Origin of the sequence: Acuticoccus sediminis, from assembly GCF_003258595.1 — a bacterium.
GTDB lineage: Bacteria > Pseudomonadota > Alphaproteobacteria > Rhizobiales > Amorphaceae > Acuticoccus > Acuticoccus sediminis.
The window spans coordinates 1,372,177-1,427,741 of record NZ_QHHQ01000001.1; the positions used below are offsets into that span (position 1 = coordinate 1,372,177).

A 55,565-nucleotide genomic window follows, 5' to 3' on the forward strand; every position below is an offset into this window, starting at 1 on the left:
TCTCCCCGCCGGCAGTGCCAGGGTGGTTCCCGGCACGCGTCCGATCTACATTCCCGGCCAGCGGCGCCCGCGGCGCCCGCTTCGTCCCGGACGTGCGCTCCTGAGGACAGGGCGCTGGACGGCTCGCATGTCGGCGCTCGCCGGGGTGCTGCTGGTGTCGATGGGGGCCGGCGTGGGCGAGCAGAGCGTCCTCGCCTCGCTGTCGGGCGGGCTGCCCTCATGGGCGCCGGCGCTGCAGGCCGCGGACCCGGGCGTCGCGCTGTCGCCGCACATGACCTTCCCGGACGGGACGGTTGCCGCGCTGCCGAGCCTCCTCAGCGACATGCCGGCGGAGAAGGGGGACAGCCACATCGCTTCCAAGGCGCCGCTGGCGGCGACGGTCGCGCCGATAGACACCCTCCTCGCGGCCGCGAGCGCCGACACGCTGCCGCGGATGGCGTTCGTGAAGCCGCGCAAGGCCGAGACGGCGCCGCTGGCGAAGGGCAAGCCGCGGCCGTCCTCGCGCCTCGCCGAGGCGGCGCTCACCTCCATGTACTCGGCCTACGCCCCGGAACGGGTGACCATCGAGACGCCGTTCGCGCTCCTCTTCCAGGACCCGAAAACCACGATCCCGACGCCCGGGCTGGCGCCGGGCCTGTCCGGCAACGGGCTCGACCACTGGTGGTCCGACCGGCCGCTGCCCAAGACGATCACCAGCGAGAAGTCCGTGAAGTGCCTTGCCGAGGCGATCTACTTCGAGGCGCGCGGCGAGACGGTCGCGGGGCAGGAGGCGGTGGCGCAGGTGGTGATCAACCGCGTCAAGAACCCGGCCTATCCCGACGACGTGTGCGCCGTCGTCTACCAGAACCGGCACTGGTACAACCGCTGCCAGTTCACCTTCGCCTGCGACCGGGTGAAGGACGTCGTGCGTGACCCCGAGGCCTGGGCGGTCGCCGAGGACATCGCCGGCCGCTACGCGCGCGGCGAGACCTGGCGGCCGGAAGTCGGCGCCGCGACGCACTACCATGCCGACAGCGTCAGCCCGAGCTGGGCCAACCTGATGCGGGCGGTGAAGACGATCGACCACCACACCTTCTACATGACCCTCGGCGGCGGCTGGACCTGACGCCGCCGCGCGTCCCGCCGAAGCCGGACGCGCAGCCCCCCTGCCGGTGCCGCGAGGCCTGCCGGACGGCGAGGGCCGCGTGGCATTCATCCGGCCCGCCGGCGCGTAAAACGCGTGTCGCTACAGAGACTTTCAGTATTCGTTATGGACCCGCACACGAATTGTCATCGCGCCCGGGGACATGATTGCTTGCGCTAGCACATAATGGAGGCTATCTCGGCCGCTGATCACCGGAGGTTCAAGGATGTCCCGATTCTCACTCCCGCTCGTCCTGGCCTGTGGCTCCGGTATTGCCATGATTTCACTGGGCGAGCGGTCGGCCTTCGGTCTCTTCCAGACGGACATCGTCGCCGCGCGCGAATGGGGACGTGAGACGTTCGCCTTCGCCTTCGCGCTGCAGAACCTCCTGTGGGGCATCGGCCAGCCGATCGCCGGCGCGCTGGCGGACCGCTACGGCACGCTGCGGGTCCTCGCGGCGGGCGGCGTCATGTACGCCGCCGCGCTCGCCGGGACCGTCTACATGGAATCGGCCGTCGCGGTCACGATCATGTTCGGCGTGCTGCTGGGCCTTGCGATGTCGGCCTGCTCGTTCACGCTGGTGATCTCCGCCTTCGGGCGCATCGTCTCGCCGGCGCAGCGTTCGCTCGCCTTCGGCGTCGGCACCGCGGCGGGCTCGCTCGGCATGTTCCTGTTTGGCCCGCTGGCGGCGGTGCTCCTCAACTCAGTCGGGTGGGAGACCGGCCTCCTGGTGTTCGCGTCGATCGCGCTGCTGGTCGTGGTGTTCGCGATCCCGCTTCAGGGCAAGCCGGTGCCGGACACGACGGGGCCGCAGCAGTCGCTCGGCGCCGCGCTGTCCGAGGCGCTGTCCTACCGCAGCTACGTGCTGCTGGTGTTCGGCTTCTTCGTCTGCGGCTTCCACGTTGCCTTCATCATCGCGCACATGCCGTCGTACCTGATCGACCTCGGCATGGGCCCGGCGATCGGCGGCACCGCGATCGCACTCATCGGCCTCTTCAATGTCATCGGCTCGCTGGCGGCGGGCGCCATCGGGCAGCGCTACTCGAAGTCCTACTCGCTGGCGGTGCTCTACTTCCTGCGCTCGGTCGCCATCCTCGTGTTCGTGATGGTCCCGGTGACCGGGATGAGCGTCATCGTCTTCTCGTCGGTGATGGGCCTTCTGTGGCTCTCGACGGTGCCGCTGACGTCGGGTCTCGTGGCGGTGATGTTCGGGCCGCGCTACATGGCGACCCTCTTCGGGGTGGTGTTCCTGTCGCACCAGGTCGGATCGTTCCTGGGGGTGTGGCTCGGCGGCCTGATCTACGCCGAGACGGGCTCTTACGACCTCCTCTGGTACATCGGCATCGCCCTCGGCCTCTTCGCCGCGGTGGTCCACATCCCGATCCGCGACGCGCCGGGACCGCGCCTCTCCGCCGCCTCCGCGACTGCGGCGGCCGCGGCCTGAAGCCTTCCGCCCACCGCCATCCGATAAGCCGCCGGGCAGCCTAGAGGGCGCTGCCCGGCGGCATGATCATGCAGGTCGACGTGCCGTGCGCGTAGACCTTTCCGTCGTCGTCGGCGAGCGTCGCCTCGGTCACGGCGACGCGCCGGCCGCGGGTGACCATCCGTCCCGTCGCCGTCAGGGCGCGGCCGTCGGGGCGAATCGCGCGGGTGAGGTTCACCTTCAGTTCCAGCGTCGTGAAGAGCTCGCCCGGGGCGAGAGTGACGTGGGTGGCGCAGCCGAGCGCCGAATCGAGGATCGCCGAGGCCCATCCGCCGTGGACCGTGCCGAGCGGATTCATGAATTGATCGGTCGGGGTTCCGCGGAAGACCACGCGCTCGAGATCGGCGCTCACCAGCTCGAAATTCAACGTCTTCCCCATGGTTGGCATCCGATTTGGATCCGCAATCAGGGTGCGAAGCTGCTCCAGGCCGCTGGGGCCATTGTGCGCTCGGGGCTGGTCTTGCATCCTATGTCCTCTTGTCGCCGACGGCCCAGCGGACGAATATAAGGGTCTGATGACTGATAAGCCGATCGAAATCGCATTGGAGGGGGCCAAGATGGCACCGGGCGTGAAATCGCTCCCGTGCACGTGCCTCCGTCTGCGCCGCATTGCCCGTCAGATCACCTCGATCTACGACGGTGCCCTGGCGGAGAATGGCGTCTCGATCGTGACCTACGCCGTTTTGTCGGCGCTGAGCCGCGAGGAGCCGCTCACCCTGTCCGCTCTTGCCGAGCGCGTGGGAACCGACCGTACGACGTTGTCGCGCACGGTCGAACGCATGCGCCAGGCCGAACTGGTGGCCGCCTCCCCGGGCGACGACCGCCGCGAACGCCGCCTCAGCCTGACGGAGCATGGCCGCGAAACGGCCGCCGCTGCGCGAAGATCCTGGCGGGAGACGGAGGAGATGCTGGTCGAACGCTACGGCGCCGAGCGCCTTGCGACGCTGCACCAGCTCCTCGCTGATCTCGAGCGGGCGGCCGAGACCGAGGAGGATACGCCCTGCCGAAGTGAGCCGCCGCTCGCCGGCTGCTGAGGTCGGGGACGCCACCGACATCAACGCACCCTGAGGTCGACCGGGTGCGGAGGGGATGCTCGGCCGTTGCAAGCGCTGGCACGCATTCCCGCACCGGTTGACGTCGAGCGGGGCGCGTCGCTGCCGCCGGCCTCAGGCGCTTTCCCCGAGCCTCGTCTCGAGGTCGGCGAAGCGGGTGAGGTATTCCGTCTCGGCCTTGCGGGTGGGCCAGGCGACGAGAAATTCCGCCACGGCCTCTGCGCTGACGGAGGGCGCGCCGAAGAAGCGCTGTGCTTCCTCCGGCGCGAACCCCGCGAGGGAGACCGCCTCGTGGTAGGCGGCCATGGTGTCGGCCGTCTTGATGAGGCGCTTGCAGCGGCCGCCGCTGTCGTAGGGGATCGCGAAGCGCAGGTGCACCGCGTGCTCCAGCCGCGCCTCCACCGTCTTGTACGCCTCGCCGATCACCGCCTTGAAGGGCGAGATCATGTCGCCGATGACGTACTCCGGCGCGTCGTGCAGCAGCGCGGCGAGTTGGTCGGCCGGGCTCGGCTCGGCGATCATGCCGAGGATGCGGTCCACCAGGAGCGAATGCTGCGCCACCGAGTAGGGGTGCTCGCCGACGGTCTGCCCGTTCCAGCGGGCGACGCGGGCGAGGCCGTGCGCGATGTCGCGGATCTCGATGTCGAGCGGGGAGGGGTCGAGCAGGTTGAGGCGCCGGCCCGAGAGCATCCGCTGCCAGGCGCGCGGCTGCGGCCTGGTCTGTGCCCTCGGCTTCGCCGCCTTCGCCTTGGTCCGGGCGGTGCCGCTCAAGCGCCCGCCCCTTCGTTCGCCTCCTCGCTGGCCAGCGAGAACGGGGCGCCGGGCGGCACGGTCAGGCGGACCGGCACGTCGCCGGCCTTGAGCTCGTCCTTGACCCGGTCGATCCGCACGATGGCGAGCCCGCCGGTCCCGACAACGGTGCCGAGGCGGCCGATGGCCCGGCCCCCGGCGGTGATCTCGGCGCCGGTCGCGGGGAGCGGCGCGTCGGCGGCGACGATGACGGTGCGCCGTCGGGCCGTGCCGCGGTGGCGCATGCGCGAGACGACCTCCTGGCCGACGAAGCAGCCCTTTTTGAAGTCCACCCCGCCGGTGAGGTCCATGTTGGCGTCGTGGGGGAAGGTGTCGCCGAGGATGAAGTCGATCACGGCGTCCGGCACGCCCGCCTCGATGCGCGCGGCATGGTAGGCGTCGGCGGCCGCCTCCTCGCCGGTGCCGATGCTGCGGCCGCCGATGCCGGGGGCGCGCGGATCGTCCGGCCCCTCGCCGAGGATGACGCCGGCGTCGGTCTCCTCGAACGTGATCGCGGCGCGCAGCTTGTACATGTTCAGCCGGCGCAGGATGTCGGCGAGCGCGCTGGTCGGCAGGTCGAGGAAGAGGTGGTCGTCGCGGGTATGCACGAAGAGGTCGGTGAGCACCTTGCCTTGCGGCGTCAGCAGCGCCCCGTAGGCGAGCGCGCCCGGCGCCAGACCCTCGGTCGCGCAGGTCACGAGCCCGTCGAGGAAGGTGAGCCGGTCGCCGCCCGAAACTTTGACGACGCTTCGATCATTCAGGTGGATGGCCACGTTTGCCTCTCACTCCACGTCGCCTGCCGTGAAGTACCGCAGGCGGCCGGTCTTGGTGATTCCGACGCGGAAGAATGTGTATCGACCTTGGCGTTCCATTTCCTCGACGTCGATTGCGGTCAATATACGATAAAGTTCAACGAAATGGGGCGGCTTGAGTTCTTCAAGGGGCACTTCGGCAAAATAAGGCCACACGTAGGTTCCGTCACCTTCGATAAACACGTGGCCGGTTTCGAGGATTTCGGTAAGGATGGCGAGAATTTCGCGGCCCTCGGGGTCGCCTGACTGGGTCTTGAGAAAGTCCACGGGATCGTCCACGGGCACCGTCGACGATACGACCGGGGGAAGGTCCTGCCCGGAGAAGATCGGACGCAGCGCTTCCACGTCGCCGGTGCGTGCGGCGTCCAGCAGCGCGGTGCGGGTTCTGGCGACTTCGGGCGGCAGAGTCTCGTCGCCCCAGACGACGTCGCCGATGCTGGCGCGGCCTTCCGGTGGCACGGGGATTGCTTCCTGCTCGACCGAATGCGGGTCCTCCTCGATACCTTCCTCGACAGCCTCGGGTTTGTTGACCGTCGGCTTCAGCCGATCCGGCAGAGCGGACTTCGCTCCGGTCGTCGGCCGCATGGGACCGATCGTCGCGTGGAGCTCGAGTTGTTCGGGAGCTTCTGGAGCTTCGGCCACGGGCGCATACGCAAACGCGAAAGCGGTACCGATCGCAGGACAGACGAGGATCGCGGTTGCCACGGGCCGGGCGAGCCGACCGAACGCGCGTCGAGGCATATGCCATCCGCTCCTTTCATCAGCGGGTCGACCATCACACGGCTTCGACCCATTTGCACCCTTCATGAGACAAGGACTCACGTCTTGACGGGCCGATCGGTTTGACCCCTCTCGCCTTCATTGCGCTCGGCATCCTCGGGGGTGTGTTCGTGACGGCTCCCGTCGGACCCGTCAACGTCATGATAATGCAGCGTGCCTTTCGCTACGGTTTCCCGATCGGCCTGGCGGCCGGCGTGGGCGCCTCGCTCGCCGACCTCCTGTTCGCGACGGCGGCCGTCTTTGGCGTATCGACTGTGTCGGCCTTCGTCGAGGGGCATTCGCGGATCATCCAGCTCGTCGGGGGGATCCTCGTCGTCCTCTTCGGGGCCCGCATCCTGTGGCGCCAGCCCGGATTCGGGCAGCCGCTGCCGATGGAGGCCAAGCAGAAGGGCGCCGTCGGAACCGCACTCACGACCTTCTTCCTCACCTTGTGGAATCCCGCGACCATCTTCGGCTTTTTGGCCTATTTCGGGGCGCTCGGCGAGTGGGGGCCGGACCAGGGCGACATCATTGGAACGGCTCAGCTTTTGCTGGGCGTGGCGATGGGGACGATCGGCTGGTGGTGCGGCCTTGCCGCGCTGGTGACACGCTTGCGGCTGCACCTCAACGAGTCCACCCTCAACAAGGTCAACGTCGTCGCCGGTGCGCTGCTCGTCGGCTTCGGCGCGCTGATCCTGGGCCGCTTGTCGGTGACGTACTTCAACGTCATCTGACCGGTGGGGCCGGGCGGACCGGCCGCGAGCACGGAGGCCGCTCATGTGCGGGCGCTACAATTTGACACTCCCGGTCGAGGCCGTGCGCCAGCTCTTCGCCGTGGTCAACGAGGTCGAGCCCTTCCCGCCGCGATACAACATCGCGCCGACGCAGCCTGTGCACGTGGTGCGCCACGGTCCGCACGGCCGCGAGCTGGTGCTGATGAAATGGGGCTTCATGCCGTCCTGGGTGAAGGACCCCGCGAAGTTTCCGCTCCTCATCAACGCCCGGTCCGAGACGGCGGCGGAGAAGCCCGCCTTCCGCAACGCCATGCGCCGGCGCCGCGTGCTGCTCCCGGCGACCGGCTACTACGAATGGAAGCGCGAGGGGAACCGCAAGGTGCCGTTCGTCTTCGAGGCAGGCCATCCGATCGCGCTCGCCGGCATCTACGAAACCTGGCACGGGCCGAACGGGGAGGAGGTCGACACCGTCGCGGTCCTCACCGGCGAGGCGCTGGGCGTCGCGGCGGACTATCACGACCGGATGCCGCTCACCGTTCCGCCCGCCGATTTCGCCGAATGGCTGGACCCGGCCAACGACGACGCCGCCAAGGCTCTCGTCTGGACCGACCGGGACGACTACACGGCCCATCCGGTCTCCACGCTCCTCAGCAACGCCCGAAACGAGGGGGCGGGACTGATGACGCCCGATCCGGAGGGCCCGCCCGAGCCGCGCGCCGCGCGGCGCCGCCAGACGGAGCCGCCGCCTGCGGAGGCCGAGCCGGAGGAGGTGCAGCCGCGGCTCCTGTGACCCCGCGCCTCCCGTGAGGCGATCCCGTCGGGGACCCCCTCAGTGGCCGGGACGCGCGGCGCCCGGCGGTCCGGCTTCAGGCGCCGTCAGCGCAGGTTCTCGTTGAAGAAGGCGATGGTGCGGTCCTCGGCGAGCTTGGCCGCCTCGGCGTCGTAGCGGGGCGTCGTGTCGTTGTGGAAACCGTGGTTGACGCCCTCGTACATCTGCATCGTGTAGTTGACCCCGGCGGCATCGAGCGCGTCCTTGTAGGCGGGCCAGCCGGCGTTGATGCGCTCGTCCAGCGAGGCGTACTGGATGAGGAGGGGCGCCTTGATGTCCGCCACCTGCTCGGGCGCGGGCTGCCGGCCGTAGAACGGGACGCCCGCCGCGAGCTCAGGGTAGGCGACCGCGATCGCGTTGACCACGCCGCCGCCGTAGCAGAAGCCCACCGCGCCGACCTTGCTCGTGTCGTCCCGCCCGTCGAGGTACTCGAACGCGGCGAAGAAGTCGTTCATCAGCTTGGTGGTGTCGAGCTCGGCCTGCATCGCCCGGCCCTCGTCGTCGGTGCCCGGATAGCCGCCCTTCGGCGTCAGCCCGTCCGGCGCGAGCGCCAGGAAGCCGGCCCGCCCGAGGCGCCGCGCGACGTCCTTGATGTACGGGTTGAGGCCTCGGTTCTCGTGGATCACCAGGACCGCGGGCCCGGGCGCCTCGAAGTCGACCGGGGTGACGAGGTAGGCCTTGATCTCGCCGTGTCCGTTGGGGGACTGGTAGGTCACCCACTCGGTCTTGATCCACGGATCGTCCTCGGCGACCTGCTGGGCGAGGGCGTAGTCGGGCGAGAGCTGCCGCAGCAGCATCGCCGCGGTCACGCCGCCGACGGCATACTTGGCAGCGCGGTCGAGGAACTCCCGCTTCGTGAGCTTGCCGTGGGCGTAGTAGTCGTAAAGGTCCAGCAGCTCTTGCGGGAAGTCCTTGGCTGTCTTGCGTGCGGTCTGGCCGGCGGGGGCTTTGGCTTGCATCGTGGCTTCTCCTCGTTTGCGCGAAAAGTTGCCTAACGGTGCAGCTTATGGCTACCGCACAAATCGCCGCGTCACGCTGTCATGAGCGCGGCTTCGGCCGCCTAGACGGCCAGCCCCGCGGCCTTGAGGTCCGCCCGCATCTGCTCGGGCGAGGTGAAGAGGTGGGCCTGCCAGCCGGCGCCATTCGCCGCCTCCACGTTGGGGGCGGAATCGTCGAAGAAGATCGTCGCCGCCGGATCGAGGCCGAAGCGCTCGGCATGAAGGTCGAAGATCGCACGGTCGGGCTTGATGAGACCCACCTCGGCGGACACCGTCACGCCGCGCGGGCGGGTCAGGACGGGAAAGCGCTGCAACGCGATCTCGAACGTGTCGGCGGCGAAGTTGGTGAGCATCGTGACGTCGTGCCCGGCGTCGATCAGCGCCTCCATCATCGCCGGTGTTTCCGGCAGGAGGCCGGGCACCATCTCGCTCCAGCGCTCGCGGAAGGCGCGGATGAGGGGAGCCTCGTCCGGATACTGCTCGATGAGGGCGGCCTCCGCCTCGGCCCAGGGCCGTCCCCGGTCCTGCTCGACGTTCCACGCTGACGTCGTGACGTTGTCGAGGAACCAGCGGCGCCGATCCGCGTCCGGAATGAGGGTGCGGTACGGTATTTCGGGGTCCCAGACCACGAGAACGCGGCCGATGTCGAAGACGATGTGACGGACGTCGGTCATTCCCCACCATTGCGCTGATGTGAATCAAGGAGATCGAGGCGCAGCCATGCCACCCTCACGCGCAAAACGGGAGTGGTCCGATGCGCACGTCATCCATTTTGGCCGGCCTTTTTCTCACCGCTGTGACGCTCGGAGCTGTCTCGGCGGGCACGCCGGCTTCGGCGCAGGACCGCGCCGCCCGCGGCAAGGCGCTGGCGGAGACCTGGTGCGTGCGCTGCCACGCCATCGGCGAGCCGCAGCCGTCGGCCCTCTCCGACGCGCCATCCTTCGAGGCGCTCGCCAGCCAGCCCGGCTTCGGCAGCAAGCACCTCGCGAACGTGCTCGTCGCGCCGCACCCCGTGATGCCGGAGTTCCCGCTGACCAACGACGACCTTGCCGCGCTCGAGGCTTACATGCAGTCTCTCACGGCGGCGAAATAGGCCCGCCGGGGACACGGCGCTCCGGGTCGGGACGGGACACGGGGCGTGCGTTCGCGAATGTTCGTTTGACACGCGGTTCAAGTTCGGCCCAGCCTGCACCACCCAAGGGCCAACCATTAGAACGCGACATGACCGCCCCTATCCTCGCCATCGACCAGGGCACGACCTCCACCCGCGCCATCGTCTTTTCAGGCGACCAGAAGATCATCGGCGTCGGCCAGCAGGAGTTCAAGCAGCACTTTCCCCGCTCGGGCTGGGTCGAGCACGACCTCGAGGACATCTGGGGGACGACGCTCGCGACCGTCCGCTCCGCCCTCGCCGAGGCCAAACTGGACGCCCCGCAGATCGCCGCGATCGGCATCACCAACCAGCGCGAGACGGTGGCGGTGTGGGAGCGGGCGACGCTGAAGCCGGTCCACCGCGCCATCGTCTGGCAGGACCGCCGCACCGCCGACAAGTGCGAGGCGCTGCGCGCGGAGGGGCTGGAGCCGATGGTGACCGAGAAGACCGGCCTCCTCCTCGACCCCTACTTCTCCGGCACCAAGCTCGCCTGGCTCCTCGACAACGTGGACGGGCTGCGCGCGCGGGCGGAGGCGGGGGAGGTGGTGTTCGGCACCATCGACACCTTCCTGATCGCCCGCCTCACCGGGCACTTCGCGACCGACGTCACCAACGCCTCACGCACGCTTCTCTACGATATCGGCTCCGGCACCTGGGACGACGAGCTCTGCCGCATGCTGGGCGTGCCCCGGTCGATGCTGGCGGAGGTGCGGGACAATGCCGCCGACTACGGCACGACGCATCCCGCCCTCTTCGGCGCGGCCATCCCGGTCTACGGCGTCGCAGGCGACCAGCAGGCGGCGGTGATCGGCAATGCCTGCTTCCAGCCGGGGATGGTCAAATCGACGTACGGCACCGGCTGCTTCGCGCTGATCAACACGGGACCGGATCGCGTCGCCTCGCAGAACCGGCTGCTGACCACGGTGGCCTACCGGCTCGGCGGACGGACGAACTATGCGCTGGAAGGGGCGATCTTCGTGGCGGGCGCGGCGGTGCAGTGGCTGCGCGACGGGCTCGGCATCATCGACCACGCGGCGCAGTCCGGCGAGCTGGCGGCGAACGCCGACCCTAACCAGGACGTCGTCCTGGTGCCGGCCTTCGTCGGTCTCGGCGCGCCGCACTGGGACGCCAACGCGCGCGGCGCGATCTTCGGGATCACCCGCTCGACCGGCCCGGCGGAGCTCGCCAAGGCGGCGCTGGAGAGCGTCGCGCTGCAGACCCACGACCTCATCCGCGCCATGCACAAGGACTGGGCCGGCTCGCGCGACACGGTGCTGCGCGTCGACGGCGGCATGGTCGCCTCGGACTGGGCGATGCAGCGCCTCGCCGACGTCCTCGGCGCGCCGGTGGACCGCCCGTCGATCAACGAGACGACGGCGCTGGGGGCCGCGTGGCTGGCGGGGATGCACGCCGGCGTCTGGCCGGGCCAGGAGGGGTTCGCCGCGGGCTGGCACCGTGACCGCCGGTTCGAGCCGCAGATGCCGGAGGCGGACCGCTCCCGCCTCATCGGGCTCTGGAACGACGCCGTCTCGCGCACCCTGACCCGGGTCAACTGAGCCGGGCGAACCGGCCGTGGACGCGTCGACCGGCGCCGCCAGGGTCCACAGCGTGCCGAAAGCCTGAGGTGTTGGGATAGGCGGCCCCGACATCGACGAGGCCCGCCCGTGCACGCATCCGTCCTCGCCCTCGCGGCGACGCTTCTCGCCGCGCCGTCCGGCACCGGCCCCGCGCTCCTTCGTGGCGATCCGGGCGGGGCGGCGGCCGTGCTGACGGTCCAGTTCGGCGACAGCCCGCAGGAGCAGCGGCGCAAGGCGATCGAGCAGCGCCGCCGCGAGATCGACCGACTGCGCCACGCCGCCGAGCGCGAGCGGGAGGAGCGCCGCCGCCAGCGGCTCGAGGCGATGCGCGGCTCGCAGGAGGCCGGCGGCGCCGCGTGGAAGGCCGACGGACAGGTTCAGGGGAGCGTTGCCGGCGGAACCGGCGCCTACCATGCCGAGTCTTTTGCGGGCGGCGGGGAGGGCGCGCCGCGTGACAGCTTCGGCCGCCGCCACCTGGCATACCAGCTCGCGGCGGATCCGGACGGCGACCGGCGGGCGCGCCGCCTCGCGACGGCCTACGCCCCGGCCCGATCGGCCCTGACGCGGCACCTCCTGTCCCGGGGGCGGCGAGGCGACACGCAGGCCGCCCAGCTCGCCCGCGAGTACAATCAGCGCAGCTGGGAGCGTCAGGAGACCAAGCGGGCCGAGCAGGCGCCCACCGGCGAGCTGGGCCCCCTCGGCAAGCTGCGCTGGGGCGACCTCGTCCGCCGCGACAATGAATATTCCATCTTCCAGACCAACGACCTGCACCGGCTGGTCGCGAACCGGGACGACACCGACCGCTTCCGCTGGAACGCGCTCTCCCTGCAGGAATACACCTTCGACAACGGCTGGACGGAGTCGGTGGCGTCCCGCCGGGACGGCAGCACCGTGCGAACGCTGCGCGACGCCGAGGACGTCCCCATCCGCCGCACCCGGACCGACGCGAACGGCGACGAGGTGACGCTCTTCAACAACCTGCCGTCCTGGTGGCAGGAAAAGTCGAGGATCGACGTGAACATCGGGGCGGAGGGCTTCGACACCGGGATCGGCGGCCAGGTCATCGACGGCGCCGTCTCGTCGCTGGACGAACTCTACAGGGCTGCGACGGCCGAGCCGCTCGGCAACCCGCGCCGGTCGTTCACGCTGAACCAGCTCCTCGTCAACGAGGGCCTGCGGGGGCTGATGCCGGGGATCGACGTCGACACGATCAACTTCGAGACGAACTCGGCGGTCGTGTCGGAGGACGAGATGGCGGTGCTGGAGCTGATCGGCGCGGCGATCTCGGCGGCGGTGGCGGCCAACCCGCGCGAGGTCTTCCTCATCGAGGGCCACACGGACGCGAAGGGCGACGACCTCGACAACATGGAGCTGAGCGACCGGCGGGCCGAGGCTGTGGCGATGCTGCTCACCGAGGCCTTCAACATTCCGCCGGAGAACTTCGTCACCCACGGCTACGGCGAGGAGTTCCTGAAGGTGGAGACGCAGGACGAGGAGCGCCGCAACCGACGCGTCACCATCCGCCGCATCACGCCGCTCCTGACCGAGGGGACGGAACTCTCCCCGATGGCGACGGCGCCGGACAGCTAGGCGCCGCGCGAACTCAGCCCGGAGCCAAGGTCGACGCGGCCCGGGCGACGGGCCGCATCATGGAGCGGGCCGCGCGGCACCGGGCCGCGCGGGAGAGGCGGGTTACGCCGCCTTGGTTTCGGCCTCGGAGATGAGGCGCCACAGGACGTCCGGGGTCGCCGGCATGTCGACGTGCGGCACGCCGCAGTTCGTCCACAGCGCGTTGCAGACGGCGTTCATCACGGCCGGAGCGGCGCCGATGGTACCGGCTTCACCCGCGCCCTTGATCCCCATCGCGTTGTGCTTGGACGGCACGTTGCGCGTCTCGAAGTGGAAGAACGGCACGTCGTCGGCGCGCGGCACGCAGTAGTCGAGCAGCGAGGCCGAGAGGAGCTGGCCCTCGTCGTCATAGACCGTCCGCTCGTAGAGCGCCTGGCCGATGCCCTGAACGATACCGCCGTGGACCTGGCCCTGCAGCAGCATCGGGTTCACCGTCGCGCCGAAGTCGTCGACGATGACGTACCGCAGCAGCGTCACCTTGCCCGTCGCCTTGTCGATCTCGAGCTCGCAGATGTGCGTGCCGTTCGGGAAGGTCGGCTCGTCCTGCTGGACGCGGCCCTCGCTGGTGAGGCCGCCCGCCGAGGCGGCGAGCTCGGCGAAGGTCACCGAGCGGTCGGTGCCGACGATGCGCACGGACCCGGCGTCGAACTCCAGGTCGTCGGCGGAAGCCTCGAGCCTGTCGGAGGCGAGTTCCTTCAGCTTGGTCGACATCTCCACCGACGCGACGTCCACCGAGGGAAGGCCGAGCGGGATGGAGCGCGAGCCGCCCGTGCCGCCGCCGGTCTTCACCCGGTCGGTGTCGCCCTGGATGACGGTGATGTCGGCCGGGTCGACGCCGAGACGGTCGGCGATGATCTGCGTGTAGGACGTCGCGTGGCCCTGACCGTTGGTCTGTGTGCCGATGAGGAGCGTCATCTTGCCGTCGGGGGCGAGCTCGATCTCGGCCCGCTCGGAACCCGGGAAGGCACAGGCCTCGATGTAGGTGGCCATGCCGATGCCGCGGATCGCGCCGCGTGCCTCGCTCTCGGCCTTGCGGCCGGAGAAGCCGGCCCAGTCGATGACCTCCATCGCGCGGGACATGTGTCCGTCGAACTCGCCGGTGTCGTAGGTGCGGCCCGCGGCGGTCTTGAAGGGCATCTCCTCCGGCTTGATGAAGTTGCGCCGGCGGATCTCCTCCGGGGTGAGGCCCATGATGCGCGCCGCCTCGTCGACGAGACGCTCCACCGTGTAGGCGGCCTCCGGACGGCCCGCGCCGCGGTAGGCGTCGGTCGGCACCGTGTGGGTGTAGACGCCCTTCACCGCGACATACATCACCGGGAAGGCGTAGACGCCGGGCGCCATCGAGGAGCCGACGAACGGAATGTGCGGCGCGAACTGGGCCAGGTAACCGCCCATGTTGGCCTTGAGGTCGACGCGCAGGGCGAGGAACTTGCCGTCGTCGTCCATCGCGATCTCGGCGGTGGTGACGTTGTCGCGGCCCTGGCTGTCGGACATGTAGGCTTCCGAGCGCCCGCAGATCCACTTCACCGGCGTCCCGCCGAGGAGCTTCGCCGCATACATCACGGCCGGGTACTCGGGGTAGACGAAGATCTTCGTGCCGAAGCCGCCGCCGACGTCCGGCGTGACGACGCGGATGTTGGCCTCGTCCGTCTTCAGGATCTCGGCGAGGACGCCGCGCATGCCGTGGCCGCCCTGGGTGCCGGCGGTGAGCGTGTAGCGGCCGGTCGCCGGATCGAACTCACCGAGCGCGCCGCGCGTCTCCATGTAGTTGGTGACGAGGCGGTTGTTGCGCAGCTCCAGCTTGGCGAAGCGGGTGGCCCTGGCGAAGGCTTCCTCGGTGCCCTCGCTGTTGCCGACGCCGTAGCGGAAGGCGAGGTTCGAGCCGTGGTCCGGCCAGACCAACGGTGCGCCGTCCTCGAGCGCCGCGGCGGCGTCGGTGACGCTGTCGGTCGCGTTCCACTCGATGTCGATCATCTCGGCCGCGTCGTTGGCGGCAGCGACGCTGTCGGCGACGATGAGCGCGACCGGGTCGCCGATGTGGCGCACCTCGTCCTTGGCGAGCACGTAGCGCGGGTAGACCGCGGTCGGCGTGCCGTCTTCCTGCTTGTAGGCCGCGCGGCAGGGCAGCGGGGCCATGGTATCGGCGAGGTCGGCGTAGGTCATGACGAGGCGCACGCCGGGGGCGGACTTCGCGGCGTCGACGTCGTTGATCGTGAAGGTGCCGGCGGCGATGGGGGAGCGCAGGACCACGCCGTAGAGCGTCCCCTCCGGGGTTACGTCGGCGGTGTAGCGGCCATGGCCCGTGATGAGGGCCTGATCCTCCACACGCAGGGCGGACGCACCCATCCCGAACTTCGCCATCGTCATATCGTTCATGCGTTATCCCCGTGCGAGCGTGGTGGCGGAGCGTGCTGGGTTCCACCGGCCGATGCCGTGCCGCCCCAGCCCTCGTTTTGTTCGGACCCTAGCCTCGACAAATCGATTGCGCCACCACGCATATACTCTTTGTTGCAGTGCGTTGCCGCCGCGGACGGTCCGGCCGTCAGACCGCGCGAAGGTGGGCGAGGAGCCGGGCCGTGGAGCCGTCGAGCTCCGGGCTCGTCTCGCCCTTGACCGCCGGGAGCAGTACGCCGGCCAGCTCCTTGCCGAGCTCCACGCCCCACTGGTCGAACGAGTTGATGTCCCACAGGACGCCCTGCACGAAGACCTTGTGCTCGTAGAAGGCGAGGAGCCGCCCGAGCGTGAACGGGTCCAGTGTCCTGTAGGCGATGGTGTTGGACGGGCGGTTGCCGGGGAACACCCGGTGCGGCGCGAGGCGGTCCGCCTCGGCGGCGTCCATCCCCTTGGCGAGGAGCTGCTCGCGCGCCTCCTCGAGGGTGCGGCCGCGCATCAGGGCCTGCGTCTGCGCCAGCGCGTTGGCGACGAGCTTGGCGTGATGGTCGGACAGCGCCTCGTGCGGCTGCGCGGCGACGAGGATGTCCACCGGGACGACGTCGGTGCCCTGGTGGAGGAGCTGGTAGAAGGCGTGCTGCCCGTTGGTGCCCGGCTCGCCGAAGATCACCGGGCCGGTGGGGCTCGTCACCGGCGAGCCGTCGCGGTGAACGCGCTTGCCGTTCGATTCCATGTCCACCTGCTGCAGGTGCGCGGCGAACTCGATGAGGCGCTGGTCGTAGGGCAGGATCGCGTAGGCGCCGTAGCCGAGGTAGGTGCGGTACCAGTCGCCGAGGAGGCCCATGACGACGGGGATGTTCTCCTCCAGCGGGCGGGTGCGGAAGTGCTCGTCAGCCGCGGCGCCGCCGGCGAGGAACTGGCGGAAGTTGGTGCCGCCGATCGCGATGGCGACGGAGAGGCCGATGGCGGACCACACCGAGTATCGCCCGCCGACCCAGTCCCAGAAGCCGAACACGCGGTCCTCGCCGATGCCGAACTCGGCCACCTTGTCGAGGGCGGTGGAGATCGCCGCGAAGTGGGCGCCGACGGCGTCCTCGCCGAGGTTGTCGACGATCCACTGCCGCGCGGTGGCCGCGTTGGTCATCGTCTCCTGCGTCGTGAACGTCTTGGAGGCGATGAGGAAGAGCGTGCGCGCCGGGTTGAGGCCGGCGAGCGTGTCGGCGATGTCCGCCCCGTCGACGTTGGCGACGAAATGCACCTTCGGCCCGCCCTCCCGGTAGGGGGAGAGGGCGCGCACCGCCATGCGGGGGCCGAGGTCCGATCCGCCGATGCCGATGTTGACGACGTCGCTGAACGGTGCGCCGTCGGCGGCGGCTATGGTCCCGCCGCGCACCCCGTCGGCGAACGCGACGACGCGGTCCAGGACCTCCTTCACCTCGCCGGTGACGTCCTTGCCGGCGACCTGAAACGGTCCGGGATCGCGCAGCGCCACGTGCAGGACGGCGCGGCCCTCGGTGAGGTTGATGGGCTCGCCCGCGAACATCGCGTCGCGCATTGCCTCGAGACCGGCGGCCCGGGCGCGCTCCATCAGGAGGCGCATCGTCTCGGCGGTGACGATGTTCTTCGAGTAGTCGAGGAGGAGGTCCCCCTCCTCGAGGGAGAAGCGGCCCGCACGGCCGGGGTCGCTGGCGAAGGCGTCGCGCAGGTGGAACCCGTCGAGGCTCTTCAGATGGTCGGTGAGAGCATCGGACATGGGCATGCGGACCGCTCCGTTAGTTGCTGTTGGCGATTGCCAGGTCGTTGGCCTTCTGGAGGTTTTCCCAGAACTGCTTGACGCTCGACTCCCACGAGAACTCCTCGGCGTAGGCGCGGCAGCGGTCGCGCGGGATGTCCAGCGCGTCGAGGCAGGCCTGCCGCAGGTCCCAGTTGAGGGCGCCCGTCTGCGAATCGGCGATGACGTCGAGCGGCCCCATGGTGGGGAAGGCGGCCACCGGGACGCCGCAGGCGAGCGCCTCCATCTGGACGAGGCCCCAGGTGTCGGTGAGGCTCGGGAAGACGAAGACGTCGGCCGAAGTGTAGTGCGCGGTCAGCTCCTCGCCCAGCCGGTTGCCGGTGAAGACCGCCTCGGGATAGCGCGCCTTGAGGTCGGGCAGCGCCGGCCCGTCGCCGACCACCAGCTTGGTGCCCGGCAGGTCGAGCTTGAGGAAGGCGTCGATGTTCTTCTCCACCGACACGCGGCCGACGTAGAGGAAGACCGGCTTCGGCAGGTCCGGCAGCGCCGGCGGCACGTCCGGGTTGAAGGTGACGGTGTCGACGCCGCGCACCCAGCGGACCAGCCGGCGGAAGCCGCGCGCCGCGAGCTCGCGCTCCAGCGTCGTGTTGGACACCATGCAGCACACGCCCGCGTTGTGGAACGAGCGCACGAAGGCGTAGGACCAGGAGAGCGGCACCGGCGCACGCGCCCGGACGTACTCCGGAAAGCGCGTGTGGTAGCTCGTGGTGTAGCCGATGTCGTTCTTGCGGCACCACCGCCGCGCGATCATCCCGAGCGGGCCTTCGGTGGCGATGTGCACGTAGTCCGGCTGGATGTCGTCGATCACCCGGGACACGCGCCACGGCGGCGTCACCGCGAGGCGGATTTCCGGATAGGTCGGCATCGGGACCGTCCGGTACTCCTGCGGCGTGACCATGTACACCTCGATGCCGAGCTTCTCGAGCTCCTGGCGGGTGGTGTCGAGCGTGCGGACCACGCCGTTCACCTGCGGATGCCAGGCATCCGTCACGAGGGCGAGCTTGGTCATCGCCCGTTCTCCAAAAATGTCATGCGGCCTGCGAGCGCGACGCTGCCGCGATGTCGGGTCGGCTCGGCTGCCGCTCGGCGAGACGGGTCCAGCGGATCAGCTCGAAGGTGCCGTCCTCGTGCTCGGCCACGGCGGTGCAGCTCTCCACCCAGTCTCCGGTGTTGATATAGCGCGTACCGTGCATGTCGTGCATCGTCGCATGGTGAATGTGGCCGCACACGACACCGTCGGCACCGCGACGCTTGGCCTCGGTCGACAGCGCCTCCTCGAACTTGCCGATGAAGGAGACGGCGTTTTTCACCTTCAGCTTCGCCCAGGCCGACAGCGACCAGTAGGTGAGGCCGAGCTTGCGGCGCACGATGTTGATCCAGGTGTTGGTGGCGAGCGTCGTGACGTAGGCCCAGTCGCCGAGGAGGGCCAGCCACTTCGCATGACGCACGACGACGTCGAACTGGTCGCCGTGAATGATGAGAAGTTTCTTCCCGTCCGCCGTGGTGTGGATTGCGGAGTCGACGACCTCGACGCCGCCGAAGTGCGTGCCGACATAGTCCCGCAGGAATTCGTCATGGTTTCCGGGCAGGTAGACGATGTCCGCGCCCTTGCGGCCCTTGCGCAGGATCTTCTGGACGACGTCGTTGTGCGTCTGCGGCCAGTACCAGGTCTTCTTCAGCCGCCAGCCGTCGATGATGTCGCCGACGAGGTAGATCTTTTCCGCATCGTGGTGACGCAGGAAGTCCAACAAGAGCTCGGCCTGACAACCCCGCGTTCCGAGATGGATGTCGGAAAGGAAGAGCGTGCGGAACTTGCGCACATCCGGTTCGTCCTCGGAGCCCATTTCCGACCTCGTGCCGTAGCGCTTCATCGATCTGTGGCGCCTGCTAGCATACCTATTTGGTGTATGAACAGAGCACTACCATCCCAGTCCCAGCCTAACAGATCCACTGTGACATGCAGTGGACAGTGGGCATCACTGGTGTGCACGATCTTGCCGGATCAGCCGGTCGAGCCTACCCAGACGACATGACGGTGCATCTTCTCAAGCTCTGTGTCGGCGTGACCTCCATCGACGAGCTTCGGCAGTCGGCGGAGCGGCGTGGTGGTGCCGATCCCTCCGGGGCCATGCGAATCACCACGCGAATGGCGCCCAAGCGCGCCGACGAGGTGCTCGACGAGGGAAGCCTCTACTGGGTCATCAAGGGCAGCGTGCAGGCGCGCCAGCGGGTCGTCGGCATCGAGCCGTTCACCGACGGCGCCGGCGTCGGCCGGGTCCATATCTTGCTGGAGCCGGACGTCGTCGCCGTGCGGCCGCGCCCGTGCCGTGCGTTCCAGGGGTGGCGGTACCTGCGCGCCGACGAGGCGCCGGCGGACTTCTCCCTCGCCGCCGTGGACGAGGCGATGCCCGCCGCCATGCGCCGCGATCTCCTGGAACTCTGCCTGATCTGACTTGCGGCCGCGCCGAACGGCCCGCGCCGTCAAGATGCTGCGACCACAGATGAATTCCGTTCCGCCCCCGCCGCCGTTTCGACGGGATGGGCGTACGCGGGAGTGGCCTCAGCCACGCGGCAACGAGCCGGCACGCGGTCACGCGCCGTCGATCGAGCGCGGCTCACACCGCCAAGTCGGCGAAAACCGTACAGTGGCTCTGTCGTAGCGATCGGCTGGTTTGGCGCCGGCTATCGGGATGACTGCGGCCATCCGGGACGCGGCCATCCGGGGTATCCGAACGGGGAGCGCCGTCGTGCCCGCGGCATGCCATGCCGCTTGCCGGCCCGGTTCGCAGGTGCGCGTCCCGCTCTGGGCCGGGCAGGGGGGCCGGAGCGGGGCGGGACCGCCCGTCCGCTCCGGCGCTTGGCTCAGTTCGGCTCGCCGGTCTCGGCGGCCGGTTGCGGGGCGGCGTCCGACGCGGCCTCGCTGCGGCGCGTCCGCGGAGTGCGGGTGCGCGTCGTGGTGGTGGTGCTGCTGCTGCGCCGACGCGGAGTCTTCGGCTTGGCGGCCTTCTTCGGCTTGGCCTCGGAGGCGTCGCCCTCGGCGTCGGAGCTCTCGTTGTCCGAGGCGCTCGAGTCGTCGTCCGAAGTGTACTCGCCGGCGGCTTCCATCTCTACCGGAGACGCCGTCACGACCGGTTGCGGCGCGCGGCCGGGATCGGCCGTAGTGGACGGGCCGTCGTCGTCCTCGTCGTCGCTCGGGGCGGCGTGCCTGCCGTTCGCCCCGTTGCCGTTGCCGTTACCGTTGCGGTGGTGCGAGTGGGACGGGGCGTCGTCATGGTCGTCGTCGCGGTTGTGGGCGTGGTTGCCGTTGACGCGAATCGCGCGGCGCATGCCTTCGTCGTCGTCTTCCATCCCGTCGTAGCCGTTGATGGAAGGCTGGTCGCCGCCGCGGCCGCCGCGGTCGTCGTCCCGTCGGTCGCGCGGTTGCGGCTGACCGGACTGCTCGTAGGCAGCCGCGACGATCCGGTAGTAATGTTCGGCGTGTTGGAAATAGTTTTCAGCCATCACGCGGTCGCCCGAAGATTGGGCGTCGCGCGCGAGCTGGGCGTACTTGTCAGCCACCTGCAAAGCCGAACCCCGGATCTTCACGTCGGGGCCGTTCGACTCGTAGGAGCGTGACAGCGGATTGCCGCCGCCCTTGCTCCGGCTGCGACCACGAAGACGCTTGCTCGGGTTGTTTGGTCTCATCAGCTCGCTTCTCGATCCGGAACATACGGATGAACACGGACACGAGCGCCCCGGCAGCGCAGTACGCTGCCAATGCGTTGCCATGGACCCCGAAATCGCGGGATCCAATAGCCTCATCCGGTTCGGTTCGGAACGCCGCCTCAGCAGCGAACCACACTTAATCCGCCCAAACGACGACGGAGACCGTTCGCCCCCTCCGGGGTCGGTAACCTGATCGTCGCCAGGATGGCGTCAGTGATAACGACGCCCCGCTCACGGGGCAGGCACACGATGCGGAGCCTTTTCCAGTCACGGGCCATAAGCCCGGGGATGCGGCTGCCGCTCGGCCGACGGCGCCACGTTAGCGGGTCACCGTTGCCTTTCCAATACTTAATTATGATGCCGGGCGATGTTTTCGCAACTGTGGCGCTCAAACCATACTGCGCCGGAGGGACACGGCCCTCGCATCACCATTAAGATCGTCCGCTACGGCCACGACTTCAAGCCCTCGCCGCTCAGCCTCGTAAATTACGGCGTCTCGGGCCGCCGGGTCGATCTCCACAACGAGGGTGCCGCCCGGCCGCAGCATCGTCGGCACCTGGTCGAAAACGGCGCGATATGCGTTCAACCCGTCCACACCGCCGTCGAGTGCCAGCCGTGGGTCGAAATCACGCACCGTCGGCTCCAGCGTCGCGATGTCGGCAGTGGTCACGTACGGCGGGTTCGAGACCACGAGGTCGAAGGTCTGCGCCAGCGCCGCCCCGAAGTTCGCCTGCACGAACGATGACCGGCCGTCGAGGTTGTGCCGCTCGGCGTTGCGCCGCGCCTCGATCAGCGCCTTGTAGGAAATGTCGACGCCAACCCCATAGGCGGCCAGTCTCTCCGACAGGATGGAGAGGAGAATCGCACCGGTGCCGACACCGAGGTCGGCGATGAGCGTCGGCGCCTCGGGCGGATAGAGCGCCGTCAGCGCGAGCTCGACGACCGTCTCGGTCTCCGGTCGCGGCTCCAGCGTGTCGTCGGAGACGCGAAGGTCCAGCGACCAGAAGGCCCGGCGGCCGAGGATGCGGCCGATGGACCGACCCGCGAGCCGCTCCCGCGCGCGGCGCTCCAGCTCGGCGATCTGGTCCGCGTCGATGGTGAGGCGCGGATTGGCGATCAGTTGAGTCGTCGTCACGTCCAGGGTTTCGGTGACGAGGAGGCGCGCGTCGAGGTCGGGGGTCGAGATTTCCGCTTCGCGGAAGACGCGCCGGAGCGTATTGTAGAGGTTGCCGAGTTCCGGCTCGCCGGTGAAGATCGGTTCCGCTCGGTCAGGCATCGGCTTCAGCGAGCAGTTTTGCATTGTGATCGGTCGCCAGTGCGTCGATCACCTCGCCGAGACCTGCGCCGGACAGGATTTCATCGAGCTTGTACAGCGTCAGGTTGATCCGGTGGTCCGTTACGCGCCCCTGCGGGAAGTTGTAGGTGCGGATGCGCTCGGAGCGGTCGCCGGACCCGACCTGCGTCCTGCGGTCCGCGGCGCGCGATTCGGCCGCCTCGCGGCGATGCATGTCGTAGAGCCGGGCGCGCAGAACCTCCATCGCCCGGGCGCGGTTCTGGTGCTGCGACTTCTCCGACGACGTGACCACGATCCCGGTCGGCAGGTGGGTGATCCGCACCGCCGAATCGGTGGTGTTGACGTGCTGCCCGCCGGCGCCGGACGCCCGCATCGTGTCGATGCGGATGTCGTTGGCGGGGATGTCGATGTCGACCTCCTCGGCCTCCGGGAGCACGGCGACGGTGGCGGCGGAGGTGTGGATGCGCCCCCCCGATTCGGTCGCGGGGACGCGCTGCACGCGGTGGACGCCCGATTCCCACTTCAGCCTGGCGAAGACGCTGTCGCCGCGCACGGCGGCGATGATCTCCTTGTAGCCGCCGGCGTCGCCTTCCGAGAGGCTCATCACCTCGACCCGCCAGCCGTTGTCGGACGCGAACCGCTCGTACATGCGGAAGAGGTCGCCGGCGAAGAGCGCGGCCTCCTGACCGCCGGTCCCGGCGCGCACCTCGAGGATGGCGCTCTTGCTGTCGGCCTCGTCCTTGGGGAGGAGGGCGACGCGGATCTCGTCGGAAATCGACTCGATGCGCCTCAGGACCGTCGGCCGCTCGGCCTCTGCCAGCTCCGCGAGCTCGTCGCCCGAGCGCAGCATCTCGTCGATGCCGGCGAGCTCCTTCTCCGCATCGCGGAGGGCGGAGACGGACCGGACGAGGGGTTCCAGTTCGGCATACTCCCGCGACAGGCGGACGAACTCGTCAGCCGCGGGGCCGGATGCCATGCGTTGTTCCAAGATGTTAAAGCGGTCGACGACTTCGTCGAGCCGCTGCCGAAGCGCCATGAGTTCGTTTGGGTCCTAGACCGGAATGTCGTGTGCGTCCGCAAATCGCGACAGCAGATGACGAATGTCGTCGCTTCCGCGTCCGGGTTCAAGTCTTGGCCACAGGCGTGCGCGCAACCGTCCCAAGTCCGTGGCGCGAATGGCGGTTTTCACAGGGCCGATGGCGGCCGGCGGCATCGAGAGCTCGGTGTAGCCGATGCCCATCAGGCACAGCGCTTCCAGCGGCCGGCTGGCGAGATCGCCGCACACGGTGACCGGCACGTTCGCCTCGCGGCAGGCGTCGGCGATCCGCTTCAGGATTCGCACGAACGACTGCGACAGGGTGTCGAACCGCCCCGCGACGCGCACGTTCGAGCGGTCCGCCGCCATCGCGAACTGGTAGAGGTCGTTGGTACCGACCGAGACGAAGTCGACCACCGCCAGCAGCTCCTCCAGCTCGAAGAGCAGGGAGGGGGTCTCCAGCATCACGCCGAGCTTCAGCGTGTCCGGCAGCTGGTAGCCGTGCTGGTGCAGGAAGCGGCGCTCGCGGTCGACGAGGGCGCGGCTCGCGTTGAACTCGTCCACGGTGGTGACCATCGGGAACATGAGCTTCAGCTCGCGCCCGGCCGAGGCCTTGAGGAGCGCGCGGATCTGCGAGCGCAGGAGGCCCGGGCGGTCGAGGCCGAGGCGGATCGCGCGCCAGCCCATGGCCGGGTTCTCCTCCTCCATCGTGCGCAGGTACGGCAGCACCTTGTCGCCACCAACGTCGAGCGAGCGGAAGGAGACGGGGCGGCCCTCGGCCTCCTCGTAGATCTTGCGGTAGAGCTGCTCCTGCTCGCGCGGGCGCGGCAGGGTCGGCGAGAGCATGAAGAGGACTTCGGTGCGGAAGAGGCCGACGCCGGCGGCTCCCGACTCGCGAAGGTGCGGCATGTCCGCCAGCATGCCGGCGTTCATCGACAGCGTGACCTCGACGCCGTCGCGCGTGACGGCGGGGAGGTTCCGGAGGCGCCGGTACTGGGCCTGGCGCCGCGCCCGGAAGCGCACCTTCTCGGCGAACACGTTCTCGACGTCCGCCGAGGGGCGGATGTGGACGTCCCCGCCGTCCGCGTCGACGATGATCGCCTCGCCGGACTCCACCATGGAGGTGACTCCGGACGCCTGGCCGATCGTCGGGATTCCGAGCGCGCGGGCTATCAGGGTGACGTGGCTCGCCGGGCTGCCCTCTTCCATGATGAGGCCGCGGATGCGCGCGCGGTCGTAGTCGAGCAGCTCGGCCGCGCCCATCGTGCGGGCGACGATGATCGCGTCCCCCGTCACCTGCGCCAGCGACGTGGAGGAGCGGCCCATCAGCTCCCTGAGGAGGCGGTTGGCGATGTCGTCGAGGTCGTGCAGCCGTTCGCGCACCAGGCGGTCGGTGGAGCGCATGAGGCGGGCGCGGTTGTCCGACTGGACGCGCTCGACCGCGGCCTCGGCGGTCAGGCCGGAGCGGACGACGTCGGCCATCTTGCGGGCCCAGCCGCGATCCTCGGCGATCATCAGGAACGCTTCGAGGACGTCGCGCGGCGCGCTCTCGGCCTGCACCTCGTCGCGCGACAGGTGGGCGACGAGGTTGCCGCGAATCTTGTCGAGCGCGGTCTCGAGGCGCGACAGCTCGAAGTCCACGTCGTCCGTCAGCAGGCGGGTGACGATGACGCGCGGCTCGTGCAGCACCGCCCGGCCGAGGCCCACGCCTTCACACAGCGCCACGCCCGACACATGGAGCTGGCGCTTTATGTCGAGCGCCGCGGTCGGCTGCGGGATCTTCTCGAGATCGCCGGTCCCGGCGATCTCGGCGATCACCATCGCAGTGGTCTGCAGCGCCTCCACTTCCTCGTTGTCGTAGCGCTTGGGCGCGCGGTTCTGGACCGTGAGCACGCCGATCATGCGGCCGGCCCGCAGCACCGGGACGCCGAGGAAGGTGTTGAAGTCGTCCTCGCCGATCTCCGGCAGGTAGGCGAACGAGGGGTGAGCGCGCGGATTGGTGATGTTGAGGGGCTGCGCGGTCTTGGCGACACGGCCGACGAGGCCCTCGCCGACGCGCAGTCCCGCGCGGTGCACCGCCGAGGCGTTGAGGCCGTGCGTCGCGTAGAGTTCCAGCACGCCGTCGGCGCGCAGCACGTAGAGCGACGACACCTCGGCGACCATGTTGTCGGCGATGATGCGCACGATCCGGTCGAGACGGTCCTGCGCGTCCATCGGCGCAGCCATCACGGCGTGCAATTGCTTGATGAGCTGTCGCGGGCCGGCGAGCGTGTCGCGCATCGGTCCTCCCTTCGTCACCCGTGTCTGTCAGCGCCAACCGGGCATGTCCGGCTCGTGCCGGAGGTCGCGTTCCTCGAATATTCTCCTGAGGCCAAGCTGTCTATTTGATTGGCCCGGGGCACTTCATATCCGCCGCGACCTTCGCCAGCAATGGTTGCGTTCGCCTCCCGCGACGGTCGCCCTTCTCGCGCCATGGCGGCGGGATCGAAGAGGATGCAACGAATGCGCGAGTTTAGCTTCGGACGGTCGAGCATTGGTCATGCGTGTCACGATGCAATCCGAATACCGTGTCGGCGGCCGCAAATATCGTTAGGAATGGAATGCCATGCCTCCCCTGAGCTCTTGCAGGAATGCAGGCTGTTGGGGGTCGAATTCATCGCCCCCGCCCCGGCTGCGGCAAGAGCGACTGTCGCACCCGTGAGGAGGGTCCGCGAGCACTTTCGGCCGGCGCCGGGTACACCAGACGAAAAAATTTCGCGCACGGCGGTCTCGCCCGTGCATCGGGGCCAGATCGGCAGGGGAGAGGGGATGATGGGGAGCCTCCCGACGCATCGCCCGATCAATCAGAGGTAGGTCTCTGGCCGCCGGTCACATTGCGCAACAACGTCTTTCACCAGCACGTGGCCACGATCGGCCAGCCGGTGGACCATCGCATTGATCGCGCAGCCAGAATCCGGAGATGCGTGTCCCGGAAACGCGGTCGGCGGAGAATGGTTCCGCCCAACGTCAAAAAATAAAAATTTTCACAAGACTGAATTCGCAGCGACCGTGAGGGGCTGCGCTCCGCCATGGTCGTCTGCCGCCGTCCAGGCGGTCGGCAGACGCGCGGCGGGCCGTCCCGGCGGAGGCGCGCGGCGCGCCTCCGGACGGGCCGCCGGTCAGGCAGCGGCCTTGTCGAGGCCGTAGACGGAGTGGAGCGTGCGGACCGCGAGCTCGGTATAGGCCGAATCGATCAGCACCGAGATCTTGATCTCCGACGTGGTGATCGCGCGGATATTGATCGACCGCTCCGCCAGCGCCCTGAACGCCGTCGCGGCGACGCCGGCGTGGCTGCGCATGCCGATGCCGATCACCGACACCTTCACCACGTCGCGGTCGCCGATGATCTTGCCGAAGCCCAGCTTGTCGCGCTGCGCCTCGAGCGTCGCCAGGGCCCGCTCGTAGTCGGCCTCGGGGATGGTGAAGGTGATGTCGGTCGTGGACCCGTCGTCCGAGATGTTCTGGACGATCATGTCCACGTTGATGCCCGCCTCGGCGAGCGGCCCGAACACCTTGTAGGCGACGCCCGGGGAATCGGGAACGTCGCGCAAGGTGACCTGGGCCTCGTCCTTGGCGTAGGCGATGGAGGTGACGGTTTCCTGTTCCATATCGTCCATCTCGGCGGTGATCAGCGTGCCTTCGGGCGGCAAGGCGGGGTCGGCGAAGGAGGAGCACACGAGGACGGGCACTTCGTGCACCATCGCGAGCTCCACCGAGCGCACATGGAGGACCTTCGCGCCCAGCGAGGCCATCTCCAGCATTTCCTCGTGCGACACGCGCGGCAGCCGGCGTGCCGACTTCACGATGCGCGGGTCGGTCGTGTAGACGCCGTCGACGTCCGTATAGATATCACAGCGGTCCGCCTTCAGCGCGGCCGCCATCGCGACGGCGGTGGTGTCGGAGCCGCCGCGTCCCAGAGTGGTGATGCGGTTCATCGACGAGATGCCCTGGAAGCCGGCGATTACCGCCACCTGTCCCTGCGCAAGGCGCTCGCGCAGCACGTCGGCATCGATCGAGTTGACGCGTGCGGCGCCGTGGGCGTCGTCGGTGCGGGTTTTAATCTGCCAGCCCTGCCAGGAACGCGCGTCGATTCCCATCGACTGGAGCACGATCGCGAGGAGACCCGAGGTGACGTTCTCACCGGAGGAGACGATGGCGTCGTATTCGCGCGCATCGTGCAGCGGTGAGGCGTCCCGGCAGAGGGCGACGAGACGGTTCGTCTCCCCCGCCATGGCCGAAACGACAACGGCCACCTCGTTCCCCGCTTTAATCTCGCGCTCCACGTGACGTGCGACGTTGCGGATGCGGTCGAGGTCGGCGACGGACGTGCCGCCGAATTTCATAACGATGCGGGCCATGGGGGCGGTTTCAGATGTTGCGTATTGAGTGGAGGCCGCTAGCTAGCAGGGTCAGCCACGAACAACAACGGTTAGCCCATGTCCACCATCGATGTCGCCGAAGTCGACAAGTTCGATCGCCTCGCCGCCGAGTGGTGGAATCCGAACGGCAAGATGAAGCCGCTGCACAAGTTCAACCCGGTGCGGCTGACCTACCTGCGGCAGACGCTGTGCCGGCATTTCGACCGCGATCCCAAGCTGGAGGCGCCGCTGGCGGGGCTCAGGATCGCCGACATCGGCTGCGGCGGCGGGCTGCTGTCCGAGCCGCTCGCCCGGATGGGCGCCGACGTCGTCGGCGTCGACGCGGCGCGGACCAACATCGAGGTCGCCCGGATCCATGCCGGGCAGAGCGGCGTCGCGGTCGACTACCGCAACACCACCGCCGAGGACATGGTCGCCGCCGGCGAGACCTTCGATGCGGTGCTCGCGATGGAGATCGTCGAGCACGTCGCCGACGTCGACGCGTTCGTCGCCGCCTGCGCCGCGATGGTGCGGCCCGAGGGGCTCACGGTGTTCGCGACCATCAACCGGACGCCGAAGGCCTTCGCCCTTGCGATCGTCGGGGCGGAATATGTCCTGCGCTGGCTGCCGCGCGGCACGCACCAGTTCCACAAGCTGGTGCGGCCGGTGGAGCTGGAGCGCGCGCTTGAGGCCAACGGCCTGTCGCCGCGCCAGCCGGTCGGCGTGGTCTTCAACCCGATCCGCGACGAGTGGAGTCTCGGCCAGGACACGGACGTCAACTACATGATCCTGGCGGTGAAGCCGGCAGAGGGCCAGGTCGTCTGACCGCGGGAGCGGCGGGACCGGCCCCGCGACCCTGACCGTGGACGCCGCCGCCGGACCGGGCGCCCCAGCGGACGCGGCCCGGCACGCGCGGCGGTGCGTCAGTCCTTGGTGACGTTCGCCTTGATCCACTCCTCGATCTTGGCCGCCACCGCGTCGGAGTTCTTGTCCATCATCAGCATGTGGCTGTTGCCGGTGAGGCCTTCCTCCGGCAGCGGCATCCACGTGACGGTGCCGCCCGCGCCCTCGATGGCATCGGCCCAGGCGCGGCTCGCCGCCTGGAACGTCGGCCAGGGCTTCATGTCCATGTAGTCGCCCCAGACCATCAGGTGCGGCACGTTCGCCACCCTGGAGGCGTCCGCCTCCTCGGCCTTGGGCGCGCCGGACGGCTCGATCGCGACCAGCGCCTTGACGAGGTCCGGGTTGGCGAGCGCGGCGTTGTAGCCGAAGTTGCCGCCCTGGCTGTGCACGACGACGATGCACGGGCAGACCTTCTCGACGAGCGCGTTGTAGGCCGCCTGGGTGCGCACGTCGTTGGAGACCCAGCGCGGCACGGACTGCTTGGTGAACTGGTTGTAGGCCTCCAGCGGGAACTGCGTGCCGTCCATCGCGACGCGCTTCGCGGGGTCGATGTCCCAGCCGTCCTGCGGGCCGATGCGGAAGAGGTGCCAGCCCTCCTTCATGGTGCGGAAGAGCGGCGGGCCGTCGTAGATCTCGGGATAGCGCGCCCAGGAGGAGCGCCCGCGCTCGACGGCGTCGGAGACGTAGACGTCGTGGCCCGCCTCGAGGAAGAACTGCTGCCAGCCGGGATCGCCGTCCGGCTTGGTCTCCCACGTGACGCCGGTGAGGCCGCCACCGTGCCACATCAGGACGGGAAGGCCCGTAGGCTCGGCGAGCTTGACGTACTGCACGTACATCTGACCGACGTTGAAGTTGCCGTTGGGGTCGACCTCGATCGGCTTCATCCCCTTGGTGAAGCTGATCATCTGCTTGTCGAGGCCGGACAGCTCGACCACCTCGCCGCCGACGTGGAAGCTGCCGATCTCCTTGACGCGGTAGTCCGCCGCCGCGGGGCCTGCGAGCGCGATGGCCCCGACGAGTGCCAGGATCGATCTCATGACGTTTTCTCCCGAGGCCCGGCTCTGCACGGCCGGGCCTTGCTCTTGTCGGTTGCGCTCATGCAACCGATTCGGGAGATCGTCAGACGCGCTTAATGGCGAGTCAATATCTGATTAATTAAGCGGCAGCGCGTTTTTCCAGGAAGTCGCCCATGCGCCCCATCGCCTCCAGGATCCGGTCCTTGGCGGCGGCGTAGGACACACGGACGTAGCCCTCGCCGAGGGTGCCGAAGTCGGGGCCGCCGATGAGCGCGACGCCGGTCTCGGTGAGGAGCGCGTCGGCCAGCGCCTTCGCCTTCCACCCGGTCTCCTTGATGTTCGGGAACGCGTAGAACGCGCCCTTCGGCGTCGCGCAGGAGACTCCGGGCAGGGCGTTGAGCGCGGCGACCACGGCCTTGCGGCGGTCGTCGAACGCCTCGACCATGCGGGTCACGTCGTCCTGCGGGCCGGTCAGCGCCGCGATGCCGGCGTACTGGGTCGGCGCGTTGACGCAGGACCAGGCGTTGACGGCAAGCTTGCGCACCTTGTCGTAGAGCGGCTTTGGCCACAGCGACCAGCCGAGGCGCCAGCCGGTCATCGCGTACGTCTTGGAGAAGCCGTCGAGCAGGATCAGCCGGTCGCGCAGCTCCGGGAAGGACGCCAGCGAGACGTGCGGCAGCCCGTCGTACGTCATGCGCGAGTAGATCTCGTCCGACATCACCGCCACGTTGGGGTGCTGGTTCAGGATCTCGACGAGCCGCCTCACGTCATCCGGCGGCGTCACGCCTCCCGTGGGGTTGGCGGGCGAGTTGATGATGACGAGGCGCGTCTTGTCGGTGATGCGCTCGGCGACGTCGTCCGGTGAGAAGGCGAAGCCGTTCTCTTCCTTGATGGGGATCGGGATCGGCGTCGCACCGGTGTACTCGATCATCGAGCGGTAGATCGGGAAGCCCGGGTCCGGATAGAGGATCTCCGCGCCCGGCTCGCCGAACAGGATGATCGCGAGGTACATCGTCACCTTGCCGCCCGGCACGACGAGGATGTCGTCGGGGCTGGTGTCGACGCCGGAGCGCATGGTCATGTCGGCGGCGATCGCCTCGCGCAGCTGCGGGATGCCGGTGGCGGGCGTGTAGCCGTGGTGGCCGTCCCGCAACGCCTTCACCGCCGCCTCGACGATGTGCGAGGGCGTCGGGAAGTCCGGCTGGCCGATGCCGAGGTTGATGATGTCGCGGCCCTGCGCGGCGAGGGCGTTGGCCTTGGCGAGGACCGCGAAAGCGTTCTCCTCGCCGATCCGGTCGAAGCCCGGGGTCGTCGTCAGCATGTTGTTTCCTTCCTCTCCGGCCCGGTTCTAGTCCTGCGGGCTCCTATTGCGCCAGACGATCCCCTCGACCTTGATCCGGCGCGACGGATCGGCGGGGCGTTCGACGGCGAAGCCGTACGCATCGAGCGTGCTCGCGACGGCGGCGGCGATGGTCATCGGGTCGGCGGCCGGGTCGGTCGCGCCGAAGGCAAGCCAGAGTATGCCGGTTTCGATCGCGTCCGCGACGTCCTGCTCGTGGTAGAAGGTCCAGCCCTTCACCCCGGAGTCCGGGCCGCCCATCTCGTCGTAGATCTCGGCGACGTCGGCCATCCCGTCGGACTGGGTGTAGCCGGCGCGGTGCAGCGCGAGGATGCCGTCCTTCTCGAGCTGGTCGAATGCGGCCATCAGCCGGGTGACGTCGGTGATGGCCGGCCAGTCGCTCTCGGCGCCTCGCTTCAGGCCCCAGGCCTCGTCGAGGGCGTCTTCGATGAAGCGGCGGTCGTCGGCGGACAGCGCGTGCGCGTCGTCGACGAGTTCGAGGATTTCCTCCCGGACTTCCTCGGGGGATTCGAACCCGCCCCAGACGGCGTATTTGATCTCGGTTTCGAGACCCGTTCGATCGGACTCGGTCATTTCGTTGCGGTAAAGCATTCGTGTTCTAGTGTACTGCCGGATCGCGCTGGGCGATGACTTGGCCCCGGATCCGCTCGCGATGGAGCACATATAGGCCCGCGCCAGCGATAATCGCCGTTCCAACGAACGTCCAGACGTCCGGAATTTGATGGAAGATCGCCCAGCCGAACAGAATCATCCACATGATCTGCGCGTAGATGAAGGGCGCCAGCGTCGAGGCGCTGGTGAAGCGATGGGCGACCGTGAGGGCGAAATGCCCCGACGCGCCGAAGAAACCCATCATCAGGGCGAGGACCCACTGCCATCCGTCGAGGGCGGCGAGCGCGCTCGGCCCCACGGGGAGGAGCACGACGACGCCGACGACGGCCGACAGCATCAGGAGGCTCGCCGAATTCTCGGTGCGATGCATCCGCCGCGTCAAAACGACGTAGAGCGAATAGTTGATCATGCCGCAGATCGACAGCATCGCCGCCCAGTGCATCGCCCCCGTTCCGGGGCGCAGCACGACGAGGACGCCGATGAAGCCGACGCCGACCGCCGCCCAGCGCCGGATGCCGACCTTCTCGCCGAGCAGCGGCCCCGCGAGCGCGGTCACCACGAGCGGCGCGGTGAACATGATCGCGCTGGTCTCGGCGAGCTGAAGATACCGCAGCGCCCAGAAGTTGAAGAACGTCGAGGCCAGCAGCGTCAGCCCGCGCAGGGCCTGCATGAAGGGGTGCTTGGTCTTGAACGGCGACCAGTCCCGCCAGACGCGCAGGAACAGCGCCGCGAGGATCAGGTGCGCGGTATAGCGCAGCCACGCGATGTGCGCGGCGTCCATGGTCTGGCCGAGCCACTTGGCGGTGGTGTCGAGGCACGCGAACATCGACACCGCGTAGACCATCAGGATGATACCGCGGATGTTGGCGCCGGCCTCGGTCGTTGCTGGAGGAAGAGGCACCTACTCGGCGGCCTCCTCGACGTCGAGCAGATCGTCGATGTCGTCGGGCGTCTCGATGCCGTTGGCGGCGAGGAGGTTCTTTTCCATCTTTTTCAAAAACTTGCGGATCCGCTTGCGGTCCTTGTCGTCGAATCCCGCGAGCGCCTCCTTCTCGACCCGCTTCCACATCTTGTCGATGTCGCCGATCAGGGCGCGTCCGGTCTCGGTCAGAGAGACGCGGGCGAGGCGGCCGTCGACCTCGGACGTCTGGCGCAGCACGAAGCCGTTGGCGGCGAGGCGCGTGACCATCTTCGTGACCGTCGGCGGCTGGACGCCGAGCTCGGCGGCGAGCGCGGACATCGTCTTGCCGTCACTGTCGGCCAGGGCCTTCAGGACGTTTTCCTGGCCCGGGTAGAGCCCGATCGAGGACAGGTGGGCGCCCGCACGCGCACGCTGGGCTTTCGCCGCGCGCGCGAGGCGATGCGTTGCGGATTTGGAATGATCGAACGGCATCGGTGCCCTCTCGACGCGCGGCCTCTGCCGGAGGGCGGCAGTCGTGCATCGCTGGTGCCATACGACCCCTGAGACGCAACTTCAAGGGAGCGGCGACGAACTTTGGCGCCAAATTTCAGACCTGCAAGGTTGCCATGCCCGCCGGAAATCGGCGGGGATCCGTGCAACTCTTTGCGGTTGCAGAGCGATCCCGGCGGCCCGGCGAAGCTAGAAGCCGGCGATCAGCCGCTCGACGCGCCGGACGAGGGCGGCGCGGTCGGCGTCGCTGGCACTGTCGATCCGGTGAAGCGCCACGTAGTCCGTGCGGCAGCGCCGGTGGCAGAGGGCCCTCATCCCGCGCAGCAGCGTACGCCGGCCCGGCTCGCCGACGAGCTTGGAGTACAGGAACGGCGCCCCCGCCGTCGTCACCACGGAGAGCCGGCGGATGTGCTGCAGCGTGCCGCGCATCGGCTCGGTGGCCGTCGGCAGGGCGAAGGTCGCGTGCGGGACAAGGACCCGGTCGAGCCAGCCCTTCAGCATCGCCGGCAACCCGAACCACCAGGTCGGGTAGTGGAAGACGACCGCTTCGCACCAGCGCAGGTTCGCAAGGTGCGGCGCGACGGGGACCTCGTTGTCGCCGGGCGTGTGGTAGCCGAGCCGCTCGGTGCGATCCATCACCGGGTCGAACCCCTCCGCGTAGAGGTCGGTCACGCGGACCTCGTGGCCGGCGCGGCCGAGCGCGGCGATGCTGGTAGCGGCGAGGTGCTGCGTGAAGCTCTCCGGGTTGGGATGGCAGACGACGACGAGGACGCGCATCAGGCCGAGAGGCTCGGGAAGAGGTAGGGCCGCCCGTAGTCGAAGTCCGGGTCGTCCCAGGCGATCATCTTGCCGGGGTTGAGGAGCCCCTTGGGGTCGGAGCGGCGCTTGAAGCCGAGCTGGAGCGGGTCGGTCTGCTTCATTCCGCCTTCCTCCAGCGTGTACCGGTGGGGGTTGAAGATCGGGCAGCCGTTGTCCTCGTGGAGGGCGATGATCTCGTCCAGCCGCTCCTCCGTCGTGAACCGCACCAGGGGGAGGCCGAAGCAGCCGACCGCGCCGTCGAAGCGCACGAACTCGAGGTGCGTGGGTGCCTCCTCGCCCAGGAGGGCCGACATCTTCAGCACCTTCCCGGCGATCCCGGGCTGCGGGTAGAGGACCTGGAGATAGGTGATGTCCGGGTCCATCCGCAGCGCGCGCAGCGTCGTGTGGTTCCAGGAGAGCTCGAACGCCGGCGGCAGGCGGCTCCTCGCCTCCGCCTCCAGCGTGTCGGTGCGCAGGACGACGCGCCCTCCGGCGCGTTTGCCGAGCGCGGCGACGTCGCCGGCCGCGAAGGAGGCCGCGATCGTCACCACGAACGCCTCGCCGTCCGGCAGGTAGGGCTTGTGGCGGCGCAGGTACGGTGCGATCGCCGCGTCCATCACCGCGACGTTCTTGAGGAGGAGGCCGTCCGCCGCGGCGAGCGCCTCGCCATGGTGGACCGCGGCCTCCAGCGTCGGGAAGGCGGTGATGAGGTCGACCCATTCGACCGCGGGCGCCAGCGGCATCTCCACCTCGGTGATGACCCCGGTGGTGCCGTAGGCGTGGCTGACGCGGTTGATGTCGCGGCCGGAGAGGTCGAGCACGGTGGGGATGGAGCCGTCCATCGCCGCCATCTTCACCCGCACGATGTTGCCGACGTCCCGCAGGCCGCCCCAGCGCACCGAGCCGACGCCGCCCGACCCGCCGGCGATGAACCCGCCGATCGACGCGGTGTGGTAGGTCGACGGGAACATCCGCAGCTCCTGCCCGGTCGGGCGGGTGACCTTGTCGATGTCCGCGAGGATCGCGCCCGGCTCGGCGACCACCGTCCCGTTCTTAACCTCGATGACGCGGTTCATGTTGCAAAGGTCGAGGACGAGGCCGCCGGCGAGCGGCATCGCCTGGCCGTAGTTCCCGGTGCCCGAGCCGCGCACCGTCAGCGGCACCTCGTTCTTGAAGCAGGCGCCGACCACGAGGAGCAGCTCGTCCTCGTTGCGCGGGCGCGCGACGATGTCGGCCTTCACGCTGTCGAGCTGGCGCTTGAGGACCGGGGAGTACCAGTAGAAGTCCCGGCTCTTCTGCAGGACGAGTTGCGGGTTTTCTTCGGTCGGGACCTCCGCGATATCGATTTTCAGCGCGGCAAGGTCCATCGGTCATCCAATTCGCGATAATCGGGCAAAGGGGCGTCCAAAACGGCGCCGTTCCTGATCACGGTACGATCGACCTGCGGTCGTGCAAAGAGCTCGGTCCAACGTCTGGCTCGAAAGATCGTGAGGTCCGCGACGGCGCCCGGAGCCACCTTGTCCCGGTCCGGCAGGCCCATGATCGCCGCCGGGGTCGCGCTGAAGGCGAGCGGCCACTCGCCGACGGGGTGGTCGAGGTGGAGGAGCCGCGTCGCCTCGCGCCAGACCTCGGCCATGTCGAGGTCGCCGTAGGCGTAGAACGGGTCGCGCGTATTGTCCGAGGCGACGGCGACCGGGATGCCGCGAGCGGCCATCTCGTGCACCAGGGTGCCGCCGCGGATGCGCGGCGTGCGCCCCGCGACGCGGTCCTGGAGATAGAGGTTGCAGAGCGGAAGGGAGACGATGGCGAGCCCGGCCTCGGCGACGGCGTCGAGCGTGCGGTCCGCCTCGCCGTCGTCCATCGTCATCAGGGTGCAGCAGTGGCCGCAGGTGATCGTGCCGGAGAAGCCGATCCGGGTGGCCTCCGCCGCGATCAGCGCGAGGTCGTTGCGGGTCGGGTCGAGCGCCTCGTCGACGTGGAGGTCGACGTCGAGACCGCGCGCCTCCGCCTCCTCCAGAAGGGCGCGCAGCTTCGCCTCGCGGCCCGACACCGTGTACATCACCGCGCCGACGATGCCGCCGTGTTCGGTCACGTGGTCGAAGTGCGGGCCGAGGTCGTCGGGCAGGAGGTCGATGGGGTTGAGGCTGCAGCCCTGGAGGGTCATGCGCCCGGCCCATCGTTCGCGCATCTCGGCGAACACGGGCCAGGAGATGCGGTCCTGCGGCGCGATGGAATCGATGTGCGTGCGGATGGCGGCGGTGCCGTGGGCGTAGGCGGCGCGCAGGGCGAAGTCCATCCGCGCCGCCACGTCGTCCGCGCTCCAGAAGGCGGCGCGGTCGCGGCCTGTCGCCGCCATGGCGCCGGCGAAGGTGCCGTCGGGGTTGGGCGTGCGTGGCCAGACGTGGCCCTTGTCGAGGTGGGTGTGCATGTCGACGAACGCCGGGACGACGATGCCGCCGGCACAGTCCCGCGCGCCGATCAGGCTGCCGGACGCCGGCTCCACCGACGCAATGCGCGCGCCGTCGAGCGTGATGTCGAAGAGGGCGAGGTCCTCTCCGTCACCGTCCTGAAACGCGGCTGGGATCGCCGCGTTCGCCAATCTCACCGACGCCCCTCCATCGCACTCTCGTGCCATCGTCCCAGGATCCTGTTCGAGACGATGCTCAGGATCACGTAGATCGCGACGCCGGTGGCCGAGATCAATGCGAGCGCCGCAAAGAGGCGCGGGATCTTGAGCTGGTAGCCCGCCTCGATGATGCGCGTCGCGAGGCCGGAGCCGAAGCCGGACGTGCCGGCGACGAACTCCGCCACGACGGCGCCGACCAGCGCGAGGCCGCCGGAGATCCTGAGCCCGCCGAGGAAATAGGGGAGGGCGGCGGGGAGCAGCAGGTGGCGCAGGGTCTGCCACCGCGAGGCGCCGTAGAGGCGGTAGAGGTCGCGCAGGTTCCGGTCCGCCGACATGAGGCCGAGCGTCGTGTTCGACAGGATCGGGAAGAAGGCGATGATCCACGCGCACAGCAGGATCTTCGCGAGGTGATTGTCGATGTAGATGTTGATGAGCGGGAACACGGCCACGATCGGCGTCACCTGCACCACCACCGCGATCGGAAAGATCGAATATTCGATCACCCGCGACTGGGTCAGGACGACCGCGAGGAAGACGCCGCCGATCACCGCCAGCGCCAGCGCCGCGAGGGTCACGGCGAGCGTCGTCGCGAGCGACGGGAGGAGGAGGGCGCGCTCGTCGACCAGCGTCTTGAGGACGAGGCCGGGCGAGGGGAGGATGTAGGGCGGGATCTCGTTCGCCTTCACCGTCCAGTCCCAGAGGTAGACGAGGCCGGAGATGACGAGGATCGGCAGGATCGTGCGCAGCGCCCGGTCGAGCGCCTTGCGGCGCGGCGCCGACCAGAGGCCGCGTGCGCCCTCGCGGGGGATATGGGCGACGGAATAGTCCTCGCTCATGCGCCCCCCATCGCGCGCGACAGGGCGTCGGAGGTGGCGCGTGCGAAGTCGGCGTAGTGCGCGCTCATGCGGAAGTTCGGGCTCCTCGGCGACGGCTCGTCGATGGCGATCTCCTCGGCGATCCGGCCGGGCCGCGAGGTCATGACGGCGATCCGGGTGGAGAGGTAGACGGATTCGAAGACCGAGTGCGTGACGAAGATGATCGTCCAGCCGCGCTCCTTCCAGAGCCGCAGGAGGTCGTCGTTCAGCTTGAAGCGGGTGATCTCGTCGAGCGCGGCGAACGGCTCGTCCATCAGCAGGACGGTCGGGTCGGTGGCGAGCGCCCGCGCGATCGACACGCGCATCTTCATGCCGCCCGAAAGCTCGCGCGGGTAGGCCCGGTGAAAGTCCTGGAGGCCGACGCTCTCCAGCGCCTCGACGATGCGCGGCTCGGCCTCCCTGGCCGACATGCCCTTGAGGCGCAGCGGCAGCCAGACATTGTCGTAGACGCGCGCCCACGGCATCAGCGTCGGCTCCTGGAAGACGAAGCCGATGTCACGCGGGCGCCGCTCGCCGCCCCAGGCGATCCGACCCGTCGTCGGCCTGTCGAGCCCGGCGATGAGCCGCAGGACCGTCGACTTGCCGCAGCCGGACGGCCCGAGGAGGCTCAGGAACTCGCCCCGCGCCACGCAGAGGTCGACGTCCGAGAGGGCGACGGTGCCGCTCTCGAACTTCTTCCCGACGCCCGAGAGGGAGACGATGGTGGACCCGTTGGGGACGGTCCCGGCCGCGCCCCCCCGGGAAACTGCTCCGTTGGACTGAACCAAGGTACTACTTCGTCAGCTCCGCCTTGAGGTCGAGCCCGACGCCCTTGTTGACGAAGTCGAGCGTGAAGGTCTTGGAGATGTCGATCCCCTCCGGCGAGACGTTGGCGGCGACCATCTTGTCGTAGAAGCCCTGGATGTGCTCGGCCGACATGGCGCCGATGCCCTGCTCCAGCGCCTCGCCGGAATCGACGATGCCGTACTCCTTCATCTTCTCGATCGAGAAATCGATCTGCGCCTGGGTCATGTCCGGGTTGGCCTTCAGGATCATGGCGTTGCCGGCGGACGGGTCACCGTAGAGGTACTTCGTCCAGCCGAGCGCCGACGCGTCGACGAAGCACTGCACCGCCTCGGGACTGGCATCGATGAACTTCGACATGACCTCGACCGTCGTGGCGTAGGTGTCGAAGCCGTAGTCGGCGATAAGGAAGATGGTGGGCACGAACCCGCCTTCCTGCTCGACCGCGAACGGCTCGGACGTCACGTAGCCCTGCTGGCCGGACTTCTTGTCGGCGAGGAAGGGGGCGGGGTTGAACGTGTAGGGTTTGCGCTGCTCGACGCTGAAGCCGTACGCGTCGATCATCCACTGGAAGTACGACTGGAAGCCCTGCTCGCCGATGAAGAGCGTCGGGATCTCGGTGAGGCTCTCCCAGGTGTCGAAGCCCTCGCCCGGGTGGGTCATGATCACCTGCGGCTCCTTCTGGAAGTGCGCCGCAACGATCTTCAGCGGTATCCCCTCGTTGGCCGCGTTGAAGACCTCGAGGAGGTTGCCGCCCATGTGGAACTGGATCTTGCCCGCGAGCAGCAACGCGCGGTTGTTCACCTGCGGTCCGCCGGGGGCTATCGTGACGTCGAGGCCGCATTCCTTGTAGGTGCCGTCGGCGAGCGCCTGATAGTAGCCGCCATGCTCGGCCTGGGGCAGCCAGTTGGTGCCGAAGGTGACAGGCGTCAGGTCCTGCGCTGCCGCGGGCAGCGCGACCGTCAGGAACGCGACCGTCAGAATGGTCCGTGTCATCGTCTCTCTCCCCGGAGCCGGACGGTGGCTCCCTTGGCTCCGTGCCTCTTCGCCGCTGGCGGGTCCGGCGGAAAGGACCCTCCCGCCGGCCGGGCATCGGCCACCTCCGCGTGCAACGTTCGTGCCGTTCGGGCTCCGATCACACGCATGGGATCGACGCCGCCCCCATGCTATCAGGTGGACGATGAAGCGCCATACACCCGCCACCATTCGACGCCCGTTCGCGAACTATCCCCACGCGGTGGAGGTGCCGGCGGGGATGCGCCTCCTCGTCCTGTCGGGCCAGCTCGGCATCGCGCCGGACGAGACCGTGCCGCAGGGCGCGGAGGCACAGGCCGAGCGGTGTTTCGCCAACATCGCCGCGATCCTCGCCGAGGCGGGGGCAGGCCCCGGCGACGTCGTCAGGCTCAACGCCTACGTCACCGGACGGGAGCACCTTCCCGGTTACATGGCCGCGCGCGACCGCTTCGTCGCCGACCCCGCGCCGGCGTCCACGCTGATGATCGTCTCCGGCTTCTCGCGCGAGGAGTTCGTGGTCGAGGTCGAGGCGCTCGCGGCGCTGCCCTGAGGGCGCGCGCCGGCGCCGGTCGGCGAGCGTGGCCGCCGTCGAGGCAGGGACGGGGCGGCCGGGCGGGAGAGGCCAAGGTTGCGGCTTGCCGAGACGGGGTCTAAGGCGGTTCTCCCTTATGGAGACGTCACCATGATCTCGCCGCGCCCGTTCTGGGCGGACATGACCGCCTTCGACTTCCCCGACGATCCGCAGGAGTGGATCGCCGTCGTCCCCACCGCCGCGATCGAGCAGCACGGCCCGCACCTGCCGCTGGGCACCGACGCGATCATCGCCGAGGGGATGGTGAGGACGGTGGTGGACCGTCTCCCGGGCGACATTCCGGCGACCTTCCTGCCGGTGCAGAGCGTCGGCAAGTCCAACGAGCACATCGACTTCCGTGGCACCCTCACGCTCACCTGGGAAACCGCGATCCGCGCCTGGATCGAGATCGGCGAGTCGGTTGCCCGGGCCGGCCTGAGGCGGATCGTCTTCGCCAACTCCCACGGCGGCAACATCGCGCTCCTCGACGTCATCACCCGCGAGCTGCGCGTGCGCTTCGACATGCTCGCCGTCCACGCCAACTGGATGCGCTTCGGCGACGCCGACCTGATCGGCGAGGAGGAGCGGGCCATCGGCATCCACGGCGGCACCCTCGAGACGGCACTCATCCGGCACTTCCGTCCCGAGCTGGTGCGGGAGGAGGAGGCCCGGTCCTTCCCGAGCGCGCAGTCCCGATTCACCACGGAATTCAATCATCTCGTCGCGCATGGCCGCCAGCCCTTCGCATGGAAGGCCGGGGACCTGTCGCCGCACGGCGTCGTCGGTGATGCGAGCGTAGGCAACGCCGATCTCGGCCGCCGCCTCGCAGAGCATCAGGCCGACGCCTTCATCGAGCTGCTGCGCGACGTTTCGCGCGCGGACCTCGCGGTTCTGCTGGGGAAACGCGGCGTCTGAACGCCCCCGACTTTCCATAAGTACAGATTTTACACATGCATAAGCAAACGGCTGGACGCCCTCCTCGCCGGGCGACTAGTCTTGCAACCACACATTCGCGCGGCGACGCGAAGTCCAATAATGGGGAGCATCCGATGAGACGCATTTTGCTCGGCACCGCAGCGGTCGTAGCCCTGACGAGTGCCGCGTTTGCGCAGGACGAGAAGACATTCTCCTACGCTTTCCAGGGCGAACTGAAGTCGCTCGACCAGTACACCCTCAACGAGACGTTTTCCCTCGGCACGCTCGGCAACGTCTACGAGGGCCTCATCAAGCGTGACGGGGACCTCAACATCATTCCCGGCCTCGCCGAGAGCTGGGAGATCGTCGACGACACCACCTGGCGTTTCCACCTGCGCAAGGGCGTGAAGTTCCACAACGGCAACGACTTCACCGCCGAGGACGTCGTCTTCTCCGCCGACCGCGTCCGCTCCCAGGGGTCCGACCTCACCACCCGCATCCCCAAGGATGCCAAGTTCGAGGCGGTCGACGACTACACCGTCGACGTCCACCTCTCGAGCCCCAACCCCATCCTCCACTACGAGTGGGGCACCTGGGGCATCATGGACAAGGACTGGGCCGAGGAGAACGACGCCGTCGCCGTGACCTCCGCCACCTCCGCCGGCGAGGACAACCAGAACTACGCCGCGCTCCATGCCAACGGCACCGGCCCGTTCAAGATCGTCAGCCACGAGGCGGGCGTGCAGACGGTGTTCGAGGCCAACAAGGACTGGTGGGACTGGGACAACCGCGACTTCAACATCGACAAGGTCGTCTTCACCCCGATCGCCCAGGACGCGACGCGCGTGAACGCGCTGCTGTCGGGCCAGATCGACATGGCCTACCCGATCCCGGTGCAGGACATCCCGCGCGTCGACTCGAACCCGGGGACCGACGTCCTCACCGGACCGGAGCTGCGCACGATCTTCCTCGGCTTCGACCAGATGCGCGACGAGCTGAAGTCCTCGTCGGTGAAGGGCAAGAACCCGTTCAAGGACGTCCGGGTGCGCAAGGCCTTCTACCAGGCGATCGACATCGAGGCGATCAAGAAGAAGATCATGCGCGACCTGTCGAGCCCGGCGGCCCTGATGATCGCGCCGCAGCTCTACTCCAAGTCGGATCAGTTCAAGCGCTATCCGTATGATCCGAAGGCGGCCAAGGCCCTCCTCGAGGAGGCAGGCTACGGCGACGGCTTCACCGTGATGATGGACTGCCCCAACGACCGGTACGTCAACGACGAGCAGATCTGCCAGGCCATCTCGGCGATGCTGGCGAAGATCGGCATCACCATCGAGCCGAACTTCCAGCCCAAGACGCAGTATTTCGCCAAGGTGCTGGCCTCCAACAAGTACGACACCTCGTTCTACCTGCTGGGCTGGACGCCGGGGTCGCTCGACAGCTGGAACGTCCTCTACAACCTCAACAACTGCCGCAACGAGGACGGCACCGAGGGTGGGGCGTTCAACCTCGGCGGCTACTGCAACAAGGACCTCGACGCGCTCACCGCGAAGATCCTGACCGAAAACGATCCGGACACGCGCGACGAGCTGATCGGCGACGCGTTCACGATCATCCACGACGATGTGGCGCACATCCCGCTGCATCAGCAGGGCCTGGCGTGGGGCAAGTCGACCAACATCGACCTCGTCCAGCGCGCCGACAACGAGCTGATGTTCTACCACATCAAGAAGAACTAAGATGGGGGCGGGGCGGCCCGGCCGCCCCCTTCCCGCGCGAGGCCTGACTTGATCGCGTTCATTATCCGCCGCCTCGTCCAAGCCGTCATCGTCATGGTGGTGGTGGCGCTCATTGCGTTCAGCATGTTCCGCTTCGTGGGCGATCCGATCAACCAGATGGTGGGGATCGAGACCACGCCCGCTCAGCGCGAAGATCTCAGGGAGCGGCTCGGCCTCAACGCGCCGGTGCCGGTGCAGTTCTGGCGCTTCATCTCCAAGGCCGCGCAGGGTGACTTCGGCATCTCCTACCAGTTCAAGCAGCCGGTGGCCGACCTCCTCGCCGCCCGCGCCCCCGCGACGCTGGAGCTGTCCCTCGTCTCGGCGCTCTTCGCGCTCCTGGTGGGGATCCCGATGGGCGTCTACACGGGGCTCCGACGAACGGCGCCGCTGTCGAAGCTCTTCCTCACCGTGTCGCTCGTCGGCATCTCCCTGCCGCCGTTCCTGATCGGCATCCTGCTCATCTTCATCTTCTCGGTCAGCCTGCACTGGCTGCCGTCGTTCGGACGCGGTCAGGTGGTCGACCTCGGCTTCTGGACCACGGGGCTGCTGACGGCGAGCGGGCTCAAGGCGATCATCCTCCCCGCGATCACGCTCGGCCTCTTCCAGATGACGCTGATCATGCGCCTCGTGCGCTCGGAGATGCTGGAGGTGATGCGCTCCGATTACATCCGCTTCGCCAGAGCGCGCGGGCTGAGGGCGCGCAGCATCAACTTCGGCCATGCGCTGAAGAACACTCTGGTCCCGGTCATCACCATCACCGGCCTTCAGCTCGGCTCGGTCATCGCCTTCGCCATCATCACCGAGACGGTGTTCCAGTGGCCGGGGATGGGGCTCCTCTTCCTGCAGGCGGTGCAGAACGTCGACATTCCCATCATGGCCGCCTACCTGCTGCTGATCGCCTTCCTCTTCGTGGTCATCAACCTCGTCGTCGACCTCCTCTACGTGGCGGTGGATCCGCGCATCCGCCTGTCGGGGCGGGCGGCATGAGCGTCGAGGCCGACCCCGCGCCGATCGAGCCCGAGGCACGGGCGACGACGGCCGCCGTCACCGCCCGCCCGCGCGGCCTCGTCGGACGCACCTTCGACTCCGACCTCTGGTACTCCTTCCGCCGCTCGCCGGTGACCGTGCTGGCGGCGATCGCGACCATCGCCATCTTCGCCTCGGCGCTCGCCGCCCCGTGGCTCGCCCCGCACGACCCGTTCGACCTCGCCTCGCTGTCGCTCCTCGACAGCCTGACACCTCCGGTCTGGATGGACGGCGGCAATCCGGATTTCCTCCTCGGCACCGACGACCAGGGCCGCGACCTGTTGTCGGCGATCCTCTACGGCACGCGGATCTCGCTCACCGTCGGGTTCGCCTCGGTGGCGTTCGCGGCGATCCTGGGGATCTCGCTCGGGCTTCTGGCGGGCTACGTCGGCGGTGCGGTCGATACCGTCATCATGCGCATCGCCGACGTGCAGCTCACCTTCCCGGCGATCCTCATCGCGCTCCTGATCGACGGCACGGCACGGGGCCTCTTTCCGCACATGAGCCGGGAGGATTCGGCGTTCTACGTCCTCACCCTCTCCATCGGCCTCTCGTTCTGGGTGCAGTACGCGCGGACCGTGCGCGGCTCCACGCTGGTCGAGGCCAACAAGGAGTACGTGATGGCCGCGCGCCTTATCGGCCTCTCGAAACTTACCATCATGGTTCGGCATGTGCTGCCGAACGTGCTGGGACCGGTGCTCGTCATCGCCACCATCAACCTCGCGCTGGCGATCATCCTGGAGGCGACGCTCTCCTTCCTCGGCGTCGGCGTGCCGCCGACGGAGCCTTCGCTCGGCACCCTGATCCGGGTCGGGCAGGACTACCTGTTCTCCGGGGAGTGGTGGATCACGATGTTCCCCGGCGCCATGCTCGCCGCCCTCGTCCTCGCCGTGAACCTCCTCGGCGACTGGCTGCGCGACGCGCTCAATCCGCGCCTGCGATGACCCCGCGCAGCGCCCGCGTCCCCTCGCGACCCGAAAAGGAGCATCGCTGATGGTACGACTACTCGACGGAGGAATGGGTCAGGAGCTGCGCCGGCGCGCGGTCGGCCCGACGGATTCCCTCATCTTTTCCGCCCGCGCGCTGATCGAAACGCCGCACGCCGTCCAGTCGGTGCACGAGGACTACCTCCGGGCCGGCGCCGACGTCATCACCGCGCACACCTACGTCACCAACCGCTGGCGCCTGCGCCAGGAGAAGCTCGACGACGACTGGGCGCGCATCAACGCGATCGCCTGCGACCTCGCCGACGCGGCGCGCGAGGCGGTCAATCCCGGGGCGCTCGTCGCAGGCTCGGTGCCGCCGCTGCGCCAGGCCTATCAGGCGGACTTCGTTCCCACGGCGACGCTCGACGCCGAGTATGCCGAGCACGTCCTCCTCCTCGCACCGCGCGTCGACTTCTTCCTGTGCGAGACGCTGTCGACCTCGGCGGAGGCGATCGCCGCTGCGCGGGCCGTCGCGTCCGTCGATCGCCGCGCCTGGATCTCCTTCACGCTCGAGGAGGAGGGACCGCCGCGGCTGCGGGGAGGGGAGCCGCTCGCCGTCGCGGTCGCGGCGATTGCCGGGGCGGGACCGCTGCCTGTCGACGCGATCCTCGTCAACTGCACCACGCCGGAGGCCGTCGGCTTCGCCGTCGCCGAGCTCGCCGCGCTCGAACTCCCCGTGCCGTACGGCGGGTACGCCAACGGCTTCGGCCCGGTTCCCGGCGACTTCGGGCTGACGAGCGGCGTCTCCGACCTCGTGGAGCGCAACGACCTCGATCCGGACACCTACGCCAGTCACGTCGCCCGCTGGATGGCCAACGGCGCCACCATCGTCGGCGGCTGCTGCCAGATCGGACCGCCCCACATCGCGCGCCTGAGGGAGCTGATCGACCAGCCATGAGCGACACCGGACACGTCGAGCCCGTCCTCTCCGTCCGCCGTCTCAAGGTGGAGTTCCCGACCCGTCGCGGCGTGCTGCGGGCGATCGACGACATCTCGTTCGACATCGCCCCGGGGGAGGTGCTCGGCGTGGTCGGCGAGTCCGGCGCGGGCAAGTCGCTGACGGGGGCGGCCATCATCGGCCTCCTCGACCCGCCGGGCCGGATCGCGGAGGGGCAGATCCTGCTGGAGGGCAAGCGCATCGACGACCTGCCGCCTGAGGCGATGCGCAGGATCCGCGGCCGGCGCATCGGCATGGTGTTCCAGGACCCGCTGACGAGCCTCAACCCGCTCTACACCGTCGGCCGCCAGATCACCGAGACGATCCGCACCCACCTCGGGCTCGGCCAGAGGGCGGCGCGCAAGCGGGCGATCCAGCTCCTCGACGAGGTCGGCATCCCGGCCGCCGGCAGCCGCATCGACGCCTACCCGCACCAGTTCTCCGGCGGCATGCGCCAGCGCGTCGTCATCGCCCTCGCGCTGGCGGCGGACCCGGTGATGGTGATCGCCGACGAGCCGACCACCGCGCTCGACGTCTCGGTGCAGGCCCAGATCATCGGCGTCCTGAAGCGCATGTGCCGCGAGCACGGCGCCTCGGTCATGCTGATCACCCACGACATGGGCGTGATTGCCGAGACCGCCGACAGGGTGTGCGTCCTCTACTCGGGCCGCATCGCCGAGATCGGGCCGGTGCGCGACGTGGTGCAGCACCCGCAGCACCCCTACACGGCGGGCCTGATGGGCTCGATCCCCAAGCTCGACCACGCCGACCCGCGGCTGAAGCAGATCCCCGGCTCGATGCCGCGCCTCGACCGGATCCCGGCCGGCTGCCCGTTCAATCCGCGCTGCTCCGAGGCGTTCGCCAAGTGCATCCTGTCGCGGCCAGAGCCGATGCCGGTCGACAACTCCCGCGTCGCCTGCTGGCTGCGCGAGCCGCCGGTCGACGCCACGACGCGGTGGGAGGAGCCGGCATGAGCGAGGTCGCCGCCACCACCGCGACCGACTGGACCGCGGCGGCCATCGCGCCGGCCGCCACCAACCCGGGCGAGGTCATCGTCAGGGTCGAGCACCTGTCCAAGGTGTTCGACGTGTCGGCACCCTGGCTCGACCGGGTGGTGAACTTCCAGAAGAAGCAGCTCCTTCAGGCGGTGTCGGACGTCTCGTTCGAGATCCGCCATGGCGAGACCTTCGCACTGGTCGGCGAGTCCGGGTCGGGGAAGTCGACGATCGCCAAGATCGTCGTCGGCCTGCTGTCGGCCACCCGTGGGGAGGTCGTGGTGGAGGGGGTCCCGGTGGGGCGCGATTCTGCCGCGCTGCGCCAGCTCCGGCGGCGGATGCAGATGATCTTCCAGGACCCCTACGCGAGCCTCAATCCGCGCATGCGGGTGGACAGGATCATTGCCGAGCCGATCCGCGCCTTCGGCCGCGCCAAGGGGCGCAGCGTGCCGGAACTGGTGGCGGAGATCCTCACCGGCGTCGGCCTCGACCCGCGCGACGGGCAGAAGTTCCCGCACGAGTTCTCCGGCGGGCAGCGCCAGCGCATCTGCATCGCCCGGGCGATGGCCTCGAGCCCGACCTTCCTCGTCTGCGACGAGCCCACGTCGGCGCTCGACGTCTCGGTGCAGGCGCAGATCCTCAACCTGATGCGCGACCTCCAGGACGCGGAGGATCTCACCTACCTCTTCATCAGCCACGACCTCGCGGTCGTGCGGCATATGGCGACGCGAATCGGCGTCCTCTACCTCGGCAGGCTGGCCGAGGTGGCGCCGGCCAAGGGCCTCTTCGAGACGCCGCGCCACCCTTATACGCAGATGCTCCTCGGCGCGGTGCCGGACCTCGACATGTCGGGCCGCGAGAGGGTCCCGGTCGTGGGCGAGATCGCCAACCCGATCAGCCCGCCGCCCGGCTGCGCCTTCCACCCGCGCTGCCCGCTCGCCAACGAGCGCTGCCGTGTCGAGCGGCCGGAGCTGCTGGCGGCGGGGCCGGGCATGGCCGCCTGCCACGCGGTGGAGGAGGGGCGCGCCTGACCGCGCGCGTCCGCCGGCATGACCGCGCGACCGGTTGTTTGGCCGGCGCGCCCGTGTTAGGCGCCTCGGCCATGACCGAGAGCCCCATTCGCTGACGGGCCGGCCGTTGCCAGAGCCACCGACCATGCACGGGCGTCCGCCTCCTCCCGACCTCGTCATCCGCCCCGAAACCGAAAACGACGACGACGCCGTCGAGGCGATCTACCGCGTCGCGTTCGGCCCGGGCCGCTATTCGCGAACCGCCTACCGGCTGCGCGAGGGGATCGCGCACGACCCGCGCGTCTCCTTCGTGGCCGACCGCAGCGGGCTGGTCATCGGGGCGATCCGCCAGACGGCGGTGATGGTGGGGGGACGGCCGGCCTACCTTCTCGGCCCGCTGGCGGTCGCCGAGACGGCGGCCAAGCAGGGCATCGGCCGGACGCTGCTCACCCGCTCCATCGAGGCCGCCGCGGCAACGATGGCCGATGCACTGGTTCTCGTCGGCGACCCGGCGTTCTACGCGCCGTCCGGCTTCGAGCAGGTGTGGGACGAGATCGTCATGCCGGGCCCGGTCGAGCGGCACCGGCTGATGCAGCGGCCGATGCGCGGGCGCGTGCACGGCAGGCTCCTGGCCGATCCATGGCCGGAGGTGGCGCCGGAGCCGCTCGCCCCGCGGGAGGCGCCGGCGGCGACCTGAGCGAGGAGGGGGGCCGTGGGTGGGCCCGTCCTCGCTTCGACACGGGGCCGAAGAAGAAGGGCCGGACGAAGAAAGGCGGGTGCCGGAGCACCCGCCGGGCGGCCTCAGGCCGGGCTGTAGACGCGGCGGTTGACCAGCGCGGTACCGCCGAGGAGGCTGGCGCCGGTCTTTGCGGCGGCGAGCACCGCGAGGTCGGCCAGCGGCTCGATCAGCACCACCAGCATGTATGCGCCGCCGAAGCTCGCGACATTGGCGAGGTTCTCGGCGCCGAAGCCCTGGCCGTAGAACGCCCAGAAGGCGACCCAGGCGACGATGCCGCCCTGGTAGGCCGTCGACAGCGCCAGCGCCTGAGCGTAGCTCACCTCGACGTAAGGGGTCTTCGCCGGGATGATCCGCTTGGCGAGCAGGCTGACCGCGCCGAGCGGCACGATGAGCGTCGTGACGTTGATGAAGTACTGCGGCAGGTCGTACGGGGCGAAGAAGAGGCCCTGGATGAGGAGGCCGCCGGCGAGGCCGATGGCCGCCGGACCGGCGCCGAAGATCAGGAAGATCGTCGAGCCGAGGATGAGGTGCACCTCGGAGACGCCGACCGGATAGTGCGGCAGCACCTCGAAGAAGACGAAGACCGCGATGGTCGCGAGGACGGATCGCGTGAGGAAGGCGACCGGGCCGTCCTGGCGGATCGTGTCGAGCGCGAGCTTCGCGCCGATGACGGCCGAAGCCGCCGCTGTTCCGACGGCAAGCGCCATCTTGGCGCCGTAGACGACGCCGGGTTCGATATGCATGGTTCCACCTTTCTGCACCCACCGTGCAAACGGGGTTCGAGGACGCGGGCGGGAGCCCGCACGGCCGATGGCAGGTGTCCTGGCTTGCGGGTCGCTGCTCGATCCCACCTTCCCAGCCGCGCCCTTCGGGGTGCCGCCAGTGGTGTCACGGGATGTCGCTCGCCGCTCACAGTTGCGGGGGCAGCCACGGATTCGGTCCCTGTTGGGTACGCCACACCGTGTTCCCTTTTCACCCGCCCCATGCGTCTGCCGGAGCGGGAGCCATCGCGGGACAAAATCCCGCAGGCGGGTCCAGGATGCAAGCCTTAGTTCCCGGGACGGTGATCACGGCCGCGCTGTCGGTGGACACGGCGCGACGAAGCTAACGATAACGCATAGGCTGCTCTTTCCATTTTGCGTCGGCGGACGGTAACGTCGCGTGACATCACAACAGACGAGCCCGACATGACGCGTTTTGCGCCACTCCTCGCTTTGACCGCCGCCGCCGCTCTGATGACCGGCCCCGCCAGCGCTCAGGACCCGACGAAGGCCTGCTTCGTCTACGTCGGCTCGATCGGTGACTTCGGCTGGACCTACCAGCACGACCAGGGCCGCCTCGCCGTCGAGGCCGCGTACGGCGACAAGGTCGAGACCGCGTATCTGGAGAACGTCGCCGAGGGGGCGGACGCGGAGCGGGCGATCGAGCGTCTGGCACGGTCGGGCTGCGACATCGTCTTCACGACGTCGTTCGGCTTCATGGACGCCACCAACCGCGTCGCCCGCCGCTTCCCGGACATCAAGTTCGAGCACGCGACCGGCTACAAGCGCGAGTATCCGAACGTCTCGACATACAATTCGAAGTTCTACGAGGGCCGCTACGTGATCGGCCAGATCGCGGCGCAGGTGTCGAAGACCGGCACCGCCGGCTACATCGCCTCCTTCCCGATCCCCGAGGTCGTGCGCGGCATCAACGCCTTCCTCCTCGGCGCGCAGTCCGTGGACCCGGACTTCAAGCTGAAGGTCATCTGGGTGAACACCTGGTTCGACCCGCCGCGGGAGGCGGACGCGGCGCGCGCGCTGATCGACCAGGGGGTCGACATCATCACCCAGCACACCGATTCGACCGCGCCGATGCAGGTTGCGGCCGAGCGCGGCGTGCATGCCTTCGGCCAGGCCTCCGACCAGATCGAGTTCGGCCCCGAGACGCAGCTCACCGCGATCGTCGACGACTGGGCGCCCTACTACATCGAGGAGGTGGGCGCGGTGATGAACGGCACCTGGAAGCAGCAGGACACCTGGCACGGCCTCGCCGAGGGCAACGTCTCCATGGCGCCCTACACCAACATGCCGCCCGAGGTCGCCGCGAAGGCCGAAGAGACGGCGAACGCGATCGCCTCCGGCGCGCTCGAGCCGTTCACCGGCCCGATCAACAAGCAGGACGGCTCGGTGTGGCTGGCGGAGGGGCAGGAGGCGAGCGACGGCGAACTCCTCGGCCTCAACTTCTACATCGAAGGCGTCGACGGGCAGCTACCGCAGTAATCGCCCGGACGACCACGGGTCAGGACGATCGTCCTGACCCGCGCAGCGCCTGTGGCCAAACGGCCGCCGGCGCTTGCCGTGCGTTTCAGACGAGACATACTTTGGCATCGCCGCCCTCGACATCGCCGGGGGCGGATGGCCCGGGCGACCGTGCCGCGCGCCGGAGGGAGGAGAGTCGGGCACCATGCGCCTCGCGCTGATCACGCCGAGCTTCAGCCGAGACCACCCGCTGTGCGTCGACCTCTGCCGCTCGATCGACACCTACCTCGCCGACGACATCGAGCACGTCCTCATCGTCCCGGAGGCGGACAAGGCCCTGTTCGCCCCGCTCGCCGGCCCTCGCCGGCGCATCATGACGGACGAGGAGGTGCTGCCGACGACGCTCTGGAAGCTGCCGCTCCCGACCCGGATCGGCATCCCCGGCGTCTGGCACAAGCGCATCCGCACGCTCTACCTGACGCCGAAGCTCAGGGTGACGCGCGGCTGGCTGGTCCAGCAGGTGGTCAAGATGTCGGCGCACCGGGTGTCGGACGCGGAGGGCTTCGTCTTCGTCGACTCCGACATCGCCTTCGTGCGCCCCTTCGGCACGGACACGTTCGTCCGGGACGGCAAGCTGCGCTTCCTGTACGAGCCGGACTGCATCTACCAGTGGGTGGACCAGTACACGCGGTGGCAGGACGTCGCCTGCGATCTCCTCGGCATCGACCGCTTCCCGTTCGCCAACGACAACTACATCGGTGCCGGGATCTGCTGGCGGCGGGACCGTCTCGCCGAGGTGCGCGACCGGATCGAGGCGACCGCCGGGCGCCCCTACCACGAGGTGCTCCTCGGTCAGACCTCGTTCGCCGAATACGTCATCTACGGCACCTACTGCCGGCACGTGATCAAGGGCGACACGGGCCACTACGAGACGCCGCGGAGCTTCTGCCTCGGCGACTGGGTGTTCGACACGTCCGACCCGTCCGGCTATTCGGCGTTCGTCAACGGGCTGGCCGACGACCACGTCGCGGTCCTCATCCAGTCGACGAACGAATGGCCGACCGAGCGGCGGCGCGCGGCGATCGACGCGATCCGCCAGAACGCCGGGCTCGCGGCATGAGCGGGCGGGCGGTGCGCGCGGCCACCCGCCGCGTCCTGCGCCGCCTCGCGCTCGCCCTGGCGGTCGTCGCCGGTGCCACGCAGCCCCTGCTGGCGCAGACGCCCTATTCGAACGCGGAGCTGATCGACGGCTTCATGCTGACGGTCTTCGGCGCGGAGGTCGGCAACACGGCGCGCGATCTCGAGGCGGCGAGCGTCGTCAAGAAGTTCGAAGGGCCGGTCCATTACTCCATCGTCTCGATGGCCAACGAGGACTACTCGGGGAGCGTCCGCGCGTTCCTGCGCGACCTGTCGCGCGCCGTCGACGGGCTGACGCTGAGCGAGGCGGCGGCGCCCCGGATGGCCGACATGGTCATCTTCATGGTCGACCGGAACGACTACGTGCCGACGATCCGCAGCGAGGTCTGGCCGGGCGTCGATACCGGGTTCCTCGAGGAGAACGCCTGCTCGGCGGTGATCGCGGCGCGCCCGTCCGGCATCGAGCGGGCGTTCGTCTTCCTCGTCGCGGACGAGGGCTTCGTGCCGCTCTCCCACTGCATGGTCGAGGAGATCTCGCAAAGCCTCGGGCCCGCCAACGACAGCGACGACCTGCCGGACTCGATCTTCAACGACTCGTCCGAGGTGAACGTCTTCGGTGTGTTCGACTGGTATATCCTGAACATGCTGTACGACCCGCGGGTGCGTCCGGGCATGCGGATCGACGAAGTCGCCGCCGTCCTGCCGGATGTGATCGCCGATGCGAGGACCCGGCTGCCGTCAATCATGGCGACGCGCCCGGCCATTGCAGCTCACGCATCTTTTACCCCGCCGTAACTATTTCGCCACAATCGCCGGAAATTAAACTTCCTCTCGCCACTGTGAGTAGGAGTTCTGACCCAGGGCGAACATATCATGGTGGCGTATGCGAAGAGCAGTCCGCAGAGCGAGGGGTTGTGCCGTATGTCCAAACGTTACCGTTATCTGACGAGCGGCGCGATCGGCGCCGCGCTCATGCTGGGCTCGATCTATCCCGCAGCCGCGGACAGTGAGCGAGCCTGGTGGATCCAGACGCTGCGCGAACACCAGATGCAGAACGGCACGACCGTCGGCGTGACGCCGACGACGCAGAGGCGCGCCGCCGTCGCCGCGTCGCCCGTCGGCCGTGCGCCCGCCTCGACGACGGTGACGTCGGTCACCCGGCCGCGGGGCAATGTGAGCGCCGTCGCGGCCGCCCAGTCCGCCCCGGTCTACCGGATGGTGGGCGGGCGCGTCATGCCGCTCGAGCCGACCGTCGCCGAGCAGCAGCGCACGATCATCCATCAGGCCGCCGTCGCGCCGGCCGCCCCGTCGCTGCAGATCGACCCGCAGTTCCTGCCGACGGAAGTCTCCTTCAGCGGCTACGCGCCGGGCACGATCGTCATCGACACGGAGGAGAAGTACCTCTACCTCGCGATGCCCGGCGGTGTTGCCAAGCGCTACGGCGTCGGCGTCGGCCGCCCCGGCTTCCAGTGGGCCGGGACGCACCGCATCTCCCGCAAGGCCGAGTGGCCGGGCTGGACCCCGCCGCCGCAGATGCGCAAGCGCCAGCCCGAGCTGCCCGCCTACATGGAAGGGGGGCCGAACAACCCGCTCGGCGCGCGCGCCATGTATCTCGGGTCGAGCCTCTACCGCATCCATGGCTCCAACGCGCCCTGGACGATCGGCCACGAGGTGTCTTCCGGCTGCATCCGTATGCGCAACGAGGACGTCGTGGACCTCTACGAGCGCGTAAAGGTCGGCACCAAGGTCGTGGTCATCCGCTGAGCGGTTGCAAAAATGACGGTCGGTCTGCGCCGCAGGCCGACACCGCCCTGTTTCAGGGCGTTCAAGCGATATTCTTCATTGCATAGTGACGTAACACTTTCTTAATGTGGCACCGCCGCTGCGGGGGAGCGGTGCTAATCGGCGAGGCATAATGCGCGTCAATCCGCAAGTTCTGTCCCAGAGTGTCGCCCTCGATGGACTGCCGGAAGAGCTCGCGGAAGAGCTGACCAAGGTCGCCCGCACGCGCCCCGTCAAATCCGGCCAGTCCGTATTCGAGGCCGGCGACCCGGGCGATGGCTTCTACGCTCTTCTGGAGGGCTCTCTTCGCGTCATCCTGCGCGGCGAGGAGCACGAGCAGGTGCTCGCCCTGCTGTCGCCCGGCGCGATCTTCGGGGAGATGTCGCTGTTCGACGGCGAGCCGCGCTCGGCCAGCGTCGTGGCGGCCAAGCCGTCGCGCGTCGCGTTCTTCGACAAGTCAGCGGTCTACCGGTTCGCCGACGACCACCCGGCCGTCTACCGGCACATGCTGGCGATCGTCGGCAAGCGCCTTCGCGCGTCCAACGCGTCGCTGGCGGCGCGCTCGCTGCTCCCCCTGTCGGGGCGCGTGGCGCAGACGCTGCTGCACCTCGCCGACCTCTTCGGCAAGGATGTCGGCCAGGGGCGCACGCTGGTTCACCACAAGATCAGCCAGGCCGATCTCGCCGCCATGGTCGGCGCGGCCCGCGAGAACGTCTCGCGCGTCCTCAACGACTGGAAGCGCGAGGGGCACATCAGCCGGATCTCCGGCTACTACTGCATCGAGGAGGCCTCGGTGCTGCGGGCCCTCGCGACCATCTAGCCGCGCGGCACGGCCCGGGAGGCTCCGGCGTGCCCGGGATCGGGCTTGGGGACGCCCCGACTGCCGGGCGGCCGACGAGACGCGGCCGACCGGTCCGGACAGGGCGGGCGCCCCGGATCCACACGTCGCGGAGACCCTTCTGGAGGAGGATGGTGGTGAGTGTCGCCGTCGTGATCCCCCGGAGGATCTGGCGCGTGTCGGCGTCGGTCGTCATGCCGCTGTCCCTTGACCGTCGCCCGGTGTCCCCGGCGACCGGTCGGCCTCGGTCGATCCATATCGCTCAGAAGCGGGGGAGGACGGGAGGCGGCTGCGGCGGTCCCGCCATCGCGACGGCGGGACAGGCGGCTGCAAGCGGCGGGGTTAGAAGGGGAAGGCGTTGATTCCGGCGGTGAGGCTTCCGACCACCAGCGCCAGCAGGATCAAATATTCGGGCAGCGAGGACTGGGTCTTTTCCGGCTGGGTCTGTTCGATGGGGTCGTGATCTTGCGGCATTGATCTTCCTCTATTCGCCACAACAACGGCAACGCGCACAAATGGTTTCACGCTCAGCGCAATAAATCGGTATACGTTGGAATGAGGGGTCCCATCCGTCCAAACCCCGATAATCGCGCACGAACCCTAGAGCTTTGCGCGCGCAGGGGACAGATGAGTTCGTCCCTATACACGATCGGCGTCGTTGGGTGGTGAAGATCCCGTAAAGGGTTTCCGGCCGAATGGAACCTGTTTCTTTATCTCCGGGGCGTCTCGCCTGTGGATACTTAAAAATGTTTCGGTTCGGAGATGTGCCGGTAGCACCTCCGCCGGCGCCGGGCCAGTCGCGAGCGTGGGGGAACCGCCCCGCCGGCCCCATTCCGGGCGCCAGTGCGGCGTCTGGGTGACACATCTGCCGGTCCCGCGCTCTCCAGACGGCACGCCCTCACACCTTGCGAACCCGCAAGGCCTATGGTCAGGCTTCCAATCAAGCGAAAAAATGCTCGCCTGAGGAGCCTCCAATGAAGACCACACTCATGGCGCTGGCCAGCGCCGCCGCCCTTGCCGCCGCGTCGCCCGCCCTCGCCGACGACGCGAAGATCGGCATCCTTCTCGGTTTCACCGGCCCGCTGGAAAGCCTCTCGCCCGCCATGGCGCTGGGGGCCGAGCTGGCGATCGCCGAAGTTAACGAGTCGGGCAATTTCATGGACGGCGGGTCCGTCACGTCTGTCCGCGGCGACGACACCTGCATCGACGCCGGGGCCGCCACCACGGCCGGCGAGCGTCTCGTGACCTCCGAAGGCGTCAACGGCATCATGGGCGCCATGTGCTCGGGTGTGACCGGCGCCGTGCTGCAGAACGTCGCGATCCCGAACGGGATGGTGATGATCTCGCCGTCGGCCACCTCGCCGGCGCTGACCTCGGTGGAGGACAACGGCCTCTTCTTCCGGACGGCCCCGTCCGACGCGCGCCAGGGCGTCATCGTCGCCGACATCCTCGCCGATCATGACGTGAAGAGCGCCGCGCTCACCTTCACCAACAACGACTACGGCAAGGGCCTCGCCGACTCGATCGCCGCCGCCGCCGAGGCGAAGGGCATCGAGATCACGATCAACGCCCCGCACGAGGACGGCAAGGGCGACTACTCGGCCGAGGTCGCCGCGCTCGCCTCCGCGGGCGGCGACATCCTGATCGTCGCCGGCTACCTCGA

General features: G+C 68.8%; 53 protein-coding genes, 1 pseudogene and 1 riboswitch (1 of these 55 running past the window's edge). Of the genes and pseudogenes, 25 read left to right on the forward strand and 29 right to left on the reverse strand.

Annotation, left to right across the window (positions count from 1 at the left end; all coding sequences use genetic code 11):
- Positions 1-127: 127 nt before the first annotated feature.
- Both DLJ53_RS05925 and DLJ53_RS05930 read left to right on the forward strand, forming a co-directional pair.
- Positions 128-1,105 (forward strand): cell wall hydrolase, encoded by a 978-nt coding sequence (locus tag DLJ53_RS05925; RefSeq protein WP_111343126.1) that lies wholly within the window; start codon positions 128-130, stop codon positions 1,103-1,105.
- 244 nt (positions 1,106-1,349) lie between these two features.
- Positions 1,350-2,567, forward strand: coding sequence for an MFS transporter (locus DLJ53_RS05930; protein WP_111343128.1), 1,218 nt, complete (start codon positions 1,350-1,352; stop codon positions 2,565-2,567).
- Between the two features lie 40 nt (positions 2,568-2,607).
- Here DLJ53_RS05930 and DLJ53_RS35115 read toward each other — a convergent pair whose 3' ends face one another.
- Positions 2,608-2,985, reverse strand: coding sequence for a PaaI family thioesterase (locus tag DLJ53_RS35115; RefSeq protein WP_162408933.1), 378 nt, complete (start codon positions 2,983-2,985; stop codon positions 2,608-2,610).
- Positions 2,986-3,121: 136 nt separating this feature from the next.
- Here DLJ53_RS35115 and DLJ53_RS05940 point away from each other — a divergent pair, with 136 nt between their 5' ends.
- Entirely contained in the window at positions 3,122-3,640 is a 519-nt protein-coding gene (locus DLJ53_RS05940; RefSeq protein ID WP_162408935.1) for a MarR family winged helix-turn-helix transcriptional regulator, read from the forward strand.
- A gap of 132 nt (positions 3,641-3,772) precedes the next feature.
- Here DLJ53_RS05940 and DLJ53_RS05945 read toward each other — a convergent pair whose 3' ends face one another.
- From DLJ53_RS05945 to DLJ53_RS05955, 3 genes are all read right to left on the reverse strand, one after another.
- Complete coding sequence (locus tag DLJ53_RS05945; RefSeq protein ID WP_111344129.1) at positions 3,773-4,348, reverse strand: YfbR-like 5'-deoxynucleotidase; 576 nt, start codon at positions 4,346-4,348, stop codon at positions 3,773-3,775.
- A 77-nt stretch (positions 4,349-4,425) separates the two neighbouring features.
- Positions 4,426-5,220, reverse strand: a complete 795-nt coding sequence (gene ygfZ / locus DLJ53_RS05950; RefSeq protein ID WP_111343131.1) for a CAF17-like 4Fe-4S cluster assembly/insertion protein YgfZ — start codon at positions 5,218-5,220, stop codon at positions 4,426-4,428.
- Positions 5,221-5,229: 9 nt separating this feature from the next.
- Complete coding sequence (locus tag DLJ53_RS05955) at positions 5,230-6,000, reverse strand: hypothetical protein (RefSeq protein WP_111343133.1); 771 nt, start codon at positions 5,998-6,000, stop codon at positions 5,230-5,232.
- Between the two features lie 149 nt (positions 6,001-6,149).
- Between DLJ53_RS05955 and DLJ53_RS05960 the strand changes: the two genes are divergently transcribed.
- Both DLJ53_RS05960 and DLJ53_RS05965 read left to right on the forward strand, forming a co-directional pair.
- Positions 6,150-6,752 carry a LysE family translocator gene (locus DLJ53_RS05960; protein WP_226575257.1) on the forward strand — a complete coding sequence of 201 codons (603 nt, stop codon included), beginning with the start codon at positions 6,150-6,152 and terminating at the stop codon, positions 6,750-6,752.
- Positions 6,753-6,795: 43 nt separating this feature from the next.
- Positions 6,796-7,542, forward strand: a complete 747-nt coding sequence (locus DLJ53_RS05965) for an SOS response-associated peptidase (protein WP_111343134.1) — start codon at positions 6,796-6,798, stop codon at positions 7,540-7,542.
- Positions 7,543-7,628: 86 nt separating this feature from the next.
- Here DLJ53_RS05965 and yghX read toward each other — a convergent pair whose 3' ends face one another.
- Together yghX and DLJ53_RS05975 are read right to left on the reverse strand one after the other, a co-directional pair.
- Positions 7,629-8,540, reverse strand: coding sequence for a YghX family hydrolase (gene yghX, locus DLJ53_RS05970; RefSeq protein WP_111343136.1), 912 nt, complete (start codon positions 8,538-8,540; stop codon positions 7,629-7,631).
- A gap of 101 nt (positions 8,541-8,641) precedes the next feature.
- Positions 8,642-9,253: an HAD family hydrolase gene (locus tag DLJ53_RS05975; RefSeq protein ID WP_111343138.1), complete on the reverse strand. Its 612-nt coding sequence runs from the start codon at positions 9,251-9,253 to the stop codon at positions 8,642-8,644.
- Between the two features lie 80 nt (positions 9,254-9,333).
- On the opposite strand from DLJ53_RS05975, the gene DLJ53_RS05980 reads away from it, so the two are divergent.
- The 3 genes from DLJ53_RS05980 (at position 9,334) to DLJ53_RS05990 (ending at position 12,899) form a co-directional block, all read left to right on the forward strand.
- Positions 9,334-9,672 (forward strand): c-type cytochrome, encoded by a 339-nt coding sequence (locus DLJ53_RS05980; protein WP_146619905.1) that lies wholly within the window; start codon positions 9,334-9,336, stop codon positions 9,670-9,672.
- 128 nt (positions 9,673-9,800) lie between these two features.
- Complete coding sequence (glpK, locus tag DLJ53_RS05985; protein ID WP_111343141.1) at positions 9,801-11,288, forward strand: glycerol kinase GlpK; 1,488 nt, start codon at positions 9,801-9,803, stop codon at positions 11,286-11,288.
- A 108-nt stretch (positions 11,289-11,396) separates the two neighbouring features.
- Positions 11,397-12,899, forward strand: a complete 1,503-nt coding sequence (locus DLJ53_RS05990) for an OmpA family protein (RefSeq protein ID WP_111343142.1) — start codon at positions 11,397-11,399, stop codon at positions 12,897-12,899.
- Positions 12,900-13,001: 102 nt separating this feature from the next.
- Here the strand turns inward: DLJ53_RS05990 and DLJ53_RS05995 are convergent, their stop codons facing one another.
- From DLJ53_RS05995 to DLJ53_RS06010, 4 genes are all read right to left on the reverse strand, one after another.
- Positions 13,002-15,314, reverse strand: a complete 2,313-nt coding sequence (locus DLJ53_RS05995) for a xanthine dehydrogenase family protein molybdopterin-binding subunit (RefSeq protein WP_111343144.1) — start codon at positions 15,312-15,314, stop codon at positions 13,002-13,004.
- Between the two features lie 166 nt (positions 15,315-15,480).
- Positions 15,481-17,088, reverse strand: coding sequence for a glucose-6-phosphate isomerase (pgi, locus tag DLJ53_RS06000; RefSeq protein ID WP_111343145.1), 1,608 nt, complete (start codon positions 17,086-17,088; stop codon positions 15,481-15,483).
- 13 nt (positions 17,089-17,101) lie between these two features.
- Positions 17,102-18,130 (reverse strand): glycosyltransferase family 4 protein, encoded by a 1,029-nt coding sequence (locus tag DLJ53_RS06005; protein ID WP_111343147.1) that lies wholly within the window; start codon positions 18,128-18,130, stop codon positions 17,102-17,104.
- A 19-nt stretch (positions 18,131-18,149) separates the two neighbouring features.
- The gene (locus DLJ53_RS06010) at positions 18,150-18,965 is read right to left on the reverse strand and encodes a UDP-2,3-diacylglucosamine diphosphatase (protein ID WP_111343148.1); all 816 of its coding nucleotides are present in this window, start codon (positions 18,963-18,965) and stop codon (positions 18,150-18,152) included.
- 185 nt (positions 18,966-19,150) lie between these two features.
- Here DLJ53_RS06010 and DLJ53_RS06015 point away from each other — a divergent pair, with 185 nt between their 5' ends.
- Positions 19,151-19,573, forward strand: coding sequence for a DUF1489 family protein (locus DLJ53_RS06015; protein WP_111343150.1), 423 nt, complete (start codon positions 19,151-19,153; stop codon positions 19,571-19,573).
- Positions 19,574-19,983: 410 nt separating this feature from the next.
- On the opposite strand, the gene DLJ53_RS06020 is transcribed toward DLJ53_RS06015, so the two are convergent.
- The 5 genes from DLJ53_RS06020 to DLJ53_RS06040 form a co-directional block, all read right to left on the reverse strand.
- A complete protein-coding gene (locus DLJ53_RS06020) occupies positions 19,984-20,805 on the reverse strand; it encodes a DUF4167 domain-containing protein (RefSeq protein WP_111343152.1) in 822 nt (273 codons plus the stop codon).
- A gap of 409 nt (positions 20,806-21,214) precedes the next feature.
- A complete protein-coding gene (gene prmC, locus DLJ53_RS06025) occupies positions 21,215-22,102 on the reverse strand; it encodes a peptide chain release factor N(5)-glutamine methyltransferase (protein ID WP_162408937.1) in 888 nt (295 codons plus the stop codon).
- Positions 22,095-23,156: a peptide chain release factor 1 gene (gene prfA / locus DLJ53_RS06030; protein WP_111343155.1), complete on the reverse strand. Its 1,062-nt coding sequence runs from the start codon at positions 23,154-23,156 to the stop codon at positions 22,095-22,097. Before prfA ends, prmC begins: the two co-directional genes overlap by 8 nt.
- A gap of 15 nt (positions 23,157-23,171) precedes the next feature.
- Positions 23,172-25,436 (reverse strand): phosphoenolpyruvate--protein phosphotransferase, encoded by a 2,265-nt coding sequence (gene ptsP / locus DLJ53_RS06035; protein ID WP_111343157.1) that lies wholly within the window; start codon positions 25,434-25,436, stop codon positions 23,172-23,174.
- A gap of 878 nt (positions 25,437-26,314) precedes the next feature.
- Positions 26,315-27,553, reverse strand: coding sequence for an aspartate kinase (locus tag DLJ53_RS06040; RefSeq protein ID WP_111343159.1), 1,239 nt, complete (start codon positions 27,551-27,553; stop codon positions 26,315-26,317).
- Positions 27,554-27,631: 78 nt separating this feature from the next.
- Here DLJ53_RS06040 and ubiG point away from each other — a divergent pair, with 78 nt between their 5' ends.
- On the forward strand, positions 27,632-28,378 hold the full coding sequence (gene ubiG, locus DLJ53_RS06045) for a bifunctional 2-polyprenyl-6-hydroxyphenol methylase/3-demethylubiquinol 3-O-methyltransferase UbiG (protein WP_111343160.1): 747 nt from the start codon (positions 27,632-27,634) through the stop codon (positions 28,376-28,378).
- Between the two features lie 98 nt (positions 28,379-28,476).
- Here the strand turns inward: ubiG and DLJ53_RS06050 are convergent, their stop codons facing one another.
- From DLJ53_RS06050 to DLJ53_RS06100, 11 genes are all read right to left on the reverse strand, one after another.
- The gene (locus DLJ53_RS06050) at positions 28,477-29,493 is read right to left on the reverse strand and encodes an alpha/beta hydrolase (RefSeq protein ID WP_111343162.1); all 1,017 of its coding nucleotides are present in this window, start codon (positions 29,491-29,493) and stop codon (positions 28,477-28,479) included.
- Positions 29,494-29,611: 118 nt separating this feature from the next.
- Positions 29,612-30,793, reverse strand: coding sequence for a pyridoxal phosphate-dependent aminotransferase (locus tag DLJ53_RS06055; protein WP_111343164.1), 1,182 nt, complete (start codon positions 30,791-30,793; stop codon positions 29,612-29,614).
- 27 nt (positions 30,794-30,820) lie between these two features.
- Complete coding sequence (locus DLJ53_RS06060; protein ID WP_146619906.1) at positions 30,821-31,405, reverse strand: DUF6891 domain-containing protein; 585 nt, start codon at positions 31,403-31,405, stop codon at positions 30,821-30,823.
- A gap of 25 nt (positions 31,406-31,430) precedes the next feature.
- Positions 31,431-32,345 carry a DMT family transporter gene (locus DLJ53_RS06065; RefSeq protein ID WP_111343167.1) on the reverse strand — a complete coding sequence of 305 codons (915 nt, stop codon included), beginning with the start codon at positions 32,343-32,345 and terminating at the stop codon, positions 31,431-31,433.
- Positions 32,346-32,837, reverse strand: a complete 492-nt coding sequence (locus DLJ53_RS06070) for a MarR family winged helix-turn-helix transcriptional regulator (RefSeq protein ID WP_111343169.1) — start codon at positions 32,835-32,837, stop codon at positions 32,346-32,348.
- A 207-nt stretch (positions 32,838-33,044) separates the two neighbouring features.
- Positions 33,045-33,632: an NAD(P)H-dependent oxidoreductase gene (locus DLJ53_RS06075; protein ID WP_111343171.1), complete on the reverse strand. Its 588-nt coding sequence runs from the start codon at positions 33,630-33,632 to the stop codon at positions 33,045-33,047.
- Positions 33,632-35,020, reverse strand: a complete 1,389-nt coding sequence (locus DLJ53_RS06080) for an FAD-binding oxidoreductase (protein WP_111343172.1) — start codon at positions 35,018-35,020, stop codon at positions 33,632-33,634. The genes DLJ53_RS06075 and DLJ53_RS06080 overlap by 1 nt, the downstream gene beginning before the upstream one ends.
- Positions 35,002-36,258 carry a cytosine deaminase gene (locus DLJ53_RS06085; RefSeq protein WP_244935011.1) on the reverse strand — a complete coding sequence of 419 codons (1,257 nt, stop codon included), beginning with the start codon at positions 36,256-36,258 and terminating at the stop codon, positions 35,002-35,004. Before DLJ53_RS06085 ends, DLJ53_RS06080 begins: the two co-directional genes overlap by 19 nt.
- Positions 36,255-37,115, reverse strand: coding sequence for an ABC transporter permease (locus DLJ53_RS06090; RefSeq protein WP_111343176.1), 861 nt, complete (start codon positions 37,113-37,115; stop codon positions 36,255-36,257). The genes DLJ53_RS06085 and DLJ53_RS06090 overlap by 4 nt, the downstream gene beginning before the upstream one ends.
- Positions 37,112-37,921 (reverse strand): ABC transporter ATP-binding protein, encoded by an 810-nt coding sequence (locus DLJ53_RS06095; protein ID WP_111343178.1) that lies wholly within the window; start codon positions 37,919-37,921, stop codon positions 37,112-37,114. The genes DLJ53_RS06090 and DLJ53_RS06095 overlap by 4 nt, the downstream gene beginning before the upstream one ends.
- Positions 37,922-37,925: 4 nt before the next feature.
- The gene (locus tag DLJ53_RS06100; protein ID WP_111343180.1) at positions 37,926-38,933 is read right to left on the reverse strand and encodes an ABC transporter substrate-binding protein; all 1,008 of its coding nucleotides are present in this window, start codon (positions 38,931-38,933) and stop codon (positions 37,926-37,928) included.
- A gap of 184 nt (positions 38,934-39,117) precedes the next feature.
- Between DLJ53_RS06100 and DLJ53_RS06105 the strand changes: the two genes are divergently transcribed.
- The 9 genes from DLJ53_RS06105 (at position 39,118) to DLJ53_RS06145 (ending at position 47,863) form a co-directional block, all read left to right on the forward strand.
- The gene (locus DLJ53_RS06105; protein ID WP_111343182.1) at positions 39,118-39,501 is read left to right on the forward strand and encodes a RidA family protein; all 384 of its coding nucleotides are present in this window, start codon (positions 39,118-39,120) and stop codon (positions 39,499-39,501) included.
- 132 nt (positions 39,502-39,633) lie between these two features.
- Positions 39,634-40,437, forward strand: coding sequence for a creatininase family protein (locus tag DLJ53_RS06110; protein WP_264194239.1), 804 nt, complete (start codon positions 39,634-39,636; stop codon positions 40,435-40,437).
- 134 nt (positions 40,438-40,571) lie between these two features.
- Complete coding sequence (locus DLJ53_RS06115; protein WP_111343183.1) at positions 40,572-42,173, forward strand: ABC transporter substrate-binding protein; 1,602 nt, start codon at positions 40,572-40,574, stop codon at positions 42,171-42,173.
- A 48-nt stretch (positions 42,174-42,221) separates the two neighbouring features.
- A complete protein-coding gene (locus DLJ53_RS06120; protein WP_111343185.1) occupies positions 42,222-43,199 on the forward strand; it encodes an ABC transporter permease in 978 nt (325 codons plus the stop codon).
- Complete coding sequence (locus tag DLJ53_RS06125) at positions 43,196-44,182, forward strand: ABC transporter permease (RefSeq protein WP_111343187.1); 987 nt, start codon at positions 43,196-43,198, stop codon at positions 44,180-44,182. The genes DLJ53_RS06120 and DLJ53_RS06125 overlap by 4 nt, the downstream gene beginning before the upstream one ends.
- Before the next feature lie 49 nt (positions 44,183-44,231).
- A complete protein-coding gene (locus DLJ53_RS06130) occupies positions 44,232-45,122 on the forward strand; it encodes a homocysteine S-methyltransferase family protein (protein ID WP_111343189.1) in 891 nt (296 codons plus the stop codon).
- Entirely contained in the window at positions 45,119-46,135 is a 1,017-nt protein-coding gene (locus tag DLJ53_RS06135) for an ABC transporter ATP-binding protein (RefSeq protein WP_111343191.1), read from the forward strand. The genes DLJ53_RS06130 and DLJ53_RS06135 overlap by 4 nt, the downstream gene beginning before the upstream one ends.
- A 104-nt stretch (positions 46,136-46,239) precedes the next feature.
- Positions 46,240-47,187, forward strand: coding sequence for an ABC transporter ATP-binding protein (locus tag DLJ53_RS06140; RefSeq protein ID WP_111344135.1), 948 nt, complete (start codon positions 46,240-46,242; stop codon positions 47,185-47,187).
- Between the two features lie 124 nt (positions 47,188-47,311).
- Positions 47,312-47,863: a GNAT family N-acetyltransferase gene (locus DLJ53_RS06145; RefSeq protein WP_111343192.1), complete on the forward strand. Its 552-nt coding sequence runs from the start codon at positions 47,312-47,314 to the stop codon at positions 47,861-47,863.
- A 104-nt stretch (positions 47,864-47,967) separates the two neighbouring features.
- Here DLJ53_RS06145 and DLJ53_RS06150 read toward each other — a convergent pair whose 3' ends face one another.
- Positions 47,968-48,648 (reverse strand): energy-coupling factor ABC transporter permease, encoded by a 681-nt coding sequence (locus tag DLJ53_RS06150; RefSeq protein WP_111343194.1) that lies wholly within the window; start codon positions 48,646-48,648, stop codon positions 47,968-47,970.
- 52 nt (positions 48,649-48,700) lie between these two features.
- Positions 48,701-48,929: riboswitch (cobalamin riboswitch) on the reverse strand.
- Between the two features lie 163 nt (positions 48,930-49,092).
- On the opposite strand from DLJ53_RS06150, the gene DLJ53_RS06155 reads away from it, so the two are divergent.
- From DLJ53_RS06155 to DLJ53_RS06170, 5 genes are all read left to right on the forward strand, one after another.
- Positions 49,093-50,166 carry a BMP family ABC transporter substrate-binding protein gene (locus tag DLJ53_RS06155; RefSeq protein WP_111343196.1) on the forward strand — a complete coding sequence of 358 codons (1,074 nt, stop codon included), beginning with the start codon at positions 49,093-49,095 and terminating at the stop codon, positions 50,164-50,166.
- A gap of 184 nt (positions 50,167-50,350) precedes the next feature.
- Positions 50,351-51,265 (forward strand): DUF6492 family protein, encoded by a 915-nt coding sequence (locus DLJ53_RS35120; RefSeq protein ID WP_162408938.1) that lies wholly within the window; start codon positions 50,351-50,353, stop codon positions 51,263-51,265.
- Positions 51,262-52,077: a DUF2927 domain-containing protein gene (locus DLJ53_RS35125; protein ID WP_162408940.1), complete on the forward strand. Its 816-nt coding sequence runs from the start codon at positions 51,262-51,264 to the stop codon at positions 52,075-52,077. Before DLJ53_RS35120 ends, DLJ53_RS35125 begins: the two co-directional genes overlap by 4 nt.
- 126 nt (positions 52,078-52,203) lie before the next feature.
- The gene (locus tag DLJ53_RS06165; RefSeq protein WP_226574812.1) at positions 52,204-53,046 is read left to right on the forward strand and encodes a L,D-transpeptidase; all 843 of its coding nucleotides are present in this window, start codon (positions 52,204-52,206) and stop codon (positions 53,044-53,046) included.
- A 151-nt stretch (positions 53,047-53,197) separates the two neighbouring features.
- Positions 53,198-53,884 (forward strand): Crp/Fnr family transcriptional regulator, encoded by a 687-nt coding sequence (locus tag DLJ53_RS06170; protein ID WP_111343198.1) that lies wholly within the window; start codon positions 53,198-53,200, stop codon positions 53,882-53,884.
- 70 nt (positions 53,885-53,954) lie between these two features.
- Here DLJ53_RS06170 and DLJ53_RS35975 read toward each other — a convergent pair.
- Positions 53,955-54,098: pseudogene (locus DLJ53_RS35975) on the reverse strand (ribonuclease activity regulator RraA); the annotation flags it as partial.
- Between the two features lie 146 nt (positions 54,099-54,244).
- The gene (locus DLJ53_RS36355; RefSeq protein ID WP_264194241.1) at positions 54,245-54,376 is read right to left on the reverse strand and encodes a hypothetical protein; all 132 of its coding nucleotides are present in this window, start codon (positions 54,374-54,376) and stop codon (positions 54,245-54,247) included.
- 500 nt (positions 54,377-54,876) lie between these two features.
- Here DLJ53_RS36355 and DLJ53_RS06180 point away from each other — a divergent pair, with 500 nt between their 5' ends.
- Positions 54,877-55,565, forward strand: the 5' portion of a protein-coding gene (locus DLJ53_RS06180; protein WP_111343199.1) for an ABC transporter substrate-binding protein. Its footprint extends 499 nt past the window's final position; 689 of the gene's 1,188 nt are visible here — the first part of the coding sequence; the start codon lies at positions 54,877-54,879; its stop codon lies beyond the right edge, outside the window.

Excerpts from the sequence above, each read along its gene's own strand:
- DLJ53_RS05925 (WP_111343126.1), top strand. The coding sequence starts at position 128 with ATGTCGGCGCTCGCCGGGGTGCTGCTGGTGTCGATGGGGGCCGGCGTG.
- DLJ53_RS05930 (WP_111343128.1), top strand. The coding sequence starts at position 1,350 with ATGTCCCGATTCTCACTCCCGCTCGTCCTGGCCTGTGGCTCCGGTATT.
- DLJ53_RS35115 (WP_162408933.1), bottom strand. The coding sequence starts at position 2,985 with ATGGGGAAGACGTTGAATTTCGAGCTGGTGAGCGCCGATCTCGAGCGC.
- DLJ53_RS05940 (WP_162408935.1), top strand. The coding sequence starts at position 3,122 with ATGACTGATAAGCCGATCGAAATCGCATTGGAGGGGGCCAAGATGGCA.
- DLJ53_RS05945 (WP_111344129.1), bottom strand. The coding sequence starts at position 4,348 with ATGCTCTCGGGCCGGCGCCTCAACCTGCTCGACCCCTCCCCGCTCGAC.
- DLJ53_RS05955 (WP_111343133.1), bottom strand. The coding sequence starts at position 6,000 with ATGCCTCGACGCGCGTTCGGTCGGCTCGCCCGGCCCGTGGCAACCGCG.
- DLJ53_RS05965 (WP_111343134.1), top strand. The coding sequence starts at position 6,796 with ATGTGCGGGCGCTACAATTTGACACTCCCGGTCGAGGCCGTGCGCCAG.
- yghX (WP_111343136.1), bottom strand. The coding sequence starts at position 8,540 with ATGCAAGCCAAAGCCCCCGCCGGCCAGACCGCACGCAAGACAGCCAAG.
- DLJ53_RS05975 (WP_111343138.1), bottom strand. The coding sequence starts at position 9,253 with ATGACCGACGTCCGTCACATCGTCTTCGACATCGGCCGCGTTCTCGTG.
- DLJ53_RS05980 (WP_146619905.1), top strand. The coding sequence starts at position 9,334 with ATGCGCACGTCATCCATTTTGGCCGGCCTTTTTCTCACCGCTGTGACG.
- glpK (WP_111343141.1), top strand. The coding sequence starts at position 9,801 with ATGACCGCCCCTATCCTCGCCATCGACCAGGGCACGACCTCCACCCGC.
- DLJ53_RS05995 (WP_111343144.1), bottom strand. The coding sequence starts at position 15,314 with ATGAACGATATGACGATGGCGAAGTTCGGGATGGGTGCGTCCGCCCTG.
- pgi (WP_111343145.1), bottom strand. The coding sequence starts at position 17,088 with ATGCCCATGTCCGATGCTCTCACCGACCATCTGAAGAGCCTCGACGGG.
- DLJ53_RS06005 (WP_111343147.1), bottom strand. The coding sequence starts at position 18,130 with ATGACCAAGCTCGCCCTCGTGACGGATGCCTGGCATCCGCAGGTGAAC.
- DLJ53_RS06010 (WP_111343148.1), bottom strand. The coding sequence starts at position 18,965 with ATGGGCTCCGAGGACGAACCGGATGTGCGCAAGTTCCGCACGCTCTTC.
- DLJ53_RS06015 (WP_111343150.1), top strand. The coding sequence starts at position 19,151 with ATGACGGTGCATCTTCTCAAGCTCTGTGTCGGCGTGACCTCCATCGAC.
- DLJ53_RS06020 (WP_111343152.1), bottom strand. The coding sequence starts at position 20,805 with ATGAGACCAAACAACCCGAGCAAGCGTCTTCGTGGTCGCAGCCGGAGC.
- prmC (WP_162408937.1), bottom strand. The coding sequence starts at position 22,102 with ATGCCTGACCGAGCGGAACCGATCTTCACCGGCGAGCCGGAACTCGGC.
- prfA (WP_111343155.1), bottom strand. The coding sequence starts at position 23,156 with ATGGCGCTTCGGCAGCGGCTCGACGAAGTCGTCGACCGCTTTAACATC.
- ptsP (WP_111343157.1), bottom strand. The coding sequence starts at position 25,436 with ATGCGCGACACGCTCGCCGGCCCGCGACAGCTCATCAAGCAATTGCAC.
- DLJ53_RS06040 (WP_111343159.1), bottom strand. The coding sequence starts at position 27,553 with ATGGCCCGCATCGTTATGAAATTCGGCGGCACGTCCGTCGCCGACCTC.
- ubiG (WP_111343160.1), top strand. The coding sequence starts at position 27,632 with ATGTCCACCATCGATGTCGCCGAAGTCGACAAGTTCGATCGCCTCGCC.
- DLJ53_RS06050 (WP_111343162.1), bottom strand. The coding sequence starts at position 29,493 with ATGAGATCGATCCTGGCACTCGTCGGGGCCATCGCGCTCGCAGGCCCC.
- DLJ53_RS06055 (WP_111343164.1), bottom strand. The coding sequence starts at position 30,793 with ATGCTGACGACGACCCCGGGCTTCGACCGGATCGGCGAGGAGAACGCT.
- DLJ53_RS06060 (WP_146619906.1), bottom strand. The coding sequence starts at position 31,405 with ATGACCGAGTCCGATCGAACGGGTCTCGAAACCGAGATCAAATACGCC.
- DLJ53_RS06070 (WP_111343169.1), bottom strand. The coding sequence starts at position 32,837 with ATGCCGTTCGATCATTCCAAATCCGCAACGCATCGCCTCGCGCGCGCG.
- DLJ53_RS06075 (WP_111343171.1), bottom strand. The coding sequence starts at position 33,632 with ATGCGCGTCCTCGTCGTCGTCTGCCATCCCAACCCGGAGAGCTTCACG.
- DLJ53_RS06080 (WP_111343172.1), bottom strand. The coding sequence starts at position 35,020 with ATGGACCTTGCCGCGCTGAAAATCGATATCGCGGAGGTCCCGACCGAA.
- DLJ53_RS06090 (WP_111343176.1), bottom strand. The coding sequence starts at position 37,115 with ATGAGCGAGGACTATTCCGTCGCCCATATCCCCCGCGAGGGCGCACGC.
- DLJ53_RS06100 (WP_111343180.1), bottom strand. The coding sequence starts at position 38,933 with ATGACACGGACCATTCTGACGGTCGCGTTCCTGACGGTCGCGCTGCCC.
- DLJ53_RS06105 (WP_111343182.1), top strand. The coding sequence starts at position 39,118 with ATGAAGCGCCATACACCCGCCACCATTCGACGCCCGTTCGCGAACTAT.
- DLJ53_RS06110 (WP_264194239.1), top strand. The coding sequence starts at position 39,634 with ATGATCTCGCCGCGCCCGTTCTGGGCGGACATGACCGCCTTCGACTTC.
- DLJ53_RS06115 (WP_111343183.1), top strand. The coding sequence starts at position 40,572 with ATGAGACGCATTTTGCTCGGCACCGCAGCGGTCGTAGCCCTGACGAGT.
- DLJ53_RS06125 (WP_111343187.1), top strand. The coding sequence starts at position 43,196 with ATGAGCGTCGAGGCCGACCCCGCGCCGATCGAGCCCGAGGCACGGGCG.
- DLJ53_RS06130 (WP_111343189.1), top strand. The coding sequence starts at position 44,232 with ATGGTACGACTACTCGACGGAGGAATGGGTCAGGAGCTGCGCCGGCGC.
- DLJ53_RS06135 (WP_111343191.1), top strand. The coding sequence starts at position 45,119 with ATGAGCGACACCGGACACGTCGAGCCCGTCCTCTCCGTCCGCCGTCTC.
- DLJ53_RS06145 (WP_111343192.1), top strand. The coding sequence starts at position 47,312 with ATGCACGGGCGTCCGCCTCCTCCCGACCTCGTCATCCGCCCCGAAACC.
- DLJ53_RS06150 (WP_111343194.1), bottom strand. The coding sequence starts at position 48,648 with ATGCATATCGAACCCGGCGTCGTCTACGGCGCCAAGATGGCGCTTGCC.
- DLJ53_RS06155 (WP_111343196.1), top strand. The coding sequence starts at position 49,093 with ATGACGCGTTTTGCGCCACTCCTCGCTTTGACCGCCGCCGCCGCTCTG.
- DLJ53_RS35120 (WP_162408938.1), top strand. The coding sequence starts at position 50,351 with ATGCGCCTCGCGCTGATCACGCCGAGCTTCAGCCGAGACCACCCGCTG.
- DLJ53_RS35125 (WP_162408940.1), top strand. The coding sequence starts at position 51,262 with ATGAGCGGGCGGGCGGTGCGCGCGGCCACCCGCCGCGTCCTGCGCCGC.
- DLJ53_RS06165 (WP_226574812.1), top strand. The coding sequence starts at position 52,204 with ATGTCCAAACGTTACCGTTATCTGACGAGCGGCGCGATCGGCGCCGCG.
- DLJ53_RS06170 (WP_111343198.1), top strand. The coding sequence starts at position 53,198 with ATGCGCGTCAATCCGCAAGTTCTGTCCCAGAGTGTCGCCCTCGATGGA.
- DLJ53_RS36355 (WP_264194241.1), bottom strand. The coding sequence starts at position 54,376 with ATGCCGCAAGATCACGACCCCATCGAACAGACCCAGCCGGAAAAGACC.